Origin of the sequence: Intrasporangium sp. DVR (assembly GCF_040365325.1) — a bacterium.
Lineage (GTDB): Bacteria > Actinomycetota > Actinomycetes > Actinomycetales > Dermatophilaceae > Intrasporangium.
Genome location: NZ_BAABZW010000001.1, coordinates 226,388 through 282,924 on the forward strand (window position 1 = coordinate 226,388; position 56,537 = coordinate 282,924).

The window sequence follows — 56,537 nt, forward strand, 5'->3', positions numbered from 1 at the left end:
GCTCACCGAGCATGGCCGAGACGGTGCCGCCCGGCAGAGCCTTGAACCACATGAACAAGAGGAGGGAGAGAACCACGACCACGCCGACCATCTGGATCAGGCGGCGCACGATGAATCTCAGCATGGCCAGGTGCCATCCTTTCTCACGACCGGGGGCCGTCCCACGTGAATGGGACGGCCCCCGGCTGTTGTGACAGTGTCCGGGCCAGAGGTGGCCTCAGGCAAGGGTCACTTGCCTCCGACAGAGGCGGTGTTGAACTCCTCGGCGGTCATCGGCGAGGCGACGATGCCCTCGACCCCAGGACCGACGACGAGCGCGGGCGGCGAGTGCGTCAGCGCCAGACCCGGGAGGTACTCCTCCATGATCTGCTGGTTCAGCTTCTCGTAGGCCGCGGTGCGTGCCGCCTCGTCGGGGATGGTGTCGGCCGCGACGAGGTCGTCGTTGAGCTTCTGACCCCACGGCTGTGAGTACGTGTGGAAGTCGTTCGTCTTGCCCTTGAAGAAGGTGCCGATGAAGTTGTCGGCGGCGTTGTAGTCACCGGTCCAGCCGATGATCCACGCGTCGAACGCTCCCGCGTCGATGCCGTCGAGGTAGCCACCGTTCCACGGCTTGGCGGTGAACTTGACCTTGACGCCGGCGGCCTCGAGGTCGGTGCGCAGCGCCTCCGCGATCTTCTGCGGGTTCGGCATGTACGGACGCGACACCTCGGTCGGGTAGGCGAAGTTCAGCGTCATGCCCTCGGCGCCGGCCTCCTTGAGGAGCGACTTGGCCTTCTCGACGTCGTACGCGTACGGCTGCAGGCTCTTGTTGTAGCCGGCGACGGTGTCGGGCATGAACTGCGTCGCGACGGTCGCGCCCTCGGGCAGCTGCGTCTGGACGAGCTGCTCACGGTTGAGGGCGTGGTAGAGGGCCTGGCGGACCTTGAGGTCCTTCAGCTTCGGGTTCTTCTCCGGGTTGAGACCCATGTAGAGGATGTTGAACGCCGGGCGCACGAGCACCTGGTTGCCCTCGTCCTCGAGGCCCTTCCAGTCGACCGGGTTGGGCAGGTCGTAGCCCTGGATGCTGCCGGCCTTGAGCTCCTGGCGGCGGGTCGACTCGTCCGGGACGATCTTGAAGACGAGCTTGTCGAGCTTGGCCTTGTCGCCCCAGTAGTCGTCGTTGCGCGCGAGCGTCACGGTGCCGTTGGCCTGGTCGTACTTCTCGAACTTGAACGCGCCCGTGCCGACCGGGTTCTGCGAGTAGGCCGGGTAGACGAAGCCCTCACCCTGGGCCTTGACGTCGTTGGCCTTGCCCTCGGTCAGCGCCTTCGGGCTCTGCATCGAGAAGGACGGCAGGGCGAGCATCGCGGGCCAGGCGGAGCTGACGCGGGTGAGCGAGATGGTGACGGTCTTCTCGTCCTTGGCCTCGCAGCCCTTGTAGAGCGACTCGGACGCCTTGTCCTTGAACGCGCCCATCGTGTAGGACCAGTAGTCGGCCGGGCCCTTCTGGGCGTCGGCGTTCTGGTCGAACATGCGCTCGAAGTTCTTGCAGACGGCGTCGCCGTTGAAGGGCTCGCCGTCGCTGAACTTCACGCCCTCGCGGAGCTTGAAGTCCCAGGTCGTGCCGTCGCTCGACGTGGGCATCTCGGTGGCCAGAGCCGGCTCGAGGTCCGCCGTGCCCGGCTTGAGCTGGAGCAGGCCGTCGAAGATCTGCCGCGTCACGCGGAAGGTCTCACCGTCGGTCGCGTAGAAGGGGTCGAACAGCTTCGGGGCTCCGGCAGCACCAAAGGTGAGGGTGCCACCGCTCGCGGCAGCGCCACCGGTGGCGCCGGGGGTTTCGGTGTCACGTTCGGACTGGGCACAGGCCCCGAGGACCAGCGCCGCAGTCGCCATGATGGCGACCGGGGTGGCCTTCCGGAAGAACTTCATGAGTTACCTCGCTCTAGTGCGAAGGTCGCCCTGGGATGGGCCGACCAAGAGGAGACCTTTCGCGACAGGAGTGATGGCCGCCACGATCGGTTGGGGAGCAACTTAGTGCGGTTCTTCGGGGAAATCCCACATGGCGGACAATGTTTATCCGTCCGATATCCAACCCAGCGGCCCTCCGGCGGGTGCGCGGCGTGTGCGACGATCGGTGGCGCCATGAGCCCAGAGGACCCCTCCGCCCTGCCCGGGCCGGCGAACGACGCGCGCGCCGCCCTGCTCCTCGTCGTCGGCGCCGCGATCGTCGACGACCTCGAGCACCCCACGCGGCTGCTCGCGGCGAGACGGACCGAGCCCCCGGCCCTCGCCGGCGGCTGGGAGCTGCCCGGCGGCAAGGTGGACCCGGGGGAGTCGCCGCTCTCGGCCCTGCACCGCGAGGTCCGTGAAGAGCTCGGAGTGAGGGTGCGCCTCGGCTCGCACCTGCCGGGACCGCTGCCCGGAGCGACGTGGGCGGTCGGCGAGCGCTACGAGATGCTCGTGTGGTTCGCCGAGGTCGTCGAGGGGGTGCCCGCTCCCATCGAGGACCACGACGCCGTGCGCTGGCTCGGCGCCGCGGAGCTCTACGACGTCCCGTGGCTCCCGGCGGACCTGCCCATCGTCGACGCACTCGCCGCCCGCCTCGGCGGCGCGTTCAGAGGCTCCTCAAAATCCTGAGAGACTGTCCCCCATGCCCTTGAAGACCCGCGCGGACATCCGCAACGTCGCCATCGTCGCCCACGTCGACCACGGCAAGACCACCCTCGTCGACAAGATGCTCTGGCAGTCCGGCGCCTTCGGGGAGCACCAGCACGTCGACGAGCGGGCGATGGACTCCGGTGACCTCGAGCGCGAGAAGGGCATCACGATCCTCGCGAAGAACACCGCCGTGCACTACCGCGGCAAGGCGGCCCAGGAGCGCGGCCTCGCCGACGGCGTGACGATCAACATCATCGACACCCCCGGCCACGCCGACTTCGGCGGCGAGGTCGAGCGCGGCCTGTCGATGGTCGACGGCGTCGTCCTCCTCGTGGACGCGTCCGAGGGCCCGCTGCCCCAGACCCGCTTCGTCCTGCGCAAGGCGCTGGCCGCGAAGATGCCGGTCATCCTCTGCATCAACAAGGTGGACCGACCCGACTCCCGCATCGCCGAGGTCGTCGACGAGGCCTACGAGCTCTTCCTCGACCTCGACGCCACCGAGGAACAGATCGACTTCCCGATCGTCTACGCCTCGGCCAAGGTCGGTCGCGCCTCGCTCACCCGCCCCGAGGACGGCGGCCTGCCCGACGGGGAGGACCTCGAGGCCCTCTTCTCCACGATCCTCGAGACGATCCCCGCGCCGACCTACGACGACGAGGCCCCGCTGCAGGCCCACGTCACCAACCTCGACGCATCCAACTTCCTCGGCCGCCTCGCCCTGCTCCGCGTGCACAACGGCACGATCAGCAAGGGCCAGCAGGTCATGTGGTGCCGCCACGACGGCTCCCAGCAGCGGGTCAAGATCACCGAGCTGCTGATGACTGAGGCCCTCGAGCGCAAGCCGGCCGACAGCGCCGGCCCCGGCGACATCATCGCCGTCGCCGGCATCCCGGAGATCACCATCGGCGAGACCCTCGCCGACGCCGAGAACCCGATGCCGCTGCCCCTCATCACCGTCGACGAGCCGGCCATCTCGATGACGATCGGCACCAACACCAGCCCGATGGTCGGCCGGGTGCGCGGCTCCAAGGTCACCGCCCGCATGGTCAAGGACCGCCTCGACCGCGAGCTCGTCGGCAACGTGTCGCTGCGCATCCTGCCCACCGAGCGCCCCGACGCCTGGGAGGTCCAGGGCCGCGGCGAGCTCGCCCTCGCGATCCTCGTCGAGCAGATGCGCCGCGAGGGCTACGAGCTGACCGTCGGCAAGCCGCAGGTCGTCACGCGCGAGGTCGACGGCAAGATCCACGAGCCCGTCGAGCGGCTCACCATCGACACCCCGGAGGAGTTCCTCGGCCCGATCACGCAGATCCTCGCCTCCCGCAAGGGCCGGATGGAGCAGATGACCAACCACGGCACGGGCTGGATCCGCATGGAGTTCCTCGTGCCCTCACGCGGTCTCATCGGGTTCCGCACCGAGTTCCTCACGGAGACCCGCGGCACCGGCATCGCCCACCACGTCTTCGAGGACTACGAGCCGTGGTTCGGCCCGATCACGACGCGCATCAGCGGCTCGCTCGTGTCCGACCGCAGCGGCGTCGTCACCGGCTACGCGATGGTCAACCTCCAGGAGCGCGGCACCCTCTTCGTCGAGCCGACGACCGAGGTCTACGAGGGGATGATCGTCGGCGAGAACTCCCGCGCCGACGACATGGACGTCAACATCACCAAGGAGAAGAAGCTCACCAACGTGCGCGCCTCCTCCTCGGACAACTTCGAGAAGATCGTCCCGCCGCGCAAGCTCAGCCTCGAGCAGAGCCTCGAGTTCTGTCGCGAGGACGAGTGCGTCGAGGTCACCCCGGAGGCCGTGCGCATCCGCAAGGTCGTCCTCGGTGCCACCGAGCGCGCTCGCACGGCCGCCCGCGCCAGGGCGGCGGCCAAGGCGGAGGGCTGACCCTGCCGTGTCCCTCCCGCCACGCCTCCACAGCCTGGCCCGGGTCGGCGCCGTCCTGACGGCCGTCGTCGCCCTGGCCGGCACCGCGGCGTGCACGCCCGAGGACCTGATGGCGGCGCGCCAGGCCGACCCGACGGTCGCGGCCACGGCCGGCGCAGCGCCGCCCCAGTCGGGCGGGACCCTCAACGTCCTCGTCGCGGGCAACATCGCGACGTGGGACCCCCAGGTGATGTACGTCGGTCCGGAGGCTTTCTTCGCCCAGCGGACCTTCGTGCGGACGCTGACGACGTACGGCACCGGTGACCGGGAGCGCGAGCTGGTCGGGGACCTCGCCACCGACACCGGCAAGGCCTCCAACGGCGGCAGGACCTGGGCCTTCACCCTGCGCGAGGGCGTGAAATGGCAGGACGGGACCCCGGTGACGTGCGGCGACATCCGCCGCGGCGTGGCCCGCACCTTCGACCGCACCACCCACGTCGCGGGCACCAACTACGCCAGCTTCCTGCTCGACGTGCCGACGAAGGTCACGGCCGAGGGCCTCGAGAAGCCCGCCTACACCGGGCCCTCAGACCGGAAGAACGAGAAGCCCTTCCTCAAGGCCGTGGCGTGCAAGGGGCGCACCATCACCTTCCACCTGCGCACCCCGGAGCGCGACTTCCCGCGCATCGTCGCCCTCCCCGAGTTCGCCCCACGCCCCGCCGCCGCGGACGCGGGCGCGAAGCAGGCCGGCTCGACCGACGGCTCCACGGGCTCGAAGGGCTCCGAGGGCTCCACGGGCACCGAGTCGACCGAGCTGCAGGCCTCGCTCGACGTGTTCTCGACCGGGCCCTACCGCCTCGACGGGGACTGGCAGGCGGGCCAGGGCGGCACCTTCGTCCGCAACGAGCACTGGGACCCCGACACCGACCCGGTCCGCAAGGCCTACCCCGACCGGATCGTCGTGACGACGGGCCTCACCGAGGAGACCGTCATCGAGCGCCTGCTCAACCAGCAGGAGAGCGACGCCCAGGCCGTCTCCTGGGTCAAGGCCTCGCCCACGCTGCGCCACCAGGCGGGCACGGCCCTGCGGGCGCGACTCACCTTCCCCTACACCGGCAGCGTCGACTACCTCGCGCTCAACATGCGCAGCGCGACGATGTCCAAGGCCGTCGTCCGCGAGGCGTTCGCCCTGGCGACCAACCGCGCCACATACGTCACGGCCACCGGCGGCGAGGGCGCCGGGTCCCCGACGTGGTCCGTGCTCGGCCCGAGCATCGGCGAGGCGGGCCTCAAGGCCCCGAAGGGCGCGAGCGTGGAGGGCGACCCCGAGGCGGCCCGCAAGCTCCTCGAGGGCACCGGGATCACCCTCCCGGTGAAGGTCCGCGTCGTGCACGCCCGGTCGCTGCTCATCGACAAGGCCTATGCCGCCCTGGAGGCAGGCTGGGAGCGGGCCGGCTTCGACGTCGAGCGGACCTCCGTCAAGCCCGAGGACTACTACAAGACGATCGAGAAGCCGTCGTCGGTCAAGGACTACGACGTCTTCCGCGGGTCCTGGCAGCCCGACATCCCGTCGGCGAGCGGCGTCCTCCCCGCCCTGTTCGACGCGCGCATCAACATCGACTCCTCCGGCCCGGGCCAGGACGTCGGCTACTTCGACGACAAGGCCGTCGCCCGGCTGATGGACCGCGCCCAGGCGACCGCGGACCCGAAGGAGCGAGCTGCGGCCTGGGCCGAGGCCGACGCCCTCATCCGCGAGAAGGGCGGCTACGTGGCCCTCGCAGCCACCAAGGTGCTGCACATCCACGGCGCCGGCGTGCTCCACTACGACGACCACGCCATCGGTGGGATCGTCGACCTGGCCACCGTCGCGGTGCGCTGACCCGACCCGAGCCCACGGAGGAGCAGATGGCCCACCGACTCGTCCTCGTCCACGCCCACCCCGACGACGAGACCCTGACGTGCGGCACGACGATGGCCCACCACGCCGCCCGGGGCGACGAGGTGCACGTCGTCACCTGCACCCTCGGCGAGGAGGGCGAGGTCATCCCCGAGCACCTCCACGACCTCGAGGGCCACCCCGACGACCTGCTCGCCGAGCACCGCCGGGGCGAGCTCACGGCAGCCCTCCGGGCGCTCGGGGCCACCGGCCACCTGCTCGGCGACGACCACGGCGGCCTCGGCACCCGCCGCTACCGCGACTCCGGGATGGCCGGGTCCGCCGCTGCCGCGCGCCCCGACGCCTTCGTCAACGCCGACCTCACCGAGGCCGGCGCCGCCCTGGCGGCCCTGCTTCGCGAGCTGCGCCCCGACGTCGTCATCACCTACGACCCCGAGGGCGGCTACGGCCACCCGGACCACATCCAGGCCCACCGCCTCACCCGCGCCGCGCTCGACCAGCTCACCGACGCCGAGCTGCCGGCGCGCACCTACGAGATCCTCACGCCGCGATCCTGGGCCGAGGAGGACCGCGCCTGGACCCGGGGAGCGAGCCCAGCGGCATACGGCCTCGTCGTGCCGGGCGCGGACGACCCCCACCCACCGTCCGTCGTCGACGACGAGCGGGTCACCCATGTCGTCGAGGACCCCGCCACCCGCCCGGCCAAGCTCGCCGCGCTGCGCGCCCACGCGACGCAGGTGATCGTCGCGACGGACGACCTGCACGCCCTGTCCAACCTCATCGCGCGGCGCACGACCGACCGGGAGGCCTTCGGTCGCGTCGACCCGCGGACGTGGGAGCCGCTGCGCAGCACCGCCCCAGCCACCCGCGCAGGCCTCGTCGACTGACTGATTCCGCGCAAAGCGGTTGATCATGCAACCATATGGAGGCCTGGCACACAGGCCGCGCGCGAGGGGGAGACGGGGGGCCGTCGGACCGACCCTGGGTTATCGTGCGCTGACGACCTCGCCTCGCCCGGAGACCACATGCCCCTGAACGACCGCCGCGCCACCATCATCCGGCTGCTCGTCGCCGCTGTCGTTCTGATCGGTGGCTACGTGGGCCTGGCCGTGTGGTCGGCGCAGCACCTGCCCTCGACGGTGTCCGTCGGCGGCATCCCGATCGGTGGCCTCTCCGAGGACGAGGCCGAGGCGGCCATCGCCAAGCAGTCGAAGCCGCTCCTGGCCGCCCCGATCGCGCTCCGCGTGCCGGGCATCGAGGACCCGGTCGAGGTCGTCCCCGCCGACGTCGGCTTCTCCGTCGACGCGGCCCGCTCGCTCGAGGGCCTCACCGGCTTCACGCTCAACCCCGCCACGCTGTGGGACCGCCTCATCGGCTCCGTCCAGGCGCCCCTGCTCACCCACGTCGACGACGACCTCCTCACCGACCGCCTCACCAAGCTCGCCCCCTCCGTCGAGACGAAGCCGGTCGAGGGGTCCATCACCTTCCCCGACGGCAAGGTCGAGGTGACCGCCCCCGTGCCCGGCCGCACCCTCGACATCGCCGGCACCAAGCTCGCCCTCCGCAAGGCCTTCCCGCACTCGACGACAGCCACCGCGACGGTCCGTCCGGTGGAGCCGCAGGTGACCGGTGAGGCCGTCGCCGCCGCCGCGCGGGACTTCGGCGAGAAGGCGATGTCCGGGCCGATCACCGTCGTCGCCGGCAAGAGCAGCGCCAAGATCGACCCGGAGGACTTCGCCCCGGCCGTGACGATGGCGCCCGACGGGGAGGGCGCGCTCGCGCCGACGTTCGACAAGGACAAGCTCACCGCCGTCGTGGCGAGCAAGGTCAAGGTGACGACGAAGAAGGCGAAGGACGCCCGCTGGACCTTCGAGGGCGGCCGACCCAAGATCGTCCCCTCCGTCGAGGGCACCGCCGTCGACGAGTCACAGATCGCCGACGCCTTCATCACGGCGATGACCGCGCCCGCGCGTCGGGTCGAGCTCAAGGTCGTCACGACGAAGCCGAAGTTCACCACCGAGGACGCCAGGAAGGCCGGCGTCAAGCAGCTCGTCGTCGACTTCCAGTCGCCGTTCCCGCCCGAGGACACGACCCGCACGCAGAACCTCATCGTCGCCAGCCGGACGATCAACGGCACCTACATCGCGCCGGGGGAGACCTTCAGCCTCAACGGGATCCTGGGCGAGCGCACCACGGCCAAGGGCTACCGCGACGGCACCGTCATCATCAACGGCCGCCTCACCCGCGGCACCGGCGGCGGCATCTCCCAGGTCTCCACGGTCATCTACAACATGGCCTACTTCGCCGGCGCCCAGACGCTCGAGTTCACGCCGCACGCCTTCTTCATCCCCCGCTACCCCGAGGGCCGCGAGGCGACGGTCTTCTGGCCGAACGTCGACAACAAGTGGAAGAACGACACGCCCCACGGGATGCTGCTGCAGACCTGGGTCGAGGACGGCTTCGTCCACGGGCGGGTGTGGAGCACCAAGGTCTGGGAGATCAAGTCGATCAAGGGACCCCGCCGCAACGTCGTCCCGCCGAAGACGATCCGCGACGACTCGCCCACCTGCTACCCGCAGCAGCCCCAGCCCGGCTTCGACGTGACGGTGACGCGGCAGTGGTTCCGTCCCGGGTCGTCGACGCTCGTCAAGAGCGAGAACGTCACGACCCACTACATCCCCGAGCACGAGATCATCTGCACGGACCCCAACGCGAAGCCCTGAGTCCCGCTGGGGGACAAGCGGATTCCGTATGCCGCTGAGCTCGCTCCCGCTCGGACACGGCCTCCCAGGCCTCCCGCCCTCCGGTCGGTCAGGCGGGCGGCTGGACGAGGTAGGTGTACTCGTGGTGGACGGTGAAGCCGAGGCCCTCGTAGAAGCGGATCGCCGGGTCGTTGTCGCCCGAGACCTGCAGGTAGATAGCCGGCATCCGGCCCTCGCGCGCGATCCGGCCCGCGGCGGCCATGACGGCCCGCGCGAGGCCACGGCGGCGGTGCTCGGGGTGGACCCAGAGGCCGAAGACCCCCGCCCAGCCGGTGTGCAGCGCCAGCCGGGTGACGGCGATGAGCCGGCCGCTCTCCTCGTCGCGCACCGACAGGAAGAGCTGCTGCTCGCTGCCGGTGAGGACCGCCTCGGTGATGCCGGGGACCGGCGTGCGGCCCTCGCTGTAGGCCAGCAGCCACTCCTCGGTGAGCGTGTCGCCGACCTCGACGGGCGGCGCGTCGGGAGCCGGCGCCGGGATGCCGGAGGAGGGCCCGGTCATGACGAACACGCGGTCCCAGTCGTGACGCCCGCCGCCGGCGACGTAGCCGCGCTCGAGCAGCCGTGCACCCACCGGGTCGTCGGGGACAGCGAAGCCGGTCCGGCCGTTGACCTGGAACATCGTCCGCTGGCCGCGGTCGGCGTACCACCGCTCGCAGTGTTCGACGGCCTCGTCGACGGCCTCGTCGAGGGACTGGCCGGGGTCGCCGACGACGAGGACGGAGTTGGCCCGCCCGGTGTAGCCGGGGGCGGACCGCAGCAGCCACGAGCCGAGCGGGGCCTGCTCGACGGCCACCCAGCCCTGCGCCCCCAGGAGCGCCAGGTCGTCGATTGAGATGCGCAGGTGGGCAGGGCCCGGTCGGGTCGGCCGCGGCGGGATCGGCTTGGCGGCGACGACCTCGCCCCGCGGCACCTCGACCCGGCCCGTCGCCGTGTCGATGAGGAGCAGCTCCTCGGTGCGCCCGGCGAGGTGCCCGATGACGTCGGTGACCTCCCTGCCGACGAGCCGGCGGCGCACGACGACGCGGCTACCCTCGGTCAGCCGGGCGGACGGATCTGTTACCTGCGTCCTATCGGTGGGGTGGTTCCTCGCCGAGCCGGTCATGTCCGGCATACTAGGCGCGAGCACGACCCGCTCTCTCATCGCTCCTGTAGGAGGTCCGGATTTCATGACCTACGTCATCGCCCAGCCTTGTGTCGACGTCAAGGACAAGGCGTGCATCGAGGAGTGTCCGGTCGACTGCATCTATGAGGGCATTCGATCGCTCTACATCCACCCCGACGAGTGCGTCGACTGCGGGGCGTGTGAGCCCGTCTGCCCCGTCGAGGCGATCTACTACGAGGACGACGTCCCCGAGCAGTGGGCGGACTACTACAACGCCAACGTCGAGTTCTTCGACGACCTCGGCAGCCCCGGCGGCGCGGCCAAGCTCGGCCAGATCGCCAAGGACCACCCGGTCATCATGGCGCTGCCGCCGCAGGCCCCGGCCGAGTGATCGACCGCTCCCTCCCTGACTTCCCCTGGGACTCGCTCGCGCCCTACAAGGCGCGAGCGAGTGCGCATTCCGACGGGCTCGTCGACCTCTCCGTCGGCACGCCGGTCGACCCGACACCCGAGTTCGTCCGGCGCGCGCTCGCCGAGGCAGCCGACGCCCCCGGCTACCCGCTGACCATCGGCACCCCCGAGGTCCGTGAGGCGATCTGCGACTGGTTCGCCCGACGCCGCGGCGTCCCCGGGCTCGACCCGGCGCAGGTCCTGCCGACGATCGGCAGCAAGGAGCTGGTCGCGTGGCTGCCGACGTTCCTCGGGCTCGGGCCCGGCGACATCGTCGGCATCCCCGCGGTGGCCTACCCGACCTACGACGTCGGCGCCCGCCTCGCCGGCGCCACGGCGGTCGTCGTCCAGTCCCTGACGAGCCTCGGGCCGCTGACCCGGGCCACCACCCCCAAGCTGCTCTGGCTCAACAGCCCCGGCAACCCCAACGGCCAGGTGCTCGGCGTCGAGCACCTCGCCAAGGTCGTCGCCTGGGCCCGCGAGCACGGCGTCGTCGTCGCCAGTGACGAGTGCTACGCGGAGCTCGACTGGCGCCCCGGGCAGCTCGGCCGGGCGACCCCGAGCATCCTGCACCCCGACGTCAGCGGCGGCGACCACACCGGGCTGCTCTCGGTCTACTCCCTCTCCAAGCAGTCCAACCTCGCCGGCTACCGGGCCGCCTTCGTCGCCGGCGACGCCGACCTCATCGCGCAGGTCCGCGAGGTGCGCAAGCACGCCGGCATGATGATGCCGGCCCCGATCCAGCACGCCATGGCCGCCGCCCTGCGCGACGACCCCCACGTCGCCGAGCAACGCGACACCTACGGCCTGCGCCGCGAGATCCTCCTCGAGGCCGTCCAGCGCGCCGGACTGCGCATCGACCACTCCGACGCCGGCCTCTACCTCTGGGCCACCCGCGAGGAGGACTGCTGGACAACGGTGTCCGACTTCGCCGACCGCGGGATCCTCGTGGCCCCCGGCTCCTTCTACGGGCCAGCCGGCGCACAGCACGTCCGGATCGCCCTCACCGCCACCGACGAACGGGTCCGGGCGGCGAGCACCCGGCTGTAGCGCGAGGAGGGCGATCCCGGGAAGCGAGCCCAGCGGCATACCGAATCCTTCATATGGGTGTCAAGCGCCACGGGCCGGACCTGCTTTTCGGCTGACCACCCCCCTGGGGTAACGTCCCTTGCGGACATCCCGGCCCGCCGGTCGGTTCTCGAGGAGGCGAATCAGCAGTGACGAAGGCAGTGGACGCGACGCTCAAGGTCGGCGACAAGGAGCTCACCTTCCCGGGAGTCGAGGCGGTCGAGGGCAGCAACGGCCTGGGGGTCAACTCGCTGCTCAAGGAGACCGGCCTGGTGACCTACGACGTCGGCTTCGTCAACACGGCCTCCTGCAAGAGCGCGGTCACCTTCATCGACGGTGACGAGGGCATCCTGCGCTACCGCGGCTACCCGATCGAGGAGCTCGCCCAGAGGTCCAGCTTCGTCGAGGTCTGCTACCTGCTCATCTACGGCAAGCTGCCGACGAGCGACGAACTGTCGACCTTCGAGGAGCTGATCAGCCGCCACACGATGCTCCACGAGGACCTGCGCGCCTTCTTCAACGGCTTCCCGCGCGACGCGCACCCGATGCCCGTCCTGTCCTCCGCGGTCTCCGCGCTGGGCACGTTCTACCAGGACAGCCTCGACCCGTTCGACGAGGAGCAGGTCGAGATCAGCACGATCCGCCTCCTCGCCAAGCTGCCGACCATCGCGGCCTACGCCTACAAGAAGTCCGTCGGGCAGGCGTTCATCTACCCCGACAACTCCCTCAACTTCGTCGAGAACTTCCTCCGGATGACGTTCGGCGTCCCCGCGGAGCCCTACCTCGTCGACCCGACCGTCGCCAAGGCGCTCGACCTGCTCTTCGTCCTGCACGCCGACCACGAGCAGAACTGCTCCACCTCGACCGTGCGCCTCGTCGGCTCGGCCCACGCCAACCTCTTCAACTCCGTCTCCGCCGGCATCCACGCCCTCTCCGGGCCGCTCCACGGCGGCGCCAACCAGGCGGTCCTCGAGATGCTCGGCGACCTGCAGAGCTCCGGCGAGGACCCCAAGGCGTTCATGGACCGGGTCAAGAACAAGGAAGCCGGCATCCGGCTCATGGGCTTCGGCCACCGCGTCTACAAGAACTACGACCCGCGCGCAGCCCTCGTCAAGCAGGCCGCGGACGAGATCCTCGCCAAGCTCGGCAAGAACGACCCGCTGCTCGACATCGCGAAGCAGCTCGAGGAGATCGCGCTCGCCGACGACTACTTCGTCGAGCGCCGCCTCTACCCCAACGTCGACTTCTACACCGGCCTGATCTACAAGGCGATGGGCTTCCCGTCGAAGATGTTCACGGTCCTGTTCGCCATCGGCCGCCTGCCGGGCTGGATCGCCCAGTGGCGCGAGATGATGGGCGACCCGGAGACGAAGATCGGCCGCCCCCGCCAGATCTACACCGGCGAGCCGGAGCGGCACTACCCCGCCTGACCTGCGCGCCCGCGCCGACCGCGGCAGAGTGGGGGCATGGCCTCCTACTCCGTCAACCCGGCCGCGGTCGAGCACGTCCGGGCCCTCATCGACAAGCGGCGCTACGTGCTCGACTCCGACTGGGGCGAGGTGCAGCCGGACGCCGCCGCCCAGAACGCCTACCTCGAGAAGCACTCGTGGCAGGACTACGCCGCGTGGCACCTCGGCCTGACCGAGGGGGCCAACGACGAGACGAAGGCGCGGTACGCCTTCGTCTGCGGCGACTTCCGACGGGTGCACCGCTCCGGGCTCATCGCCTGCGTCTACCGGGCGGCCGAGTGGCGGCACAAGGCCGTCGAGCTGGCCGCCCACGAGCTGCTCCAGCTGCTCGACGCCAAGGCCGGCATCACGGGCGACTGATCGGGTGAGCGGGTCAGCGGGTCAGCGGGTCAGCGGGTGAGGGGGTGAGCGGGGGGCGCGGCGCGGAACGGCGCTCAGCGCAGGGTGATGGTCACCGTCGTGGACGCGGCCCCCTCGGACCACCCGTCGTCCCCGGCCTCGCGGTCCCACGCCCGCTCGCCGACGGACACGCCGGTCACGCCGAGCTGGGCGGCCCGGGCCACGGACCAGTGGGCGACGGCCCAGGCGGTCCGCTGGTCAGGCGCGGTCACCGTCAGGGCGCGGTCGGCCGCCTCGGCCCGCGTGACGCCCATCTCGGTGCTCAGGGCCTCGGCGACCGCCGTCGGCTCGGCCCCGGCCGTCGCCTCGTCGAGGGTGCAGCTGAGGCCGGCGGGGGAGTGGCCGGTCAACGCCGAGGCGAGGACCCGGCCCTGCCCCTCGTGGTCCCGGTAGGCCTCCGGGAAGCCGCTCCGCTGCACCTTCTGCGCGATCTCGGTGATGTCAGCCTTCTCGTAGTCCTTGACCTTGACGAGGGCGTCGTAGAACTTGTTGGTCGAGTAGACCGGGTCGAGGATCTGCTTCTTCGTGCCCCAGCCCTGGCTCGGCCGCTGCTGGAAGAGCCCGAGCGAGTCACGGTCGCCGTAGGTGATGTTGAGGATCTTCGACTCCTGGTAGGCCGTCGTCAGGGCGATCGTCGCGGCGCGCGGCGGCAGGTCCCGCTTGATCGACAGGGCGGCGATGAGGGCGGCGTTGCCCGTCTGCTCGGGGTCGAAGCTCTCGGTCATCCCCGCGGCCGTGATCGTGCACCGCTGGGTGCGCACGCTGTCGTAGAGGAACCGGGAGGCGAGCCACCCGCCGCCGGCGACGAGCACGAGGACGATGAGCAGCGCGACCCGCCCCCGGCGCCGGCGGCGCGGGGGACGGTGAGTGACGCCGGACTCGTCGAGGACGAGTCCGAGGCGGTCGTGCGGCATGGGGTCCCGTCCGTCGTCGAGTGGGTGGTCAGTCGTTCGCGTGGAGGGCCTCGTTGAGGGTGATCCCGGTGCCCTTGCGGGCCCGGGCCTCGACGGCGCCGGTCTGGCTGTTGCGGATGAAGAGGATGTTGCTGGCCCCCGAGAGCTCGCGGGCCTTGACGACGCTGCCGTCCGGCATCGTCACCTTGGTGCCCGCGGTGACGTAGAGGCCGGCCTCGACGACGCAGTCGTCGCCGAGGGCGATGCCGATGCCACCGTTGGCGCCGACCAGACAACGCTCACCGATGCTGACGCGTTCCGTGCCGCCGCCGGACAGGGTGCCCATGATCGAGGCGCCGGCTCCGATGTCCGAGCCGTCGCCCACGACGACGCCCTGCACGATCCGTCCCTCGACCATCGAGGCGCCGAGCGTGCCGGCGTTGAAGTTGCAGAACCCCTCGTGCATGACCGTGGTGCCGGGCGACAGGTGGGCGCCGAGCCGCACTCGGTCGGCGTCGGCGATCCGCACACCCGGAGGCACGACGTAGTCGGTCATCCGCGGGAACTTGTCCACGCCGAACACCTGGACCGGGCCGCGGGCCCGCAGTCGCAGCCGCGTGGCCTCGAAGTCCTCGACACCGCACGGGCCGTGGTTGGTCCACACGACGTTGGGCAGGGCCCCGAAGATGCCGTCGAGGTTGATCGTGTTGGGGTGGACGAGGCAGTGGGAGAGCAGGTGGAGGCGCAGGTAGGCATCCGGCGCGTCGGCCGGCGGGGCGTCGAGGTCGACCTCGACGAGCCGGACCTCGGTGCGCACGCGGCGCAGCTCGTCGGCCGCGGTCAGGGCCTCGAGGCCGTGGGGCGCGGTTGCGTCAGCAGGGCGGGCACCGAGGGCCGGTGCCGGGAACCACGTGTCGAGGACCTGCCCCCCGTCGGTGATCGTGGTGAGACCGTATCCCCATGCGCTGCGCTCAGACATGGAGCCAAGGGTATTGGGGCCGGCGCCGCCGCGCGCACGTGGCCCGGGACGCGGGCAGCCCTGCGGGCCCGACCGACTAGCCTTCCCGTATGCCGCCGAGCTCAGTCCCCGAGACCAGCGTCCTGCTCGACCTGTCGAGTGACGTCGCCACGCTGACCGCCGCGATCTGCGACATCCCGTCGGTGAGCTGGGAGGAGGCGCCGCTCGCCGACGCGATCGAGGTGGCGCTGCGCGGGCTGCCCCACCTCGAGGTCGTCCGGGACGGCAACGCGGTCATCGCGAGGACGAGCCTCGGACGTGACGAGCGGGTCATCCTCGCCGGGCACATCGACACGGTTCCGATCGCCGCCGAGCCCAACGTGCCGACGCGGCGCGAGGCCGGCGTCCTCTGGGGTCGCGGCACGGTCGACATGAAGGGCGGCGTCGCCGTGATGCTCAAGGTGGCCGCCCAGGTCCTCGAGCCGGCCCGAGACCTCACCTTCGTCTTCTACGACTGCGAGGAGATCGAGGGCCGCTACAACGGGCTGGGGCGCATCGCCGCCAACCACCCGGACCTGCTCGCCGGTGACTTCGCCGTGCTCCTCGAGCCGACGGACGGCGTCGTCGAGGGCGGCTGCAAGGGCACGCTCCGCGTCGACGTCACGACCCGCGGCGTGGCCGCCCACTCGGCCAGGCCGTGGAAGGGACACAACGCGATCCACGACGCCGTGCAGGTCCTCAGCCGGCTCGGCGCCTACGAGCCGGAGCAGGTCGACGTCGACGGGCTCGTCTTCACCGAGGCGCTCCAGGCGGTCGGGATCAGCGGCGGCATCGCGGGCAACGTCATCCCCGACCGGTGCACCGTCACGGTGAACTACCGGTTCGCCCCCGACAAGGACGTCGCCGCGGCCTACGCGCACGTGCTGCAGGTCTTCGACGGGTTCGAGTGCGAGCTCGGCGACGCCGTCGACGGCGCGCGCCCCGGCCTCCACCTGCCGTCGGCCCGCGCCTTCGTCGAGGCCCTCGGGCTGCCGGTCAACCCGAAGGAGGGCTGGACCGACGTCGCCCGGTTCTCCGCGCTCGGCATCCCAGCGGTGAACTTCGGCCCCGGCGACCCCAGCCTCGCCCACATGGACGACGAGCGCTGCCCGGTGGTGCAGTACGAAGAGGCCGAGCGGGCCCTGCTCCGCTGGCTCACCTGACCATCGAAAGAGCAGTTCGCGACACGAGCCAATCGAGAGAGCAGTTCGCGACCGAGCCAATCGAGAGAGCAGTTCGCGACACGTCGCGCGGGGTACCCCGCGCGCCGCGTGTCGCGAACTGCTCTCTCGATCGAGTGGGGGTGTCGCGAACTGCTCTCTCGATCGAGTGGGGGTGTCGCGAACTGCTCTGTCGATTGGGGCTCGGGGTTGAGGCTTAGGGTGGAGCCCGTGAGTGATCACGACACCGACGAGCACCAGCCGAGCGCGACGCGGGACGTCGCCCGTGACCCGGAGGTGCGACCCGACGAGAAGCCCGCGGCCCGCGTCTCCGACGCTATGCGCCGCTCCGGCCCGCTGATGATGCGTCGCGGCAAGGTGCCTCCCACGACGACCGACCAGCGACTCCTCGACCGCGGTCAGCCCACCGACTGGCTGCACGCCGACCCGTGGCGCGTGATGCGCATCCAGTCGGAGTTCGTCGAGGGCTTCGGGGCGCTCGCCGAGCTCGGTCCGGCCGTCAGCGTCTTCGGCTCGGCGCGCACCCGTGCCGGGGACCCGGCCTACACCATGGGCGTCGAGGTCGGACGGCTCCTCGCCGAGGCCGGCTACGCGGTCATCACCGGCGGCGGCCCCGGGGCCATGGAGGCCGCCAACAAGGGGGCCTTCCTCGGGGGCGGCACGTCGGTGGGCCTCGGCATCGAGCTGCCCTTCGAGACGGGCCTCAACGAGTACGTCGACCTCGGCGTCAACTTCCGCTACTTCTTCGCCCGCAAGACGATGTTCCTCAAGTACTCGCACGGCTTCATCGTCCTGCCGGGCGGGTTCGGCACCCTCGACGAGCTGTTCGAGGCGGTGACGCTCGCGCAGACCCGCAAGGTGACCCAGTTCCCCGTCGTGCTCATGGGCACGGCCTACTGGGGAGGCCTGCTGGACTGGCTGCGCGACGCGGCCCTCGCCGGCGGCATGATCGGCGAGGACGACCTCGACCGGCTCGTCGTCACCGACGCGGCCGAGGAGGCCGTCGCCGCCATCCAGTCGCACGAGGACTCGAGCGCCGCGACCGAAGCGGAGCGGCCCGAGTGAAGTGGTTCATCCTGTTCGTCGGCATCGTCGTCCTCTGCTTCGTCGTCGCACTGGTCCTCGGCTGGGTCGGCGGCGCGGGCGGGCTCGGCAGACCGACCTCCTCGCTCAGCCACGAGCCGCTCCCCGACGGTGACCTGCACGACGAGGACCTCGACCAGCTCAGGTTCGACGTGACCTTCCGCGGCTACCGGATGAGCCAGGTCGACGGAGTCCTCGAGCGGCTCCGGCGCGAGCTGCGCGAGAAGGACGAGCACATCGCCTTCCTCCGCGCCACGACGGCCGAGGAGCCCACGCCGGAGCCGGCTGAGCCGCACGACACGCCCCAGGCATGAGGGCCACCGCGCCAGCACGTCCGGCGAGGACGTTCCTGCTCACCGTGCTGGCGCTCTACGCGGCCTGCCGCATCGTCACCACGGCGATCCTGCTCGTCGTCCTGCCCCGGCAGGTCCCGAGCGGGATGAGCGGTGGCGAGCACCTGCCGGTGACCTACTTCCCGTTCACGGCCCTCTGGGACGGGCAGTGGTACCACGTCATCGCGACCGAGGGCTACCCCGACCAGCTGCCCCGGTCCGACGACGGCCGGGTCGAGCAGAACCCGTGGGCGTTCTACCCGCTCTTCCCGTACGCCGCGCGGGCCCTGATGGCGCTGACCGGCGTCGGCTTCCCGGCGGCAGGCTCGACGATCGCCCTCGTCTGCGGCTTCGGGGCCGCCGTCCTCATGGCGCTGCTCCTGCGCGAACGCATCGGCGAGCGCGCCACCCTCGTCGTCGTCGTGCTGTGGGCCTCCTTCCCCGCGTCGGTCGTGCTGCAGCTCGCCTACACGGAGTCGCTCGCGATGCTGCTCCTCGTCGGCTACCTCTACGCCCTGTCGCGCGAGCGCTGGCTCGTCGCGGCGGGGGTGGCCGTGCTCGTCGGCCTCAGCCGGCCGATCGCCGTGCCGCTCGCGGTGGTCACCCTCGTCGCGCTGTGGCTGCGCTGGCGCGCCCGGGCCGCCCGACCGATCCCGACGAGGGAGTATGCCGTTGGGCTGGCTTCCCTCGTCGGGTGCGGTGTCGCTGGGCTGCTCTGGCCGGCCGTGGCCTGGTGGGCGACCGGTGAGTCGAGCGCATACACCGACACGATGGGGGCCTGGCGGAGCTCAGGGGCCGTGGAGCCCTTCGTCCCGTGGGTCGAGATGTCCACCTACGTCTTCGGCGACACCTGGGGGCCGGTGTGGCTCGTCGTGGTCCCGGTCGTCATCCTCGCCATGGTGGCCGGGCCATGGGCGAAGGCGCTCGGGGCCGAGCTGCGGACCTGGACGGTTGCCTACCCCGCCTACCTGGCCGCCGTGCTCGACCCGTTCACGAGCATCTTCCGCTACCTCATCCCGCTCTTCCCCCTGCTCGCCGTCCTCGTCGGGGCAGGCTGGACCGGCCACCGGGCCGAGCGCGCGGACAGCTGGCCGCGTCTGCTCCTCAGAGCCGTGCCCCTGCTCGTCGCGTTCGTCATCGGGCAGTACTTCTGGACCGACATCCTCTGGCGCTACGTCCCCTCGCCCTCGGGCGACTACCCACCCTGACGCCGGGTCCCGCCCCCCGTCGAGTGTGCACTTCGTGCCGTCGGGGAGGGCGGGAGGGCTGGGTCGGCCCGGGCCTCGGGAGCGAGCTCAGCGGCATACGGCATGCTCACCTGCCCCCCGGTGGGTGTGCGCTCACCGGCCCTCGAAGCTCGGCTTCTCCTTGGCGAGGAACGCGTCGACGGCGGTCTGGTGGTCCGCACTGCGGCCGGTCAGGCCCATCAGCTCCGCCTCGTGGGCGAGCGCCGTCGCGAGGTCGGTGCCGGCGCTCGTCGCCACGGCTCGCCGGATCGAGCCGTAGGCGAGCGTGGGACCGGCGGCAAGCGATGTCGCGACCTCACTGACCACGCGCTCGAACTCCGCCGCTGAGACCACCTGCGAGACGAGCCCGAGCGACAGCGCCTCGTCCGCCGGGATGGTCCGGGGGAACATGAGCAGGTCCTTGGCGCGGGCCGGCCCGACGAGGCGGGGCAGCGACCACGACGCCCCCGAGTCGCAGGAGAGGGCGATCCCCGCGAACGCGGTGTTGAGCCCGGCGTTGTCGACGATGATCCGCACGTCGCAGGCCAGGGCGAAGCTGAGGCCGGCCCCGGCGGCGACCCCGTTGATCGCCGCGACGACCGGCTTGTTCATGGTCGCGAGGAGCATGACGATCGGGTTGTAGTGCTCGGTCACCGTCGTCGCCAGCGTGGTCTCACCCGAGCGCAGGTCGGCCACGTGCTCCTTGAGGTCCTGGCCGACGCAGAAGGCCCGCCCGTTCCCGGTGAGCACGACACAGCGGACCGCCGGGTCGTCGGCCGCGGCGCGCAGCGCCTCGAGGAGCGCCACCTTGAGGTTGCGGTCGAGCGCGTTCATCGCGTCCGGACGGTCGAGACGGACCCAGGCGACGCCGTTCGTCACGGTCACGTCGAGGGGGCCGGTGGCCGTGGTTTCTGTCATGGCCTCAGCGGGGCTCGGCGCGGGCTGCGGTGTGGGGGTCGGCTCAGTCATGGCGCCCACTCTGTCCCAAACCCCTTGTGTGGGAAAGTGCTGGGTCGGCGAGGTGCTCGTGGTCACATCCCGGATTAGGTCCGGCTGAGCCGACACGGAATAATGGCTACAGACCACCCGATTTCCTGTGGAAGGGGCACCATGGCAGCAATGAAGCCGAGGACCGGCGACGGACCGCTCGAGGTCGTCAAGGAGGGCCGCGGCATCGTGCTGCGCATGCCCCTTGAGGGCGGCGGCCGTCTCGTCGTCGAGATGACCCCGGACGAGGCTGCGGCCCTTCGCGACGCCATCCAGGGGTGTGACGGGGTCAACTGAGCACGTTTGTCAGCGCACGGCTCCCGACGGTCCGGTCGGGGGCCGTTGTCGTTCCCGGGTTCAGCGCTTGACGGCGAGCAGGAGGCCGTCGCCGACGGGCAGGAGCGACACGATGAACCGCCCGTCGTCACGCAGGGCGCGGCCCACCTCGCGCAGGGTCCGGGTCTGGGGGTCGCGGGCGGCCGGGTCCGACTCCTGGTCGGTCCACGTCAGGGCCAGGGTGCCACCGTGCCGGAGCAGCCGGGTGGCCTGCTCGACGTAGTGGGGGTACTCCTCCTTGTCCGCGTCCACGACGACGAGGTCGTAGGCCCCGTCCGTCATCCGGGGAAGCACGTCAAGAGCGCGACCAGCGATGACGCGGGTGCGCTGGTGGGCCACGCCGGCCGCGCCGAAGACTTCCCGCGCGGCGTGCTGGTGCTCGGACTCGAGGTCGATCGTCGTGAGGATCCCGTCGGCCGGCATCCCCGCCAGGAGCCACAGACCGGACACGCCGGCCCCGGTGCCCACCTCCATGACGGCCTTGGCGCCCGTCGCCGCCGCGAGGGCGCTCAGCAGGGCCCCCACACCGTTGCTGACGGCGGCGACCCCGAGCTCCTCGGCTCGGCGTTGGGCCTCCTCGACGTGGTCGCTCGGCGTGACGAACTCCTCGGCATGCGACCAGGCAGCCACTTTGTGCGTGCTCATGCTCGTCACCCTAGTGCCAGGCAGGAGCGAGGGTCCTCCGCTCGCACAGGTGATCCACAGGGTGATGACAGCGAAAGACGGGTCCGGTCGGGAAGGGTGAAGGGGAACGAAACCGGCCGACGCGGCGTTGTGTTGGTCAAGAATCCCCGAAAGGTGTCTGATCGCGTGAGTGCGACCGTCCTGTCCGAGGCCACCGGCGGTGCCGGCGAGCCGCAGCTCGCTGCTGCCCGCGGCAGCGCGGAGGCAGTGCCGGACGCCGGCTGGACCCCCCCGACCTGGGAAGAGGTCGTCGAGCAGCACTCGGCGCGGGTCTATCGCCTGGCCTACCGCCTCACCGGCAACCCGCACGACGCCGAGGACCTGACACACGACGTCTTCCTGCGGGTCTTCCGCTCCCTGAGCTCCTACCAGCCCGGCACCTTCGAGGGCTGGCTCCACCGCATCACGACCAACGTCTTCCTCGACAAGATGCGGCGCAAGCAGCGGATCCGCTTCGACGCCCTCCCCGAGGACGCGGCCGGCCGGCTCCCGAGCGCCGAGAAAGGCCCGGAGCAGACCTACCACGACGCCCGCTTCGACGACGACGTGCAACGCGCCCTCGACGCGCTCGCCCCGGAGTTCCGTGCGGCTGTCGTGCTCTGCGACATCGAGGGGCTGTCCTACGAGGAGATCAGCGCGACCCTCGGGGTCAAGCTCGGCACCGTCCGCTCCCGGATCCACCGGGGCCGCGCCCAGCTCCGCGAGGCGCTCGCCCACCGGGCTCCCGAGGCGGCCCGGAAGCCGGAGACGCGCACCGCGCGTCCGGGACTGCGACTGCCGGGACGGCGTGTGGCGGCAGGGGCCAGGTGATGACGGCGTGAGTCGCGAGGGTCGTCAGGCAACGGTGCCGCCGGTCGTTCCCGCGCCACGCGTGACCTCCCGGACCGAGCCGATGGGGGTGGGTGCCCAGTGACACCCCATCTGGGCGGCCACGTCCGGGCCTACGTCGACCGGGCCCTCCCTCCGGCCATCCTCCATCTCTACGACCGCCACCTCGTCGCCTGCATGGTGTGCCGCGCCGCAGCCGACCAGGAACGCCGCATCGTCGCAGCCCTGCGCAGCGATGCCGGCGCGCTGCCCGGCTCGCTCCGCAGCTCGCTGATGAGCCTCGCCTCCACCCCCGATCCTGAGCCGGCCCCGAGCCCCGGCCCGCGGATCCCGCTCGGTCCCCTGGCAGCGCGCGGGTCGAACGGGTCGTCCGGGTCGCTGGGGTCCCTCGTGTCGTTCGGTTCGTTCGGTTCGTTCGGGTCGTTCGGGTCGTTCGGGTCCGCCACGGCGGGTCCCGCTGGCCCGCCCGAGCGCCTGTCCACGGTGCCGCCGATGGCGCCGCCCCTGCACCGCTCGCCGATGCGCGCGGCCGTGGTGGCCTCGCTCGCCGCCGGCGCCTCCGTCGCGGCCGCGTGGGGACTGGCGGTCTCGCCCCTTCCCGGGGCGGTGCGCCCCCCTGCCGTCAGGGTGCCCGCGGGAGTTGCGAGCCTCGGGGTCGCCAACTACGGGGTCATGCTGCCGTCGCTGCCCTCGGCCACGCCGTCCTCGACAGCGCAGCCCGGACCGGTGAGCTCCACGACGCGCCGTCCCGCCCCCTTCTCCCTCCTCTCGACGAGTCGCGGAGCCGGGCCGATCATGCCCGTGACCGCCCCGGTTCGTATCTCTCTCGTCTCTTCGGCACAATCGGGGCCATGAGCGACGACCCCACCGAGCGGCGGCCTGGCGACGCACGACCTGACCGCCCCGGGGAGGTCGAGCAGACCCGCGCCCTCGACCAGTCGTCGACCCAGCCGATCCAGCCGATGACGAGCCCTGAGTCGGGGTCGCAGGACCACGGCTGGTTCAGCCGGTTCGGCGCCGAGCACCCCACCGAGGGACCCGGCGTGCCCGCTCGATCCGACGCCACGTGGGGGTCCGACCGGGCCGATGCGCTCGCCGAGGAGGCCCACCGGGCGCGCCACTCCGCGCCGGTCGTGCCGTCCGGTCCGGCTGCGGCGCCTGAAGCATCGCCCGACTACCCGGTCGGGGTGCCCTACGCCTATCCCGGTGGCTCGATGCCGCCACCGACCGGTCCTCCCGTGGACAACGGGATGCCCCCGGACCCGTCACCGGGCGCCTACCCGGGACCGTGGCAGAGTCAGCCGCCCGGGGCTCCCGCGGGCCCCCTTCCCTCGCCCGTCCGCGCTCCTCGCCGACGGCGCGGCCTCGTGGCCGCCGGGATCGTCGCCCTCTGCCTCGCCTCCGGGGTCGTCGGGGGAGTGGCCGGTCAGGTGCTCGAGGACCAGGTGATCACGAGGGGCAGGGCGCTGCCGGAGCCCGGTCCGGGAGTGACCGAGCGCCCCGCCGGCTCGGTGGCCAACATCGCGGCGCAGGTCCTGCCGAGCGTGGTGACGATCAAGGTCGACGCGGGCGCGGAGGGGGCCGGGACGGGCTCCGGCTTCGTCATCGACGACCGGGGCCACATCCTCACCAACAACCACGTCGTCGCCGCTGGAGCGGCCAACGGCGTCATCGAGGTCGTCCTCAGCAACGGTGAGACCGAGAGGGCGCGCATCGTCGGTCGGGACGTCAGCTACGACCTGGCCGTCCTGCGGATCGAGCGCACCGACCTGACGCCGCTGCGCCTCGGCTCCTCGGACAAGGTCGTCGTCGGTGACTCCGTCATCGCGGTCGGGGCCCCGCTCGGCCTGGACCAGACGGTGACCTCCGGCATCGTCAGCGCCCTCAACCGCCCGGTGGCGCCGGGCGCCGGTGACGAGCTGTCGTTCATCAACGCGATCCAGACCGATGCCGCGATCAACCCCGGCAACTCCGGTGGTCCACTGCTCGACCTCGCCGGGCAGGTCATCGGCGTCAACTCCGCGATCGCCCGCGTCCCCGGCGCAGGTGCGTCCTCCTCCGGCAACATCGGCCTCGGCTTCGCGATCCCGAGCGACCAGGCGCGGCGCACCGCCGACCAGCTGATCGCGACGGGCAAGGCGACCCACCCGATCATCGGGGTCCTGCTCGACCGGACCTTCACCGGCGAGGGAGCCCTCGTCCAGGACGACGCGAAGGCCATCACCCCGGGCGGTCCAGCGGCCAAGGCCGGAGTCCAGCCGGGCGACGTCATCGTCAGCTTCGAGGGAGATCAGATCCGCACCCCGGACCAGCTCATCGTCTCGATCCGGTCCCGGGCCGTCGGTGAGACCGTGACGCTGACGATCGAGCGCGATGGCCAGCCGATGGACCTGCAGATGACCCTCGAGGCGGATCCCGAGAGCTGATCTCGGCAAGCATCCGTATGATGGCGCCGGCGGCACGCCGGTGCCGAGGCCGCGGAGGAATGAGCAACTGTGTTCGACATCAACGGGTGGGAGCTCCTGCTGCTCGGTGTCCTTGCCATCCTCGTGCTCGGTCCGGAGCGGCTGCCCGACTACGCGGCCAAGCTGGGACGCTTCGTGCGCCAGGCCAGAGGCATGGCCGACCGGGCGAAGCAGCAGCTCAAGGAGGAGATGGGGCCGGAGTTCTCCGACGTCGACTGGCGGGCCTACGACCCCCGGCAGTACGACCCGCGGCGCATCGTCCGCGAGGCGCTCAGCGCGTCGCCGTCGGAGGACGTCGAGCCTCCGGCCAAGCCGGTGAGCACGCCGAAGACCCACGACCCCTCGTTGCCGACGCCGTGGGACAGCGAAGCCACCTGACCTCCGAGCAGCCTCCGCGCGGATGCAGGCCCAGCCGGCCCTGAAGGCGCGTCAAGCGGCGGACCGAGCCCAGCGGCATACGGCCTGGTGTTTGACCCGCTCCGGCAACACACCGAGTAACTGTCAACCCACCGTGATCCGATCCCGGTGGGTTGACAGCTACTCGGTGTGTTGCGCCTGAGGTGGGGAGCAGACCCCCCGCGTCAGCGACCCGCGGGAGTGAGGCCCAGCGACCGCCCGGCGAGGCCGCGGGCGCGGCTGGCCAGTCCGCGCGCGATGCCGCGCAGCGCCACCCCGGCGGCCGAGTCGGGCGCACCGAGGACCACGGGGGTGCCGGAGTCGCCGCCCTCGCGCAGGGTCGTGTCGAGCGGGATCTGGCCCAGCAGCGGCACGGGGGCTCCGATGCTGCGGCTCAGCGAGTCGGCGACGGCCTGACCGCCTCCGGAGCCGAAGATCTCCTGCCGCGTGCCGTCGGGAAGCTCGAGCCAGGACATGTTCTCGATGACGCCGGTGATGCGCTGGTGGGTCTGCAGGGCGATGGACCCGGCGCGTTCGGCCACCTCGGCCGCGGCCTGCTGCGGCGTGGTGACGACGAGGATCTCGGCGGTTGGGATCAGCTGCGCGACGGAGATCGCGATGTCGCCGGTGCCGGGCGGGAGGTCGAGCAGGAGGACGTCGAGGTCACCCCAGAAGACGTCACCGAGGAACTGCTGCAGGGCCCGGTGCAGCATCGGGCCGCGCCAGACGACGGGCTGGTTGCCCGGGACGAACATGCCGATCGAGATGACCTTCACGTCGTGCGAGACCGGCGGCAGGATCATGTCGTCGACCTGCGTCGGCCGCTGCTCGACGCCGAGCATGCGCGGCACGGAGAAGCCGTAGACGTCGGCGTCGACGACACCGACGCGCAGGCCCTGCTCGGCCATCGCGGCGGCGAGGTTGACCGTCACCGAGGACTTGCCGACGCCGCCCTTGCCGGACGCGACGGCGTAGACGCGGGTCAGCGAGTTGGGCTGGGCGAACGGGATCTCCTTCTCGGGTGTCCCGCCGCGCAGCTGCTGGCGCAGCTCGGCCCGCTGCTCGTCGCTCATGACGTCGAGCGTGACGTTGACGGACGTGACCCCGGGCAGGGCCTGGACCGCTGCGGTCGAGTCGCGGGTCAGGGTCTCCTTCATGGGGCAGCCGGAGACCGTCAGGAAGATGGCGAGCTCTACGTGCCCGGCATCATCGACCTCGACCGACTTGACCATGCCGAGCTCGGTGATGGGCTTGCGGATCTCGGGGTCGTTGACCTTCGACAGTGCCGTGAGCAGGGCGTCGCGGCTGGGCAGGGCGGGGGCAGACATGCAAACCATCGTATGCCGCTGGGCTGGCTCACCCGACCACGGTGGCCCGCCGCGGGGGTGGCCTCCCTCACCCCGGCCGGCCCCACCTCCCGCGGCAACACACCCGCTCCCGGCGTGGTCACCCCCGCTGCAGCCGGCACCAGCAGACGCCAACCGGGTGTGTTGCGGGGGGAGGGGGGTCAGTCGGTGGGTGGGTGCTTCGGCGCGGGGGCGTTGGCGTTGGCGTCGAAGGGCCGGATCAGCGCCCGCTCCTCGAGCTCGCCCAGCAGGTCGCGCAGCTCGGACCGGACGAAGTCCCTGGTGGCCTGCTCGCGCAGCGCGAGCCGGAGCGAGGCCACCTCGCGGGTGAGGAACTCGGTGTCGGCGAGGTTGCGCTCGTCGCGTGAGCGGTCCTGCTCGAGGCCGACGCGGTCGCGGTCGGCCTGCCGGTTCTGGGCGAGGAGGATCAGGGGCGCGGCATACGACGCCTGGAGGGAGAGGATCAGCGTGAGGAGCGTGTAGTTGGTCTCCCTGGGGTCGAACTGCTGCTCCCTCGGCATGAAGGTGTTCCAGGCCAGCCAGACGGCGACGAAGATCGTCATCCCGATGATGAAGCCGGGCGTCCCCATGAACCGGGCGAACTTCTCGGACAGGACGCCGAACGCCTCCTGCGACAACGACATCCGCGGGAGGAAGGACGCGCGCAGCTCCCGGGGCTGGTCGAGGCGGTCGCCCGGCGTGGTGGCGCGGTTCAGGCGGCGGTTCGTCTGCTCCGTCACGGCTTGACCTCCAGCTCGTGCCGCTCCTCACGCCAGTCCTCGGGGAGGATGTGGTCGAGGACGTCGTCGACGGTGACGGCCCCGATGAGCCGGCCGTCCTCGTCCACGACGGGCAGGGAGACGAGGTTGTAGGTCGCGAGCGTCCGGGTGACGCGCTCGAGGGAGGCATAGGCCGGCAGCGGCTCCATCTCCTTGTCGATGATCGACCCGACCGAGGCGTGCGGCGGCTCGCGCAGCAGCCGCTGGATGTGCACGAGGCCGAGGTAACGGCCGGTGGGCGCCTCCAAGGGGGGCCGGCAGACATAGACCATCGTCGCCAGCGCCGGGGCGAGCTCCTCGCGCCGGACCATGGCGAGTGCCTCGGCGATCGTCGCCTCGGGGCCGAGGATCACCGGCTCGGTGGTCATCATGCCGCCGGCGGTCTTCTCGTCGTAGGAGAGCAGCCGCCGCAGCGGTGCCGCCTCGTCCGGCTCCATCAGCTGCAGCAGGCGCTCGGCCTGCTCGGGCGGGAGGTCGGCGAGGAGGTCGGCTGCGTCGTCGGGCTCCATGGCCTCGAGCACGTCCGCGGCCCGCTCGTTGTCGAGGCCGGCGATGATCTCGACCTGGTCGTCCTCGGGCAGCTCCTCGAGGATGTCGGCGAGCCGGTCGTCGTCGAGGGCCGCTGCCACCTCGGCCCGGCGCTTCGGGTTGAGGTCGTGGATGACCTCGGCGAGGTCGGCGACCTTGAGGTCCTCATAGGTCTCGAGGAGCCGCTCGGCGCTCTGGGCGGGGGCGTCGTCGTGAAGCCCGACCACCTCGCGGATCTCGACGAGCATGGTCTTGCCGGACCGTCGGCGGGTGAGGCGCGACATGGCCCGCGAGGCCGACGAGACGCCGTTGGCCTGGCGCACGAACACCTTGACCGCGTACCAGTCGCGGCGGGCGGACTGCTCGATCGCGACGTCCTCGACGATCGCCTGCTCGAAACCGGACGCCTCGGCCTCACGGCTGCGCACGGTGACGGTGCGGTCGAAGAGCTCCGCGGCGACGAGGGTCTCGTTGGTCCGCTGCTCGAACCGGCGCATGTTGACCAGGCCCGTCGTGATGACGGCACCGGCGTCGATCGACGTGACGCGGGTCATCGGCACGAAGACGCGGCGGCGCCCGGGCACCTCCACGACGAGGCCGATGACGCGGGGCTCAGGACGGGCGTGGGTGAACACCACGACGACGTCGCGCACGCGGCCGACCTGGTCGCCGAGCGGATCGAAGACGCTCAGGCCGGTCAGTCGTGCGACGAAGACACGGGTGCTGGCGCTCATGGCCCAAGGCTATGCGTTCCGGGTCTGAGCTGGCCGGTGCCACGACGGGCGGGCGCCCATCGGGTGTGCCTCAGCGCTTGCGTGAGCCGCCCGGGACGTCGTTGGCGCGCCGGTGCCCCCGGCCCTTCCAGTGCCAGGGCCGCCACGCGGTGGTCGTCACCGTCGTGCGCGCGGGCTCGGCTCGCAGGTCGAGGGCGGTGTAGGCCCCGGGGGACTCGAGGGGAGAGCCGAAGGGGGACAGGGCCGTGACGGTGCACTCACGGGCCCAGCGGGTCAGGGAGTCGTCGATGGAGTTGAGCCGTGAGGCGCGGAGCAGCTCGGCGGCGTGGTCCCACTCGGGAGAGCCCGGCTCGAGGACGACCGCGTGCGCGCGGGTGGTGAGCAGGCGCCCGCCGCTGTCCTTGCTGCGGAGGATGAGGTTGACCTCCTTCGGCAGCCAGGGGAGCGGCTGCTCGCCGGGACCGCTGACGACGAAGGCCGTCGTGCCGTCCCAGACGTGCCACGCGGGCCAGGTGCGGTCGTCGGCGACGTCGACCCACAGCAGGCTGGACTTGGTCATCGCCTCGTTGAGCAGGGCGCTGAGGTTGAGGGCTGGCTGCAGGGATGGCTCCTCCGTCACAGCGTCCACCCTAGTGACCCACCCCGCGCCGTGGTGTCAGCCACGAGTGATAGCGGTCATAACGCCGATGTCGGCCCGCGCGCTACGTTGGCGCGCATGCGCAGCGCCAAGGACTTCTTCAAGCCCCTCGCCGTGGGGGCACCGGCACCGATCACCGAGGTGCCGGCCCGCCCGAGCCGGATGATCCACTTCTTCGACCCGAGCAACGAGAAGATGGCGGCCAAGGTCCCGGGGCTCGTCGGCACGGTCGACGTCCTGCTCGGCAACCTCGAGGACGCCGTCAAGGCGGACCGCAAGGAGGCCGCGCGGCTCGGCCTCGTCTCGATCGCCAGGGCGACCGACTTCGGGGAGCACACGCAGCTCTGGACCCGGGTCAACAGCCTCGACAGCCCGTGGGTCCTCGACGACCTGACGACGCTCGTGACGGAGATCGGCGACAAGCTCGACGTCGTCATGGTCCCCAAGGTCCAGGGGGCCGAGGACATCCACTACGTCGACCGGCTCCTCGCCCAGCTAGAAGCCCGCGCCGGTCTCACCCGGCCGATCCTCGTGCACGCCATCCTCGAGACGGCCCGGGGGATGGCCAACGTCGAGGAGATCGCCGCGGCGAGCCCCCGGATGCAGGGCATCTCGCTCGGCCCGGCCGATCTCGCTGCCGACCGGCGGATGAAGACGACCCGAGTCGGCGGCGGCCACCCGGGCTACCTGGTCCGCCAGGACCCGCCGGCGGGCGTCGAGGACGGCGTCCACGCCGACCGCGCGGTCTACCAGCAGGACCTGTGGCACTACACGATCGCGCGGATGGTCGACGCGTGCGCGATGCACGGGATCTTCCCCTACTACGGCCCCTTCGGTGACATCAAGGACGTCGTCGCGTGCGAGGACCAGTTCCGCAACGCCTTCCTCCTCGGCTGCGTCGGCGCGTGGTCGCTCCACCCGGTCCAGATCGACATCGCCAAGCGGGTGTTCAGCCCCTCGGCCGAGGATGTGGCACACGCTCGCCGGGTCAAGGAGGCGATGGGCGACGGGACCGGTGCGGTCATGCTCGACGGCAAGATGGAGGACGACGCCTCGCTCAAGCAGTGCCTCGTCATCCTCGAGCTCGCCGACCGCCTCAGCTCGACCGACCCCGAGCTCGCCGAGCTCTACGGCACGACGCCGGAAACCCCCTGAGCCGTATGCCGCTCAGCCCGTTCTCGACGAAAGGCGCACCCGCGTGACCGTTCAGTCCCAAGCCAGCCCAGCGGCATACGGCTCCTTCCGACCGCGTCGGTCGGTGCTCTACCTGCCCAGCTCCAACGAGCGGGCGCTCGAGAAGGCGAAGACCCTCCCGGTCGACGCGCTCATCCTCGACCTCGAGGACGCCGTGGCCCCGGACGCCAAGGCGACGGCCCGGGAGAACGCCTGCGCCGCGGTGCAGTCCGGCGAGTACGGCCGCAGTGAGCTGACGATCCGTGTCAACGGGCTCGGCTCGGAATGGCACGACGCCGACATCGCCGCCGCGGCCGCGGCCGGGCCCGACGCCATCGTCGTGCCGAAGGTGGGCTCAGCGGAGGAGGTCCGCCAGCTCGTCGCCGCGATGGAGGCCGCGGGCGCCCCGGAGAGGACGAAGCTCTGGGCCATGATCGAGACGCCCGTCGCCGTCCTTCACGCGGCCGAGATCGCCTCTGCCTCAGACCGGCTCACCGTCTTCGTGCTGGGGACCAACGACCTCAACAAGGAGCTCGGAGCGGAGCTGGTGCCGGGTCGGCACCCGCTCCTCACGTCCCTGTCGCTGACCCTGCTCGGCGCCCGGGCTGCCGGTGTCGCGGTCATCGACGGCGTCTGGATGGACGTCAAGGACCTCGACGGCCTGCGCGCGGAGTGCGTCCAGGGCCGACAGATGGGCTTCGACGGCAAGACCCTGATCCACCCGGGACAGGTCGAGACGGCCAACGAGGTCTTCGCGCCGAGCGCCGAGCAGGTCGAGGAGGCGCGCGGGATCATCGCGGCGTTCGAGGCGGCCGTCGCGGAGGGCAAGGGCGTCGCGACCTACCAGGGCAAGCTCGTCGAGAGCCTCCACGTCGACACGGCCAAGAAGGTCCTCGCCACGGACGAGGCGATCCGCGCGCTGTAGCTCGTCGACGCGCCCCGGACGGGGCAGCCAAAGCACCAACGCCGTGGCAGAGCTCAGCCGAGGCGCTCGAGAGCTGACCGCAGCAGCTCCGTCGCGTCCACTGCGTCAGTAGCCCTTGCCGTCGCCCCGCAGCGCCACCTCCTGGACCAGCCCGCTCGAGCAAGAACTGGGAAGGGTCGATACTGGTCTTCGCGGTCATCGCGATGCTCCATTCGAGAGTGCTGTGAGAGGTTCACTCGAAGGCTCACGCGGTGACCGCGCCCATGCCTGCAGGGACACGCCCACCGGTGTCGTCGCACACCAACGTTATGGACTCAACTTTGCCCGTCGACCAGAAGTTCGTCCCCGGCCCCGACGGAAGGCCACCCCCGACTCCTCGGGCGGCCGGGTGGGGCGCTGATCGAGGAGAGGCCGGGCGGGGGACCGGCCCGTGATAGACAGGTGGCAACCAAGGGAGAACCCATGCAGCACCTCAGCGTCGGACTCTTGTCGCGGTCGCGCAAGGAGAACGAGCGGCGGCTGCCGATCCATCCGCGCCACCTCGAGCGCATCGATCCCGGCCTGCGGTCGCTCGTCCACCTCGAGACCGGCTACGGGGAGCACTTCGGCCTGCCCGATGAGGCCCTGGCCCCACTGGTCGGCGGGATCCACTCGCGCGAGCAGCTCCTCGCCGAGAGTGACGTCATCCTCCTGCCGAAGCCGATGACCGAGGACCTCGCCGAGATGCGGGAGGGGCAGGTCCTGTGGGGCTGGCCGCACTGTGTCCAGGATGCCGAGCTGACGCAGGTCGCCATCGACAGACGGCTGACCCTCATCGCGTTCGAGGCGATGAACCACTGGAACCGGGACGGCTCCTTCGGCCTGCACGTCCTCCACAAGAACAACGAGCTGGCCGGCTATGCCTCGGTGCTCCACGCCCTGTCGATCACCGGCTCCACCGGAGCCTACGGACGTCGCCTCAGCGCCGCCGTGATCGGATTCGGGGCCACCGCCCGCGGTGCGGTGACCGCGCTGCAGGCGCTCGGGGTCAACCAGGTGGACATCCTCACGCACCGGGAGGTGGCCGCCGTCGCGTCGCCCATCCACGCGGCCCGCATCATCAACTTCGACTACGGCGTGCCCGGTGGCCGGGCCAGCGACGTGTTCACCGAGGACGGGGCCGAGCCGCTGGCCGGCTTCCTCGCCGGGCACGACATCATCGTCAACTGCGTCCTGCAGGACCCCAACCGGCCGATGATGTTCCTCGACGAGAGCGACCTGCCCCTGCTCGCCCCAGGCACGCTCGTCATCGACGTCTCCTGCGACGAGGCGATGGGCTTCAGCTGGGCGCGACCGACGTCCTTCGAGGAGCCGATGTTCACGGTGGGGGACACGATCCGCTACTACGCGGTGGACCACAGCCCGTCCTACCTCTGGGACTCCGCCACCTGGGAGATCAGCGAGGCCCTGCTGCCGTTCGTCGGGACGGTGATGGCGGGGCCCGACGCGTGGGCGGCCGACGAGACGATCCAACGGGCCATCGAGATCCAGGACGGCCGGATCCTCAACCCGAGCATCCTGACCTTCCAGTCGCGGTCGGCGGAGTTCCCCCACGTGCCGGAGCCCTGAGCGAGCCGGGGCGGCTTGCCTCGACGGTGCGAGGTGGCCGCCGCCCCGGGGACGCTGATGCCGTATGCCGCTGGGCCGGCTCAGGACGTCGGCTGCCCTCGCTCAGCCGGAGACCTTGGCGATCGTCACGGGCCTTTGGTCCCGAGGGTGGGTGTGCTGCTCGGTCCTCGGGATACCGTCGTCCCGTGTACCCGCTCGAGCGTCCTTCTCCCTCCCCCCGAGGCGGGGGAGTGCGGGAGGCGAAGTCGCCCCCGGAGCCGCCGCTGCGGCTGACCCGGCGCGGCTTCCTCGTGCTCGGTGGTCTGGGGCTCGGGACGGTTGCCGCCGGCGGCTACGCCATCACGAACGGACTGCCGAGCCTGCCCGGCCTGCCACAGATCCCCGGGCTGGTCGAGCCGAGCCCCCGCGAGCTGTTCGCCGACCCCGTGCCGGTGGAACGAGCGGCACTGGAGGCGCGCACGCAACTCGGCCCAGCGGCATACGTCTACGAGGTGACGGCGCGGCCGGCGACCTACTACGTGACCCCGGCGTTCGGCGCTCGCCTCGACGGGTGGCTCGCCCTGCATCAGCAGCACACCGGCCAGCGCCCCGACACGGTCCGCTCCTACGGCGCCTGGGTGCGGGGCCGGGCCGGCTCGTGGCACGGCTCCGGCGAGGCGTTCGACCTCGCCCGGCTGAGGCGCGACGGCGAGGATCTCGTCTCCCTGCGTTACGACCAGTGGCGGGACGCCCCGGCGAGCGAGCTCCGCCGCCGCCTCGCGGCCTACTGGCGCGTGGCGGCCGGCCTGCACCACGAGTTCGCCGACGTCCTGACCTACCTCTACGACAGTGACCACGCCAACCACATCCACGTCGACACGGGGCGCTTCGGCCCGGAGCGGCCACGGCTCATCAGACGGTCCCGGGTGCAGGCCCAGGCCGTGCAGGCGATGTGTCGCCACGTGTGGGGCCGAGCGGACGTGGAGATCACCGGCGAGTGGGACGACGCGACCCGGGCCGCGACGACCGAGATCCTCGAGCAGGTCGATGGCCCCGGGCCGCTGGACGAGAGCCGTGAGGCCTGGCAGGCCTTCATGGTGGCCACGCTGGAGCGCGACTGACCCCGGTGCGGGTCGTGCCATCGTGCCGCTCGGCGCACTCATCTCGGGAGGGGCTGCGGTGCAGCGCTATTGGCTCGAGACGCTTCGACAGGCGGGATGTCGTGGGCTGAGCTAGCCTGCTTCCCGGCCGCCTCGCGGGGACGCGGCCTCTCGTGACAAGGGGGCACCGGTGCGCAGCGCACGGGACGTCGTGCAGTTCTCGTCAGGCCGGGACGTCCGGGCCATCGCGGCCGGTTGGGCCAACCAGCACGGCTACCGCCTGATGCGGATGTCAACGGCCGCCGTCGTCTTCGGCAAACGCCCGGTCCCGGTTGGCCTCCCGGTCATGGTCGAGCTCGCCAGCCGCGACAGCGGCCACACCCTCTCGTGCTGGGGACGGCTCAACCGCCTCGTCGTCACCCGGGACATCAGCCTGACCGACCCGGCTCGGGCCGGGCGCCGACACCGGCACCGGGCCCAAGGGGAGGTCAACGAGCTGCTCTGGGCGCTGGGCGCGCCCCCGCTGGGCGGGTCCGACCACGGCTGAGCGGCGGGGGAGCCTCGCGCGTCACCAGCGGGACGTGGCAGCCGCCATGAGGTCACCGAAGAAGTGCCCGGCATCGATCTCCAGACCGCGGCGGGTGAACCAGGCCGCCATGGTGCGGGCGTCCCGCTCGAGGAACTCGGGACCATGCGGGTTGCCCACGACGTCGACGACCTGCGGCCAGTCGATGAGGACGAGGCGCGGGTCCGACCCCGTTGTCGCCGGCCGCTCGTCGAGCAGCACGTTGTAGGGGGAGAGGTCCCCGTGCGCCCAGCCGAGCTCCGCGAGCTGCATCATGGCGTCACGCAGCTGCTCGAAGAGCACAGGCAGGACGTCCGGAGCCGGGCGCGTCTGGGCCAGGCGAGGGGCTGCGTGTCCGTCGGGGGTCCCGATGAACTCCATGAGCATCTCCTCGTGGTCCATCTGGACCGGGTAGGGGACCGGGAGCCCCTCGCGCCACAGCCGGACGAGGGTCTCGAACTCGGCGTAGGCCCAGAGGCCGCTGATCAGCTCCTTGCCGAACGAGGTCCGCGTCGCGATGGCGCGGGTCTCGCGCGACTTCCTGACCCGCCGACCCTCGAGGTAGCCGGCGTCGCGGTGGAAGAGGCGGTGCTTGCTCGACCGGTAGCGCTTGCTCGCCATGATCACGTCACGGTCGGCGACCCCGGGGACCCACCGGCGGACGAGGTGGACGTCGGCCTCCTTGCCGGTCTTGAGGACGCCGAGGTCGGCGTCGACGGCAGCGAGCTCGGTGACGACCCAGCTCGGGCGCGGCTTGGGACCGTGGGTCGCGGTGTCCCAGCTGGACCAGCGGTCCCCCTCCGGGGGGCCATCGGGGTTGGTGTCTACGGAATAGGGTGATTCGTCAGGTCGAAAACGGTTGAAGGACAAGAGAGCTCCAAGGACGTGGTGGACGTGGGCGGGTGCGCCCGGACCGTGATGGACATGTCACCCCTCCTTGAGCTCGGGCAGCCGGCTGAGGCGCCGCTGCGGTTGGCACGAGCGTGCCCCGTGTCGAGCGGGGCACGCAAACGGTTTTCGGGTCAGGGCCGCCCGGCCTGAGTGTCGCGGGTCACCGGGAAGCCGTCGACGCCGGCGCGCGCCGCATAGACGGCGCCGCTCACCGCGTGCCCGACGAAGAGAACCGCCGCGACGACCGCGACGACCTTGCGCCAGCCCTCGTGCCGCGTGCCGGCCAGCTCGGCGGCCGTCACCATGAACACCATGAACGCCGCGGTGTAGGCACCCCAGAACCAGTTGCCGCTACCCATCACCTCGCCGGCGTTCGTCTCCGCGAGCAGCGCCATCTGCCCCACCGCAACCGCGAAGACCGACCAGGCGAGCCAGCGCGAGTCGGCCCAGGGCGAGCGGGTGCGCAACGCGACCGTGGCCACGGCGGGACCGGCGATCGAGAGGATGAGGGACCAGGCGATGTTCGGTGAGTAGAGCGACCACACCGCGAAGGGCGCGATGGCCAGGCCGTCGCGAGCCACGCCGGTCGAGGTGCTCGAGAAGACGACGACGTACTGGCCCAGGAGCGTGAGGCCCGGCAGCACGAAGGCGAGGAGGGTGAGGACGACGGACTCGGAGAGACGGATGTTGCGACGCCACAGCGTCACGACCAGGACGGTGCCCATGACCGGCAGCAGGGCCAGGGCGAAGTTGGGCTTGGCCAGCAGCATCACCGTCGTGACCACGCTGAACAGGACGGCGCGTGACCGGGTCGGGTGCCGCAGCAGCTCGAGCGCGGTGGTGAATGCCAGGATGGCCAACGGCAGGACGAAGATGTTGGTCGAGTTGTGCCAGACGGTCGGCGACACCTGCCCGAGGTAGATGCTGCGCGGGCGCCACGGGTCGATCAGCGGCATCACGAGGAGCAGGAGCGCCGCCACCACGAATGACCGCGGGGCGCTGCGAGTGACGAGCCAGGCGAAGCGGTAGCTGAGGAGCGAGGTCGCCAGGACGGCAAGGCTGAGGAGGACCACGGAGGCGACCCGCAGGCTGTGCGTGTCGGCCGCAGACGCTCCGGCGGAGACGTAGACGAGCGGGTACCAGAGGCTGTAGGTGAACCACTGACCCGCCTCCATCAGCTTGACCGCGATCTTGGCGTGGACCGCGATGTCGGTCCCGGCGCTCAGCCTGATGAGGACGGGGATCGAGATGGCGAGCGTGAGGACACTGAGCGCCGTGAGCCAGGGGGCGTGGGGGCGCAGGGGTGTCCGGACCGTCATGGACATGTCACCCTCATCGGAGTTGCTGGCGATTCGGTATCTGCTGAGGGCCTGTCCCCTCTAACGTGAGAACGAGGGTACAACGAGCAGGATCGCGGCCCGCTGACCCGCCCGTCGTTGACAAGGGGGAGTCGTATGCCGCCCACCTCCTTCACGAGTGAAGGCGTCAGAGCCGTCGTGCCTGAGTCCTACGACGTGCGGGAGTCACCACGCAGTCGCGCGCTCCCGGGGGAGCCGGGCTTCGAGCAGCAGGTGGCACAGGACGCGATCGTCGACTCCCTTGCCGACAGCGGCTTCGAGCCGGTGCACCGTCTCGACCTGGTCCCCCGACCCACGCGCACTCTCGGCGAGGCCCCCCAGGAGGGGAGGGCCACCGTGCAGGTGGACGTCGCCGCGGACGAGGACGCGGTCGTCCTGCTCGAGCGCGACGGCGTCTACTCCTGGCAGCTGCCCACTGACGCGGGGCGGCGCACCCGCTCGATCGACGTCGGCCCGCGAACGGTCCAGTTCGAGTTCGAGCTCGCGCCGACGGACGGACGGCCGCGTGGTGGTGCCGGTCGGCGGGAGCCCGGGCGCCGGGCCGAGCGCAGCAGGGGGCTGCTCGGTGACGTGGTCAGGGGCGCCGTGCAGGCCTTCGTCTTCCGGTTCGCCGCCCCGCTCGTCGTCGGCAAGGCGATCGAGAAGCTGGAGGAACCAGTCCGCACCGGCCTGGTCCACATCACCGGCACCGACCTCGACTCGTGGCGTCGGATCGAACGACTCGACGAGCTGGACCTGCCCACCGACCGGCCGGTCAGGCTGCTCCTGCTCCTGCACGGGACCTTCTCGTCCACCGCGGGAGGGTTCGGGGCCTTCACCTACGACGAGAACGCCAAGGGCCTGCTGGCAACCGCGCTCGGTGCCTACGACGCCGTCATCGGCTACGACCATCGCACCCTGAGCCAGGACCCGCGGGCCAACGCCAAGGATCTGCTGGCGCGGCTCAGCGCGCACCAGCCCGCCGACGAGCTCGTCATCGACATCATCACGCACAGCCGCGGAGGGCTGACGACACGCAGCCTCGTCGAGCACGAGCTGCCCCAGTCCTCCTGGCCCGGACGGGTCGACCGCATCGTCTTCGTGGCCGCGACCAACGGGGGCACGCACCTGGCCGACCCGGAACGCTGGCACGACCTGATCGACCTCTACACCAACCTCGTCAGCGCCGGCGCCGGGGCGCTCGCCGCGCTGCCGGGCGCCGCCCCGGTCGCGGCCATCGTCGCGGGCGTGGTCAAGGGCATCGGCGCGCTCGTCAAGTACCTCGTGTCCTACGCCGCCGACGACGCCGGTGTCCCCGGGCTGGCCGCCATGATGCCGAACGGACCCTTCGTCACCGAGATCAACAAGGTCCAGCCCGACCAGCCGGCACCCGGGACGAACTGGTTCGTCATCGCCTCCAACTTCCACGTCGAGCTGCTCGACGACTCCCACCGGCCGCCGGAGTTCCCCCGAGAGCTCGTCGTGAAGCTGGCGGAGGGGTTCGTCGACGACGTCTTCAAGGGCGACAACGACCTCGTCGTCGACACGGCCTCGATGAGCGCCATCGGCCTGCCGGTCGGCGGGTTCGTCGCCGACGCGCGCCTCTTCCAGTCGAACGACCGCATCTACCACACCAACTACTTCAGCCAGCTCGACGTGATCGAGTCCATCGCCGGGTGGCTGCCGCTCGGGATGGGCGCCGGGGGCGGGCCCGAGGCCGCCCCGGCACCCGACACCGCCCCGGCACCCGACACGGCCCCAGCACCGGAGCCCCCGAGGGAGCGGGACCTGCCGATGGCTCCACCTCCACCGCCACCTCCACCGCCACCGCCACCTCCACCTCCACCGCCACGCATGGAGCCGCCGATGGCTCCCCCGCCCCCCGTGCGGTCCGCGCCTCCTTCGCCGGACGCCCCCTCGGACACTCCCTGGGGCACCCCCTCGGACGGCGTACCGACCCGGGCCACCATCGCGGCCGAGATGCCTGCGACAGTCGTGGTCCAGGAGCCCTTCGACGTGCGTGTCACGCTGTCGCGCAAGGACATCGAACCCGCTGGAGGGATGGTGCACGCGTCCGCCGCCGTCGCCGTGCAGGAGGACCGGCCGGTGTCCGTCCAGGTCGTCGGCAAGGCCAACGCTGAGGTCCTCGGCACGGACACCGATGTGCTCGGCCTGCCCCTGGGCGGCGGTGAGTCAGCGCTGTCCTTCAGCGTCCGGTCGCTGGGCGCCGGCCCCGTCCTCGTCCACGCCATCGTCCGCCAAGGCTGGGTCCCGCTGGCCACGCTCTCCCTCGAGGCGCGGGCCGTCACCCGGGCTGCCCTCGGCGCACCGACCCCGCCTGCCCGTGCCGAGGTCCACACCGGTATCGATGCCCCCGAGCTCGACGGGCTGCCGTGCCTCGACATCATCGAGAGCACCCGCCCGGACGGGTCGGTCGTCTACAAGTACGCCGTACGCGTCGAGCAGGACGGCACCGCAGTCAACTTCGAGTCCCTGCCCATCATCGACCGCGCACGGACCATGGCGGCCTTCCTCGACGAGGTCCAGGAGCTCGTCGGCGCGGGCCACAGCGAGGCCCAGCTGCTGCGACGACTTCAGGACCTGGGCACCCGTCTCTACGACCTGCTGCTGCCGGAGGACATGCAGGCGTACCTGTGGAAGCACCGCGACGAGATCGGCGACCTGATCGTCTACGCGGACGAGCCCTACATCCCCTGGGAGCTGGTCCACCTCAAGCCGCCCACGGGGCCGCGCCAGCACGAGCCGCGGTTCCTCGCCCAGGGCGGCCTCGTGCGATGGCGCCTCGGCAGCTTCCCGCCGAAGGAGATCCGGGTGCGGGAGGGCCGGGCCCGCTCGCTCATCCCCGACTACCGCGACCCGCAGTTCGTGCTGTCCGAGCCGGTCCACGAGGCCGCCTACCTCACTGAGCGCTTCGGCGCCAAGCCGGTGCGGGCCACGCCGACCGGCGTCGTCCAGCTCCTGCGCGGCGGCCACTTCGACCTGCTCCACTTCTCCGGCCACGGGGCCGCAGACGTCGAGGACATCCTCGGGGCCCGCATCCTCCTGCAGGGCCGCAAGCGGGGTCGCACCGTCGAGCCGCAGTTCCTCACCGCGACCGACGTGAGCGAGAACGCCCGTTGGGCCCCTGCGGGACAGGCCGGGCCGGTGGTCGTGTTCAACGCCTGCCAGACCGGTCGTGAGGGGATCCTCCTGACGACGGCCGGGGGCTTCGCCGACGCCTTCCTCGACGCGGGGGCGTCCGCCTTCGTGTCCTGCCTGTGGTCGGTCCACCAGCAGCCGTCGCGCACCTTCGTCGAGAAGCTCTACGACGAGCTCCTCGACGGCACCCCGATGGCACGGGCCACGGCCCGTGCCCGCCAGGCGGCGCGCGAGCAGGGCGACGCCACCTGGCTCGCCTTCGTCGTCTACGCACGCCCCGATGCCGTCCTCACCCGCACGTGAGCCGGCGCAACCCGTCAGTCGAAAGGAACCGGTCATGGCACGAAGCGCCGTCTGTGTCGGCATCAACGAGTTCGAGCACCTGCCGATGAGCAGCTGGCTCGCCGGGTGCGTCAACGACGCCGAGGACATCTCGGCCGCCCTGAAGAAGTTCGGCTTCACCGCACGCACGACCACCGTGCTGCGTGACTCGGAGGCGACGAAGCAGGCCGTGATGCAGGCTCTGAACGCCATGGTCGACAAGGCCAGACCGGGTGACCACCTCGTCTTCTCGTTCTCCAGCCACGGCACCCAGGTGCCGAACCAGCCCGGTGACCGGGACGAGCCGGACGGACTCGACGAGGTCTTCGCGTGCTACGACATCAAGCGCGCCGGCGACCAGTGGGACCGCGACACCGTCATCTCCGACGACGAGTTGCGCGAGCTGTTCCAGCGGGTTCCCGAGGGAGCGCTCCTCGAGGTCCTCCTCGACACCTGCCACAGCGGCACCGGCCTCAAGGACCTCGAGGAGATCCAGCTGGCCATGACTCTGGGGCGCAAGCCGCGCTTCCTCCCGCCCCCCACCCCTCGGGGTCTCGACCGGGCCCGGTCCATCCGGGAGCTCCGGCCGACCCGGACCGTCGACCACAAGGCCCTGGTCGAGCTGACCAGGCGCGGCAAGGGGGCTCGGCCGGTGCTCTTCGCCGCCTGCAAGCCCCACCAGACGGCGTCTGACGCGACCTTCGACGGTCGTCCCAACGGAGCCTTCACCCACCTGCTCCTCCGGTCGCTCACGGACCGACCCGACGCAACGCGAGCCGAGCATCTGCGGGCCGTCCATGCCGGGCTCAAGGCCGAGCAGTTCGAGCAGCGCTCCACGCTGGAGGGTGCCCTCAAGGCCAAGAAGGTGGGGTTCGGGACCCTCTGGTGAGTCTCGCGGACCCCGGCCCCGGCACGACACCGGACGCCGGGGCCCCGGAGCGGATCAGGAGCTCTCCCGCGGGGGCGCCTGCCCCTGCTGGAGGATCCGGATGTGGTTCCCGAACGGGTCCCGCACGCCCATGTCCACCCCGTAGAAGTGCTCGGTGGGCTCCTGGGTGAAGTCGGAGACCCCGCGCTCGCGGAGCGTGTCATGGAGGGCGCGGGCATCGTCGGTGACGAAGACGAGCCCGCCCAACGCCCCCGCCGCCATGAGCTCACGGAGCCGCTCCGCCGTCGCCTCGTCGTGCAGCGGGGGACCCGGCTTCTCGAGCGAGACCTCGGTCGCCTGGTCGCCGGGGACGCGCACGGTCAGCCATCGGTAGTCGCCCTGCTGCACGTCGTTGGCCTTCTCCAGGCCGAGCTTGTTGACGTAGAAGTCGAGCGCCTCCTCCTTGTCGAGGACGTAGATGGACGTGACACTCAGCCTGGTGATCATCCGTGCTCCTGCGTGCCGTTGGTGGGTGGGACGACCTCAATCGTACGAAGCCGCCACCGCCGCGACTTCTCCAGAACTGCTCGATCCGGCGGCGAACCGCGACGGCGCCCCTGCCGACCGGCCGGCGGGGTCTCACGCGAAGGCACGGGAGGTGACGGGCCTTACAGGTGGGGGGACTCACACGAGGATCGCGGACCCGGGAAGCGAGCTCGGCGGCATACTCAGTCGCAGTTACGACCCAGCCACGACGTTAGGCGGCGATCACCCGTGTCCAGACTCCAGCAGACCGAAGGCCTCACCGAGGAGCAGACCGAGCTGCTCAAGCTCGTGCGCGAGTTCGTCGACGAGCAAATCCTCCCCGTCGCGACGGAGCTCGAGCACCGGGACGAGTACCCGCAGGCGATCGTCGACCAGATGAAGGAGATGGGGATCTTCGGGCTGATGATCCCCGAGGAGTACGGCGGCCTGGGTGAGTCGCTGCTGACCTACGCACTCTGCGTCGAGGAGATCTCGCGGGGGTGGATGTCGGTCAGCGGCATCGTCAACACCCACTTCATCGTCGCCTACATGATCCTGCAGCACGGCACCGAGGAGCAGAAGCGCCACTACCTGCCGAAGATGGCCACGGGCGAGATCCGCGGAGCCTTCTCGATGTCGGAGCCGGGGTGCGGATCCGACGTGTCGGCGATCAAGACGAAGGCCGTCCGAGACGGCGACGACTGGGTCATCAACGGCCAGAAGATGTGGCTGACCAACGGCGGCACCGCCAACCTCGTCGCCGTCCTCGTCAAGACCGACACCGGTGCCGACTCCGTCTACAAGAACATGACGACCTTCCTCATCGACAAGGAGTCCGGCTTCGGCGAGACCGCGCAGGGCATCACGGTGCCCGGCAAGATCGACAAGATGGGCTACAAGGGCGTCGACACGACCGAGCTCATCCTCGACGGCCACCGGACGACCAGCGCGCAGATCCTCGGCGGTGAGCCGGGCAAGGGCTTCTACCAGATGATGGACGGCGTCGAGGTCGGGCGGGTCAACGTCGCCGCTCGCGGCTGCGGCGTGGCGCGGCGGGCGTTCGAGCTCGGCGTGTCCTACGCGCAGCAGCGCGAGGCCTTCGGCAAGAAGATCGTCGAGCACCAGGCCGTCCTGTTCCGCCTCGCCGACATGGCCGTGAAGGTCGAGGCCGCGCACGAGATGATGGTCAAGGCCGCCCGCAAGAAGGACTCCGGCGAGCGCAACGACCTCGAGGCCGGCATGGCCAAGTACCTCGCCTCCGAGAACTGTGCGCAGGTCGTGGAGGACAGCTTCCGGATCCACGGCGGCTACGGATACTCCAAGGAGTACGAGATCGAGCGCCTCTACCGGGAGGCGCCCATGCTGCTCATCGGCGAGGGCACTGCGGACATCCAGCGGATGATCATCGGTCGCCGGCTGCTCGAGGACTACAAGCTCAGGTCCTGAGGTCCCGTGCCTTGCCCGCGGAAGGTGCAAGGATGAAGCCATGAGCCTGCAACCGAAGGGTCCGGGAGGTCGCCCGGGCTTCGCGACACTCTCCCTCGACTACCCGATGTCCCTGGGGACGTTCGAGAAGTACGACCAGGCGCAGAAGGCCGTGGACGTGCTGTCGGACAACGGGTTCCCGGTGGAGAACTGCCTCATCGTCGGCACCGAGCTCAAGCAGCTCGAACGTGTAACGGCCCGCCTCACGTGGGGGCGGGTCGCGCTCGGCGGCGCGTTGTCGGGCCTGTGGCTGGGCCTGTTCGTCGGCCTGATCTTCTCGTTGTTCAGCACGACGACGAGTGCCTTCGCGCTCCTGCTGGCGACCGCTCTGTGGGGCGTGTTGTTCGGGCTCATCTGGTCGCTCGTCGGCTATGCCTTCACGCGAGGCGCCCGCGACTTCTCGTCGGTGAGCCAGGTCGTGGCCACGAAGTACGAGGTCTTCGTCGAGCACAAGTTCGCCCAGCAGGCGCGGGACATCCTCGCCAAGGCGAACGTCTACCCCGCCGGGACGAGCAGCTTCGGGGCGCCGCCGGCCGCGGCTCCAGGCCCGGGCGCCCCGCCGCCGGCAGACCGCACCGACGGCTGAGCTCCGCTCGAGCCCACCACACCCGGCTTCCGCACGCCGGCTTCACCCGCAACACACCCGCTAACCGCGTGCAGGTGCCGGTTGCAAGCGGCACGAGCACGCGGTAAGCGGGTGTGTTGCGTCGTCTCTTCCGGAGGCCAGGGACGCGAGGGCCTCGACCGGCCTCGGTCAGCCGCGCTCTGACCAGATGCGGGCGATCCAGGCCTCGACGTCGTCAGCCGAGCGAGGCATCGCGGCCGAGAGGTTCTCGCACCCGTCCTCGGTGATGAGGATGTCGTCCTCGATCCGCACACCGTTGCCGCGGAACTCCGGCGGGGCGAGCAGGTCGTCGGCCTTGAAGTAGAGCCCCGGCTCGACCGTCACGATCATCCCCGGCTTGAGCTCTCCGTCCATGTACTGCTCGCGCGTCGCGAGGGCGCAGTCGTGGACGTCGATGCCCAGGTGGTGGCTCGTGCCGTGGACCATCCACCGGCGGTGGTACTGGCCGTGCTCCTTGTCGAGCGTCGCCTCGACGTCCACGCCCTCCGGCAGCAGACCCCACTGCTCGAGATGCTCGGCGATGACGCGGATCGCGGCCGCGTGGATGTCGCTGAACCTGTTGCCGGGCTTGCAGGCCGCGATGCCCGCCTCCTGGGCGGCGTGGACGGCGTCGTAGATCCCGCGCTGCGCCTCCGTGAAGGTGCCGCTGACAGGCAGGGTGCGGGTGATGTCTGCGGTGAAGAGCGAGTCGACCTCGACTCCAGCGTCGAGCAGCAGGAGGTCGCCCTCCCGGATGTCACCGGTGTTCTTGATCCAGTGCAGGGTGTTGGCGTGGTCGCCGCTCGCGCAGATCGAGTCGTAGCCGACGCCGTTGCCGTGGTGCCGGGCGTGGAGCCCGAAGACTCCCTCGACCCACCGCTCCCCGCGCCCGCGGCGGACGGCCTCCGGCAGGTCGGCGATGACCGCGTCGAAGCCTCGGTGCGTGCCCTCGACGGCCGAGCGCATCTCGTCGATCTCCCACTCGTCCTTGACCATCCGCAGGTGGGACAGGAAGGCGGACAGCTCGTCGTCGGCCTGGTGCATGGCCTCGACCCGAGGCTCGACCTCGCTGTGGTCGGTCGACTCGCCCTGCCCGGCACGCGCCTTGTCCACGAGGGCGGCCGCGGCGGCGTCGGCCTCACGGACCACCCGCACCGTCACCGCGCCAGCGTCCTTGCCGACGGCATCGGCGAACTCGTCGATGTGCCGGCCGGAGATGCCGAGCTCCGCCTCGAGGTCGTCGATGGTCGGGCGCGCACCGACCCAGAACTCTCCGTAGCGGGAGTCGTTGAAGAACTCGTCCGTGTCCCGGCCGGCGAGCGGGCGGAAGTAGAGGATCGCCTCGTGGCCCGGCACGTCACCATCACCGCCGGCATCCCCGGTGGGCTCGAGCACCAGCACGGCGTCGGGCTCGCGGTCGGAGCCGAGCCCGGTCAGGTGGGCGAACGCGCTGTGCGGCCGGAACACGTAGTCGGTGTCGTTGCTGCGGACCTTGAGACCCCCGGCGGGGATGACGAGGCGCTCACCGGGGAAGGCCGCGCTGACAGCGGCACGGCGCTCAGCGGCATACGGCGCCGCTGTCGTCCGCTCGGGGAGCCCGGTCGGGCGTGGGGCCCAGCCAGAGGCGACAAAGGCCCGGAACTCGTCCGTCGTCGGCCGGGAGCGGTTGGCGCTCTTCTTCTGCTCTTCGCTGCTCACCCAGCCATGCTTCCACGAGAGGTCCCGCGCGGCTAAACCAGTATCCGGAAGGCGCCGGCTTCCGCCGAGGGGTCGCTGGCGGGCCCGGCGCGCCGCGGCATACCGTCGTCCTGTGCCCCGCCCCGACGGAACCCGCCGACCGAGCACCACCCACCACGCCGGACCGATGCCGTCCCTGCCCTCGCTCCCGTCGCTGCGAGCGAGCACCCGGCGAGCGATGCGGCCGAGCGGCCCGCCGACGGACGAGATCCCGTTGTGGAGCTCGCCGGACGAGGTGGACCGGCACACGGCTCAGGCCGTCATCGACCTCGCCATGCGGGCAGGCGTCGCCATGCTCGCCAGCGGAGCCGCCGCCGCGGACGTCACCGCGACGGTGCTCATGCTGACGCGTGCCTACGGCCTGGCTAGTGTCCACGTCGACGTCACCTACACGTCGGTCGTCGTCTCCTACCACCGAGGCCCCGACGCCGACCCGATCACGGTGATGCGGATCGTCCGCTTCCGCGTGCAGGACTACACGCGGCTCGAACGGCTGCGTTCGCTCATCGTCGCCCTCACTCAGGAGCCCCTGGACGTCGCGGAGGCCCGGGTCCGCTTCGACGCGGTCATCACCGCACCGCACCCGTACCGCCGGTGGGTCGTCACCATCGCCGGGGCCACCCTTGCGGCGGGGGCGGCGGGCCTGCTCGGTGGCGGGTGGTTCATCATCTCCCTCAGCTTCGTCACCGCCGCTCTCGTCACGCGCGTCAACGACTGGCTCGGCAAGGTCGGCATCGCGTCCTTCTTCGCCCAGGCCGTCGGCGCGGCGATCCCGACGGTGGTCGCGACACTCGTCGTGGTCGGGCAGTCCGCGGGCCTGACCGTCATCGGCGACGTGTCGCCCTCGCTCGTCGTCGCGTCCGGGATCGTGCTGCTCCTCGCCGGGCTGTCCATCGTCGGGGCGGGCGAGGACGCCCTCGAGGGCTACTACGTGACGGCAGGGGCTCGCGCCTTCGAGGTGGTCGTCCTGTCCCTCGGCATCGCCGTCGGAATCTCCGTCGTTCTCGCGGCGGGCCAGCGGCTCGGCTACCCCATCGCAATCAGCTCACGGACCCTCCTCGACGAGAACGTCCTCGTCCAAGTCGTCTGCGCGACAGTGATCTCCGCGGCCTTCGCCGTCATGTCGTACGCCACCGGGCGGGCCGTCGCCATGGCGGGGGCGGCCGGCGCGTTGGGCTGGGGGATCCTCGCGTTCGGTGAGCGGGCCGAGCTCGGCACCGTGACCTCGTCAGCGCTCGCTGCGCTCGTCATCGGCCTCACCGCGCGGCTCGTCGCCCGGCGCGCCCGGATCTCGGCGCTCGCCGTGACCACCGCGGCCATCGTGCCCCTGCTGCCCGGTCGCAAGGCCTACGAGGGGATCTCGCTCATCGTCACCCAGCCGGACGGGCTCGGCTTCTCCGCCGGCCTGCCGATCCTCGCCGAGGCCTTCGGGCTGGGCCTCGGGCTCGCCGCCGGCGTCTCGCTCGGTGCGTACTTCGCCGGGCTCTTCCTCGCCCGCCGGCGCGGTCTGCGGCTCGGTCAGGCGGCCGGCTCTCGCCTCCCCTCCGACCCGTCGGCATCCGCGGCGGTCGTCGTGCCGCTCCTGTCCGACACCGGCGAGTTCCCGCCAGTGGACGTGGACACGGCGGACACGGCGGACACGGCGCCCACCCCGCCCACCCCGCCCACCCCGTGAGGCACCTGACAGCGTGAGGAAGCACACGGCATACGGACATGGGCGGATGCCGCTGGGCTTGGCAGGCTTGGGACCGTTCGTTTCGCACGTGGTGGGTCTCAGGAGGACGGCATGCAGTTCGGGCGCAGCTATGAGGAGTTCGAGGTCGGCGCGGTGTACAAGCACTGGCCCGGCAAGACCGTGACCGAGTACGACGACCACCTGTTCTGCCTCCTGACGATGAACCACCACCCGCTGCACCTGGACTCGAACTACGCGGAGGAGACGACGCAGTTCGGAAAGAACGTCGTCGTCGGCAACTACGTCTACTCGCTCCTGCTCGGGATGTCGGTGCCGGACGTGTCGGGGAAGGCCATCGCCAACCTCGAGATCGAGTCGCTGCGTCACGTGGCGCCGACCTTCCACGGCGACACGATCTACGGCGAGACGACCGTGCTGGACAAGTGGGAGTCGACCTCGAAGGACGACCGGGGCGTCGTCCACGTCGAGACGGTGGGCTACAACCAGGACGGCAAGGTCGTGTGCATCTTCCGGCGCAAGGTCATGGTGCCGAAGGAGAACTACCTCGAGGCGCGTGGGGGCGAGCAGCCGGGCCGTCCCGTGCCGCAGCCGGACAAGAACTGGCCGGGCTCGACGCCGGGCGCGGAGGCCTGACCGGCCGCCTGACTCCGCAACACACCCGCTTCCCGCGTGCTGGTACCGACTGCAGGTCGGGCCGGCGGGCGGTAAGCGGGTGTGTTGCGTCTGTCCACACCCGGCTGGGTCGGATGCACGTGGTCCACAGGGGAGCGGGTGGGTCTTCCCGACGCGGCCGTATGCCGCTGGGCTGGCTCCCATGGACCCACGACTCCAGGCGCTGGTGGACTCACAGAACAGCGCCTTCTCCGCCGCCCAGGCCAAGGCGCTCGGTGTCGGCGACCACGAGCTGAGGCGTGCGGTCGCTGGTGGGGAGCTGGTCCGGGTCCGACGCGAGGCCTACGTGGCGGGGGCGGTCTGGGCGGAGGCGCGAGCTGAGGAGAGATTTCTGCTGACGGCCACTGCGGTGGCGCGGACCCGTCCGGGAGACGGCCTCAGCCATCACGCCGCGCTGGCGCTCCACGGCCTCCCGCTGTGGGACTGCGCGATGGACCGCATCGACCTCGTGGGTGCGGTCCACCAGGTGACGCACCGACGCGGCCTCGCGCTGCATCCCGCGAGCGGTCTCGTCACCCAGGAGGTCCGGGGCGTGCCAGTCGTGAGCGTGGCTCGAGCGATCGTGCGCAGCGCGGTGTCGATGGGCCGGGACTGTGCCGTGGTCGCCGGTGACGCCGCCCTGCACCGGGGACTCGTCACCGTGGAGGAGCTCCTGGTCGAGGTCGCCCGCCTGACGCCGCACGAGGGCCGCGGCCGGGCGCACGCGGCCGTGCTGCGGATGGACGGGAGGGCCGAGTCGGTCGGTGAGTCGCGCACGCGGCTGGTGTGCGAGGACCTCGGGCTCGCGCACGAGAGCCAGGTCGTCATCCGGGACGAGTCGGGCCGGTTCGTGGCCAGGGTCGACCTGCTCGTCGAGGGCGTCGTCGTCGAGTTCGACGGGAAGGTGAAGTACGGCCGGAGCCGCGATGCCCAGGACGGAGCCGTCAACGCTGCACAAGTCCTCTGGAACGAGAAGCGTCGCGAGGACGCGATCCGTCGTCAGGGCCACCCGGTCGAGCGGAAGGACCCCCGCGTCCCGTCCGGGTTGACCCACGTCACCTCGGCCACGACACCGCCCTGTTGGCCGTCGCCCGGAGTGTCCAGCTCCGCGGCGAAGGCCGTCGCTTCGATCGCCTCCAACTGCTGGTGGTACACCTCTCCGACGACCGTCGAGCCGTCGGTCAGCCGCAGCTGGACGTCGGTCGCGCCGGCCGGTAGGAGCCCGTAGGTGACCCACCACGTGGAGCCGGCGGCTCCGGTGGCGTCCTCCCGTCCCACATACATGAGCATCGGCTCCCCGCCGAAGGGCTCGGGTGCCGTCGTCGTCGTGCCCGGCATCCGGGCCCCCCACGCCTTGGAGTCGGCGTCTGCCCACACCTGGATCGCGTCGTCGGTGCTCGGGACCGTGAAGACCGCGGTCCGGAAGTCACTTGGTGCGGTCGTGTGGGCGCGTCCGGTCCCGTCCTCCCAGTCGATGGAGCGAAGGTCCTCGATCGTGCCGGACCCGTGGATGACGATCGCGAAGGCCCGGTACTTGGTGCCCGGCAGCTCGGCCTGCACCATCTCGGCCTGGTCCTTTCCCGGAGCGAGGAACGCGCTGACGGACCTCGTGTCGGCAGGCACGACGCCGAGGACGACGTTGCCGTCCCCGGCTCCGCCGAACGTCATGCCTTCGCCATCGCTGGATACCGAGCTCCCCGCGGCGCCGTCCACACCGGCCTGCCCGTACTCGAGGCGGTCCTCCGCTCCGCCCGTCACCGTGTAGCGGACGATGTAGGTCGCGTCGCCGAGTGTGAGCGTCGCCTCGGCGGAGGTCGGCGGCCGGCTGACAACGGGGCTCGAGCCATCACTGGACGGCGGGAGCGCCCGCGGCTCGCCTCCGAACTGCGCTGCACCTGCGACGACGGCGAGAACGACGGCGAGCCCTGCCCCGGCGCCCAGGACCCGGCGGCGCAGGACGGCGCGCTGCCCGCGTCGCAGCACCTCGTCCGGGTCGAAGCCGAGCCCGGGCTCCTGGCTGGCGATCTCGAGGACGGGCTTGATGCCGCTCTCCGGTGTGGCGTTCATCGCTGGCTCCCTTCGCTGGCTGGGTCGGAGGTCGTGGCCTCGGCGAGCTGGCCGGAGGGGTCGATCTCGGGGACCTGCGCCCGGAGCGCGGCCAGGCCCCGTGAGGCCGCACTCTTCACGGCGCCGACCGAGATGCCGAGCACCTCGGCGACGGTCTGCTCGGACAGGTCGGTGTAGTAGCGCAGCACGACCACCTTGCGCTGTTGCTCGGGGAGCTGACGCAGCAGGCGCACGACGAGGTCACGGGTGTCGCTGGTGGCCATGGCGTCGGGGAGTGGTTCCCCGCAGGGGACCGCGTCCGTGACGACCTCGCGACGGGTCGAGCGCCAGCTGTCGGTGCGCTGGTTGGCCAGGACGCGACGGGCATACGCGAGCGCCTCGCCCTCACGAACTCGGGGCCACGCCACGTAGGTCTTGACGAGCGCGGCCTGCGTCAGCTCCTGCGCGCGATGGTGGTCACCGGTGAGGAGCCACGCGGTCCGGAGGAGCGCCGGACCCGCCTGTTCCATGAAGGTGCTGAACGCGGCATCGCGCTGCCGTCCTCGTGGTGTCATCGACCGTCTTCCTCGTCGCCCATACCCGTACTACGGAGCAGCCTGCCCGAAGGTTGCCTCGCCGGCGGCCGCACCCCGCAACACACCCGCTTGCGCCGCGCTGGCCCGCCTGCAGACGGCACCTCCGGGCGGTGAGCGGGTGTGTTGCGGAGGAGGTCGGGGGGACGGGGAGGTCGGCCCCCTACGCTTGCCCGGTGAGCCCCGCCGTCCCGGTCATCGACCTGCACACGCACTCGACCGCCAGCGACGGCACCGACACGCCCACCGAGCTCGTCCTCGCGGCGCGAGCGGCGGGCGTCGACGTGCTCGCCCTGACCGACCACGACACCGTCGCCGGCTGGGCGGAGGCCGAGCAGGCGGCGCAGCGGCACGGTCTCGTCCTCGTGCGGGGCATCGAGGTGTCGACGACCTACCGCGACGCGTCGATCCACGTCCTCGGCTACCTCACCGATCCGTCCGACGAGGCCCTCATGGGCGAGCTGGCCAGGGCGCGCGACTCGAGGGCCACGCGTCTCGCGCGGATGGTCGAGCTCATGGCGGCCGACGGGATCCCGATCAGCTACGGCGAGGTCCTCCGGCAGGTCGCCCCCGGGGCCACCCCGGGCCGCCCGCACATCGCCGACGCGCTCATCGCCAACGGCACGATCCGGCACCGGGACGAGGCCTTCCGGGACTGGCTCACCAACGACTCGCCGTACTACGTCAGCCACTACTCGCCCGACCCGGTCCGGGCCTGCGAGCTCGTGTGCAACGCCGGTGGGGTGCCCGTGCTGGCCCACCCCTTCACCCGGACGCGGGGGGCGACGGTGACGGACGCGCTCATCGAGGAGATGTATGCCGCTGGGCTCGCTGGGCTCGAAGCCTTCCACCGCGACCACGGACCTTCGGAGGTCGAGCACGCGCTGGCTCTCGCGCGGCGGCTCGGCCTGCTCGTGACCGGGGCGAGCGACTACCACGGAGTGGGCAAGCACAACCTGCTGGGTGAGCACCGAACCGAACCCGAGGTGCTGGCGGCGATCGAGGCACGGGCGAGCGGTGTCACTCCGGTGGTGCGGCCATGAGCTGGTTCGACACGACGGTGTTCCTCAGCACCTTCATCACACTCATCGTCATCCTCGACCCGCCCGGGGCGATCCCGATCTTCCTCGCGCTGACCGGCTCGCTGACCCGGGTGCAACGCAGTGCCGCGGCGCTGCGGGCCACCTTCGTCGCCGTGCTCGTCATCGCCCTCTTCGCCGTGTTCGGGCAGAGCATTCTCGACTACCTGCACATCTCGATCGCCGCGCTGCAGGGAGCGGGCGGGCTGTTGCTGCTGCTCATCTCCCTGGAGCTGCTCACCGGCAAGGAGTCGGACTCCCTCAGCAACGCCGGGGTGAACGTCGCCCTCGTGCCCCTGGGCACCCCGTTGCTCGCCGGCCCTGGTGCGATCGTCGCGACGATGCTGGCCGTCAAGGGCGCTGACGACGCCGGTGCCTACGTCGCGGTCGCTGCCGCGCTCGTCGCCGCCCTCCTCGTCGTGTACCTCTTCCTCCGGTTCGCCAGCCAGATCCGCGCCGTCCTGCGCGAGAGCGGCACGATGCTGCTCACCAGGATCGCCGGCCTGCTCCTGGCCGCCATCGCGGTGCAGATGGTCGCCGACTCGGTCCGCGCGTTTGTCAGCGGTCCCGCCTAGGGTGCTGGCGTGACGTCGATGAGCACCGTGCACCAAGGCGCCTTCGGAGGGATGCCGACGCCGCTCTACCCGGCGTCGCCGTCCCGGTTGCTCGCGTGGCTCGACTGTCCCCGGCGCTACCGCATGCAGTACCTCGACCGGCCGCGGCCCCCGGCCCGACCGCAGCGCGCGCACACGTCCGTCGGGATCACGACGCACAACGTGCTGCGCGACTTCTGGGACCTGCCTCCGGTTCGCCGCACGCCCGAGGGGGTGGCCGAGCTCGTCCGCTCGTCGTGGATCGACGTCGGGTTCCGCGACCCGGAGCAGTCCGCGGCGTGGCGGCAACGGGTCCGGGAGTCCGTCGTCGACTACCTGCGCGGCAGCGACCGTGACCGCCAGCCCGTGGGTCTGGAGCGGTCGGTCGCCCTGCGCACCGAGTCGATCGCCGTGACCGGCCGCGTCGACCGGCTCGACGACCGCGACGGCGAGCTCGTCGTGGTGGACTACAAGACCGGGCGGCAGGTCCCGACCGAGGAGGACGCCCGCACGTCCCTCCCGCTGGCGCTCTACGCAGCCGGGGCCGCCCGCACCTTCCGGCGACCCTGCGTCCGGGTCGAGCTGCACCACGTCCCCTCCCGCACCGTGGTGGCTCACGAGCACACGCAGGAGTCGCTGGCGCGCAAGGTGACGGAGGCCGAGTCGATCGCCACCGACCTGCGACGCGCCGACGCCGAGTTCGCGGAGCAAGGCGTCGAGGCGCCGTCGTTCGCGCCACGGCCCTCGCCCCTCTGCACGTGGTGCGACTTCCGCGCGCACTGCCCCGAGGGCCAGCACATGGGCCCGGAGAAGTCCGACTGGGCCGGCTTGGACGGCGACGGGTCGACGAGACCGGTCCGCAGCGATGAGGGAGTGCGACATGACTGACCTGAGGGACGCATTCGTCACGGCGGCCGACCACGTCGTGCGGCTGCTCGAGCGGGACGAGGTGGCGACGGCCTGGGACCGGCCCAGCGCGCTCGCCGAGTGGTCGGTCGGCGGCCTGGCCGCTCACCTCGCCAACCAGGTCCCCACGGCGGTCCGGCTGCTGACCTCCCCGCCCGGTCCGCCCCCCATCCTGCTCGAGGAGCACTACGCACGGGCGGCTTGGGTCACGGCCTCGCTCGACGACGAGGTCAACGCAGACATCCGGTCAACCGGCGACGAGCAGGCAGCCGCTGGGCCCTCGGCCGTGCTCGCGCAGGTGCGCGAGGCGCGGAGCATCCTGCGCCGCGCGCTCGCTGACACGCCGCAGGACCGAGCCGTGCTCATCCCGTGGCAGGGCTGGTCCCTGCAGAGAGACGACTTCCTCACCACCCGGATGATGGAGATCGTCGTCCACGGTGAGGACCTTGCCGCCAGCACGGGCACGGAGACGCCACCCCTGCCTCCCGAGGTGCTCGACCCGGTCCTTCGCCTCCTCACGCGGCTGGCCGTCCGACGGCACGGCCAAGGCGCGGTTGTGGCCGCTCTCACGCGCTCCGAGCGGGCGCCGCGCAGCATCGCCGCCTTCTGACGACCGGCGACCTGACACACTGGCGCCATGGTCCGCCGCGTGCCGAAAGACCGTCGTCCTGCGATCCTCGCCCTGGCCAACCAGAAGGGTGGGGTCGCCAAGACGACCTCGGTGGCGAGTCTCGGGGCTGCCTTCGCCGAGCAGGGCAGGCGGGTGCTGCTCATCGACCTCGACCCCCAGGCCTGCCTCACCTTCTCCCTCGGCATCGACCCCGACACGGTTGAGACCTCGATCCACGAGGTCCTCACCGAAGGGGCCTCCATCGCCGAGGCGGTCCTGCACTGCGACGAGGGCCTCGACCTCGTGCCGTCGACGATCGACCTCGCCGGCGCCGAGGCGATGCTGATGCCGCGCCCCGGGCGCGAGTACGTCCTGCGCACCGCGCTGGAAGGGCAGCCGGACGACGAAGCGAGCCCAGCGGCATACGACATCGTCCTCATCGACTGCGGACCGAGCCTCGGGGTGCTGACCCTCAACGCGCTCACGGCCGCCGACGGCGTCATCGTGCCGATGCCCGCAGAGATGCTGAGCCACCGAGGAGTCGGGCAACTGCTCGACACCGTGGCCGACGTCCAGAAGATCCTCAACCGCGACCTGAGGGTGCTCGGGATCCTGCCGACCCTCTACGACGGTCGCAGCCGTCACGCACGCGAGGTGCTCGCCGACGTGGGGGAGCGCTACGACGTGCCGGTGCTCGACCCGCCGATCCCCAAGACGATCCGGTTTGCCGAGGCACCGGCGGTCGGGCGGTCGATCCTGTCGACGGCCCGCACCTCCAAGGGCGCCCTCGCCTATCGCGAGGTCGCCGCGAAGATCCTCGCCCAGCTGTAAGGGACCAGCGCCTTCCGGTTGTGCGCCCTCCTGGCCGGCCATAGGCTGCCTGCGCGCGGAGTGGCCGCGCAGTGTCAGGGGGTTGCACGGTGGCGTCTGCGTTCCGATCGTTTCGCATCCGGCTCACCGCTCTCGCCATCGTTGGCGCCGCGGTCCTCGCGACCCTCACCAGCACGCCGGCCGCCGAAGCGACCGCGGCGGTTCCGGCGGCCGTGGGGGTGTCGGCTGGCACGGCCTCGAACGCAACGCCCACGACGTCCTCGGTCGCCGCCACGGAAAACTGGTCGTCGCCGAAGACCATTGCGCCCCTGCGGGGTTCAGCGACCAGCGTCTCCTGTCCTCGCTCCAGTTGGTGCCTGGCCGTCGATGCCTCTGGCCAGGCGGTGCGCTTCGACGGGACCTCCTGGGGCACTCCCACCCGAGTCATCCCCCAGGTCGACGGGGAGATCCACGCCTTCACCGACGTCTCCTGCTCCTCGCCGCTCTTCTGCCTGGCCACGACGACGGACGCCCGCCTGGCGGTCTACCGCTCCGGGGCCTGGAAGCTGGTGGACAGCACCTCCTACTGGGGTGCGGTCGACTGCTACTCCTCGACCCGGTGTGCTCTCGTCACCGGCTTGGGCGCATCAGGCGAAGCGCGCATGGGCTTCTGGGACGGCACCAGCGTCTTCGTCACCCGCCGGGTATCGACCGTCGCCAGCCTGACCTCGGTGTCATGCCCGTCCGCGACCGTCTGTGTCGCCGCTGGCGTGGGTGGATCGAAGGCCTACGTCGCTCGCGCCAAGGGCACGAGCCTCACGGTGACCGGCCTCGGCGAGGGAAGCGGCTGGTGGCGGGCCGAGGTGTCCTGTACCTCGTGGTCGTTCTGCCTGATGACCACCGGTGGCACCGAGGCGTGGCGCTGGAACGGCAGCGGCTGGAGGAGGGCGGCCGACGTGCAGGACGGGATCATCGCGTTCATCGACTCGCTCTCCTGCACCTCCACGACCAGCTGCATCGGCGTCGGCGGCGGTCGGGCCGCCCGGTGGAACGGCTCGTCCTGGAGGATCAAGGAGCTGACGTCGCTGCCGACGCCCAGCCTCTTCGACCGCGAGCGCGTCATCGACTGCGCGAGCTCCTCGATGTGCATCGCCGTGGACGGCAAGGGCCGACAGACGCGCTGGAACGGCTCGGCCTGGTCCACGCTGCGCACCTTCGTCACCACGCGGGGGCTCCTCGACACCCTCTCGTGCCCCTCCGCGTCACGGTGCATGAGCGGGGACTTCTTCGGCAACATCCTGGTCTGGAACGGGACCTCCTGGAGCACCCATGCGGCGGTGCTGCCTTCTGGGGCCATGGTGTCCTGCCCCACCTCGACGTGGTGTCTCGCCGTCAGCCGCCAGTCCGGCCTCTACCGCACGTGGACCGGCTCCTGGGGGCCGAAGGTGCGGTTCGACCTCGTCAACCATTACGGGTCGTTGGGCTGCGCGTCGACGACGAACTGCTTCCTCTTCCAGGGCGGTGACTATCGCCGCTTCAACGGCTCGAGCTGGTCCGCGCTGAAACGGTTGTTCTCCGCGCAGGCCAACCCACAGCTCACGTGCCCCAGCTCGAAGATGTGTCTGGCGTGGGACGACGTCTCCGGCACGGTCTCCCGGTGGGGAGGCACCTCCTGGGGCGCCCCTCGGACGATCGGTCTGAAGCGGATCTTTGCGGTCTCCTGCTCCTCGGCCAGCTCGTGCCTCGCGATCGGCTCGACGTCCACGGGCATGGCGTCCTCGAGATTCAACGGATGGACGTGGTCCGTGAAGGCACTGCCGGGTGAGCTCAACCCCAATGTCGTGGAGTGCCAGTCATCGACGAGCTGCCTGGCTGCCGGTCACGGCGGAGTGCTCTGGCGCTGGAACGGGTCAACGTGGTCGAAGCTCTCGTCAACCCTGGGGCTCGAGGCGCTCCGCTTGGAGTGCGCCGGCCAGTGGTGCATGGCCACCAGCTCGACGCGAGCGGTCTGGGGGACCTGAAGCGGGCTTGCGGTCGCGGGGGAAGTTCTCGCCCAGCTGTGGGGCGTCACGGGAGCGCAGGCAGGCCGTCGATGGAGGTGGCGTTCTTCTCCGCGCGATAACGGACGATCCCGTCCGGACCCCGGTTCGCCGCCCAGGAGTCGAGCAGGTCGCGGTCTCCCTCGTACGA

The 56,537-nt window shown here is 71.2% G+C and carries 53 protein-coding genes (2 of these 53 running past the window's edge); 36 read left to right on the forward strand and 17 right to left on the reverse strand.

Annotated features, from left to right (window positions below; translation table 11 throughout):
* Together ABWV20_RS01095 and ABWV20_RS01100 are read right to left on the reverse strand one after the other, a co-directional pair.
* Positions 1-124, reverse strand: partial view of an ABC transporter permease gene (locus ABWV20_RS01095; protein WP_353352900.1) — the beginning only. It extends 887 nt beyond the left edge of the window; 124 of the gene's 1,011 nt are visible here — the first part of the coding sequence; the start codon lies at positions 122-124; its stop codon lies beyond the left edge, outside the window.
* A gap of 104 nt (positions 125-228) precedes the next feature.
* Positions 229-1,908: an ABC transporter substrate-binding protein gene (locus tag ABWV20_RS01100; protein ID WP_353352902.1), complete on the reverse strand. Its 1,680-nt coding sequence runs from the start codon at positions 1,906-1,908 to the stop codon at positions 229-231.
* 213 nt (positions 1,909-2,121) lie between these two features.
* Between ABWV20_RS01100 and ABWV20_RS01105 the strand changes: the two genes are divergently transcribed.
* The 5 genes from ABWV20_RS01105 to ABWV20_RS01125 all read left to right on the forward strand — a co-directional run bounded on the left by ABWV20_RS01105 (position 2,122) and on the right by ABWV20_RS01125 (position 9,127).
* Complete coding sequence (locus ABWV20_RS01105) at positions 2,122-2,616, forward strand: (deoxy)nucleoside triphosphate pyrophosphohydrolase (protein ID WP_353352903.1); 495 nt, start codon at positions 2,122-2,124, stop codon at positions 2,614-2,616.
* Positions 2,617-2,629: 13 nt separating this feature from the next.
* A complete protein-coding gene (typA, locus tag ABWV20_RS01110) occupies positions 2,630-4,528 on the forward strand; it encodes a translational GTPase TypA (RefSeq protein WP_353352904.1) in 1,899 nt (632 codons plus the stop codon).
* Between the two features lie 7 nt (positions 4,529-4,535).
* Positions 4,536-6,386: an ABC transporter substrate-binding protein gene (locus ABWV20_RS01115; protein WP_353352905.1), complete on the forward strand. Its 1,851-nt coding sequence runs from the start codon at positions 4,536-4,538 to the stop codon at positions 6,384-6,386.
* Positions 6,387-6,412: 26 nt separating this feature from the next.
* Positions 6,413-7,291, forward strand: a complete 879-nt coding sequence (gene mshB / locus ABWV20_RS01120) for an N-acetyl-1-D-myo-inositol-2-amino-2-deoxy-alpha-D-glucopyranoside deacetylase (protein WP_353352906.1) — start codon at positions 6,413-6,415, stop codon at positions 7,289-7,291.
* A gap of 138 nt (positions 7,292-7,429) precedes the next feature.
* The gene (locus ABWV20_RS01125) at positions 7,430-9,127 is read left to right on the forward strand and encodes a VanW family protein (RefSeq protein ID WP_353352907.1); all 1,698 of its coding nucleotides are present in this window, start codon (positions 7,430-7,432) and stop codon (positions 9,125-9,127) included.
* A gap of 88 nt (positions 9,128-9,215) precedes the next feature.
* Here the strand turns inward: ABWV20_RS01125 and ABWV20_RS01130 are convergent, their stop codons facing one another.
* Positions 9,216-10,268 (reverse strand): GNAT family N-acetyltransferase, encoded by a 1,053-nt coding sequence (locus ABWV20_RS01130; RefSeq protein ID WP_353352908.1) that lies wholly within the window; start codon positions 10,266-10,268, stop codon positions 9,216-9,218.
* 64 nt (positions 10,269-10,332) lie between these two features.
* Here ABWV20_RS01130 and fdxA point away from each other — a divergent pair, with 64 nt between their 5' ends.
* From fdxA to ABWV20_RS01150, 4 genes are all read left to right on the forward strand, one after another.
* Positions 10,333-10,659 (forward strand): ferredoxin, encoded by a 327-nt coding sequence (gene fdxA, locus ABWV20_RS01135; RefSeq protein ID WP_353352909.1) that lies wholly within the window; start codon positions 10,333-10,335, stop codon positions 10,657-10,659.
* Complete coding sequence (gene dapC, locus ABWV20_RS01140; RefSeq protein WP_353352910.1) at positions 10,656-11,768, forward strand: succinyldiaminopimelate transaminase; 1,113 nt, start codon at positions 10,656-10,658, stop codon at positions 11,766-11,768. The genes fdxA and dapC overlap by 4 nt, the downstream gene beginning before the upstream one ends.
* A gap of 167 nt (positions 11,769-11,935) precedes the next feature.
* Positions 11,936-13,216 (forward strand): citrate synthase, encoded by a 1,281-nt coding sequence (locus ABWV20_RS01145; protein ID WP_353352911.1) that lies wholly within the window; start codon positions 11,936-11,938, stop codon positions 13,214-13,216.
* 36 nt (positions 13,217-13,252) lie between these two features.
* Positions 13,253-13,615, forward strand: coding sequence for a hypothetical protein (locus ABWV20_RS01150; RefSeq protein ID WP_353352912.1), 363 nt, complete (start codon positions 13,253-13,255; stop codon positions 13,613-13,615).
* Positions 13,616-13,689: 74 nt separating this feature from the next.
* On the opposite strand, the gene ABWV20_RS01155 is transcribed toward ABWV20_RS01150, so the two are convergent.
* Both ABWV20_RS01155 and dapD read right to left on the reverse strand, forming a co-directional pair.
* On the reverse strand, positions 13,690-14,568 hold the full coding sequence (locus tag ABWV20_RS01155; RefSeq protein WP_353352913.1) for a hypothetical protein: 879 nt from the start codon (positions 14,566-14,568) through the stop codon (positions 13,690-13,692).
* Between the two features lie 28 nt (positions 14,569-14,596).
* Positions 14,597-15,526, reverse strand: a complete 930-nt coding sequence (gene dapD, locus ABWV20_RS01160; RefSeq protein WP_353352914.1) for a 2,3,4,5-tetrahydropyridine-2,6-dicarboxylate N-succinyltransferase — start codon at positions 15,524-15,526, stop codon at positions 14,597-14,599.
* A gap of 89 nt (positions 15,527-15,615) precedes the next feature.
* Between dapD and dapE the strand changes: the two genes are divergently transcribed.
* From dapE to ABWV20_RS01180, 4 genes are all read left to right on the forward strand, one after another.
* Complete coding sequence (gene dapE, locus ABWV20_RS01165) at positions 15,616-16,707, forward strand: succinyl-diaminopimelate desuccinylase (protein WP_353352915.1); 1,092 nt, start codon at positions 15,616-15,618, stop codon at positions 16,705-16,707.
* A gap of 336 nt (positions 16,708-17,043) precedes the next feature.
* The gene (locus ABWV20_RS01170; protein WP_353353193.1) at positions 17,044-17,790 is read left to right on the forward strand and encodes an LOG family protein; all 747 of its coding nucleotides are present in this window, start codon (positions 17,044-17,046) and stop codon (positions 17,788-17,790) included.
* Positions 17,787-18,122 (forward strand): DivIVA domain-containing protein, encoded by a 336-nt coding sequence (locus ABWV20_RS01175; protein ID WP_353352916.1) that lies wholly within the window; start codon positions 17,787-17,789, stop codon positions 18,120-18,122. Before ABWV20_RS01170 ends, ABWV20_RS01175 begins: the two co-directional genes overlap by 4 nt.
* Entirely contained in the window at positions 18,119-19,348 is a 1,230-nt protein-coding gene (locus ABWV20_RS01180) for a putative hexosyltransferase (RefSeq protein WP_353352917.1), read from the forward strand. The genes ABWV20_RS01175 and ABWV20_RS01180 overlap by 4 nt, the downstream gene beginning before the upstream one ends.
* 132 nt (positions 19,349-19,480) lie before the next feature.
* On the opposite strand, the gene ABWV20_RS01185 is transcribed toward ABWV20_RS01180, so the two are convergent.
* On the reverse strand, positions 19,481-20,335 hold the full coding sequence (locus ABWV20_RS01185) for an enoyl-CoA hydratase/isomerase family protein (RefSeq protein WP_502901736.1): 855 nt from the start codon (positions 20,333-20,335) through the stop codon (positions 19,481-19,483).
* A gap of 141 nt (positions 20,336-20,476) precedes the next feature.
* Here ABWV20_RS01185 and ABWV20_RS01190 point away from each other — a divergent pair, with 141 nt between their 5' ends.
* Positions 20,477-20,650 carry a DUF3117 domain-containing protein gene (locus tag ABWV20_RS01190; protein ID WP_013493416.1) on the forward strand — a complete coding sequence of 58 codons (174 nt, stop codon included), beginning with the start codon at positions 20,477-20,479 and terminating at the stop codon, positions 20,648-20,650.
* 60 nt (positions 20,651-20,710) lie between these two features.
* Here the strand turns inward: ABWV20_RS01190 and ABWV20_RS01195 are convergent, their stop codons facing one another.
* Positions 20,711-21,334, reverse strand: coding sequence for an O-methyltransferase (locus ABWV20_RS01195; protein ID WP_353352918.1), 624 nt, complete (start codon positions 21,332-21,334; stop codon positions 20,711-20,713).
* A gap of 246 nt (positions 21,335-21,580) precedes the next feature.
* Between ABWV20_RS01195 and sigE the strand changes: the two genes are divergently transcribed.
* From sigE to tatB, 4 genes are all read left to right on the forward strand, one after another.
* The gene (gene sigE / locus ABWV20_RS01200) at positions 21,581-22,183 is read left to right on the forward strand and encodes an RNA polymerase sigma factor SigE (RefSeq protein ID WP_502901743.1); all 603 of its coding nucleotides are present in this window, start codon (positions 21,581-21,583) and stop codon (positions 22,181-22,183) included.
* Positions 22,184-22,282: 99 nt separating this feature from the next.
* On the forward strand, positions 22,283-23,056 hold the full coding sequence (locus ABWV20_RS01205; RefSeq protein ID WP_353352919.1) for an anti-sigma factor: 774 nt from the start codon (positions 22,283-22,285) through the stop codon (positions 23,054-23,056).
* Positions 23,053-24,627, forward strand: coding sequence for a S1C family serine protease (locus ABWV20_RS01210; protein ID WP_353352920.1), 1,575 nt, complete (start codon positions 23,053-23,055; stop codon positions 24,625-24,627). The genes ABWV20_RS01205 and ABWV20_RS01210 overlap by 4 nt, the downstream gene beginning before the upstream one ends.
* A gap of 69 nt (positions 24,628-24,696) precedes the next feature.
* Positions 24,697-25,044 (forward strand): Sec-independent protein translocase protein TatB, encoded by a 348-nt coding sequence (gene tatB, locus ABWV20_RS01215; RefSeq protein WP_353352921.1) that lies wholly within the window; start codon positions 24,697-24,699, stop codon positions 25,042-25,044.
* Between the two features lie 203 nt (positions 25,045-25,247).
* Here tatB and ABWV20_RS01220 read toward each other — a convergent pair whose 3' ends face one another.
* The 4 genes from ABWV20_RS01220 to ABWV20_RS01235 form a co-directional block, all read right to left on the reverse strand.
* Positions 25,248-26,390, reverse strand: a complete 1,143-nt coding sequence (locus ABWV20_RS01220; RefSeq protein WP_353352922.1) for an Mrp/NBP35 family ATP-binding protein — start codon at positions 26,388-26,390, stop codon at positions 25,248-25,250.
* 179 nt (positions 26,391-26,569) lie between these two features.
* On the reverse strand, positions 26,570-27,148 hold the full coding sequence (locus ABWV20_RS01225) for a DUF1003 domain-containing protein (RefSeq protein WP_502901737.1): 579 nt from the start codon (positions 27,146-27,148) through the stop codon (positions 26,570-26,572).
* Positions 27,145-28,449, reverse strand: coding sequence for a magnesium transporter MgtE N-terminal domain-containing protein (locus ABWV20_RS01230; RefSeq protein WP_353352923.1), 1,305 nt, complete (start codon positions 28,447-28,449; stop codon positions 27,145-27,147). The genes ABWV20_RS01225 and ABWV20_RS01230 overlap by 4 nt, the downstream gene beginning before the upstream one ends.
* Positions 28,450-28,519: 70 nt before the next feature.
* On the reverse strand, positions 28,520-29,068 hold the full coding sequence (locus ABWV20_RS01235; RefSeq protein ID WP_353352924.1) for a hypothetical protein: 549 nt from the start codon (positions 29,066-29,068) through the stop codon (positions 28,520-28,522).
* A gap of 96 nt (positions 29,069-29,164) precedes the next feature.
* On the opposite strand from ABWV20_RS01235, the gene ABWV20_RS01240 reads away from it, so the two are divergent.
* From ABWV20_RS01240 to ABWV20_RS01260, 5 genes are all read left to right on the forward strand, one after another.
* Positions 29,165-30,241: an HpcH/HpaI aldolase/citrate lyase family protein gene (locus ABWV20_RS01240; protein WP_353352925.1), complete on the forward strand. Its 1,077-nt coding sequence runs from the start codon at positions 29,165-29,167 to the stop codon at positions 30,239-30,241.
* Between the two features lie 43 nt (positions 30,242-30,284).
* Complete coding sequence (locus ABWV20_RS01245; RefSeq protein ID WP_353352926.1) at positions 30,285-31,184, forward strand: HpcH/HpaI aldolase/citrate lyase family protein; 900 nt, start codon at positions 30,285-30,287, stop codon at positions 31,182-31,184.
* A gap of 462 nt (positions 31,185-31,646) precedes the next feature.
* Positions 31,647-32,792: a N(5)-(carboxyethyl)ornithine synthase gene (locus ABWV20_RS01250; protein ID WP_353352927.1), complete on the forward strand. Its 1,146-nt coding sequence runs from the start codon at positions 31,647-31,649 to the stop codon at positions 32,790-32,792.
* Between the two features lie 185 nt (positions 32,793-32,977).
* Positions 32,978-33,892, forward strand: a complete 915-nt coding sequence (locus ABWV20_RS01255) for a hypothetical protein (RefSeq protein ID WP_353352928.1) — start codon at positions 32,978-32,980, stop codon at positions 33,890-33,892.
* A 169-nt stretch (positions 33,893-34,061) separates the two neighbouring features.
* Positions 34,062-34,418, forward strand: coding sequence for a hypothetical protein (locus ABWV20_RS01260; protein WP_353352929.1), 357 nt, complete (start codon positions 34,062-34,064; stop codon positions 34,416-34,418).
* A 21-nt stretch (positions 34,419-34,439) separates the two neighbouring features.
* Here the strand turns inward: ABWV20_RS01260 and ABWV20_RS01265 are convergent, their stop codons facing one another.
* Entirely contained in the window at positions 34,440-35,306 is an 867-nt protein-coding gene (locus ABWV20_RS01265) for a serine protein kinase RIO (protein ID WP_353352930.1), read from the reverse strand.
* Positions 35,307-35,458: 152 nt separating this feature from the next.
* Positions 35,459-36,646 (reverse strand): hypothetical protein, encoded by a 1,188-nt coding sequence (locus ABWV20_RS01270; protein WP_353352932.1) that lies wholly within the window; start codon positions 36,644-36,646, stop codon positions 35,459-35,461.
* A gap of 135 nt (positions 36,647-36,781) precedes the next feature.
* Between ABWV20_RS01270 and ABWV20_RS01275 the strand changes: the two genes are divergently transcribed.
* Both ABWV20_RS01275 and ABWV20_RS01280 read left to right on the forward strand, forming a co-directional pair.
* A complete protein-coding gene (locus ABWV20_RS01275) occupies positions 36,782-40,126 on the forward strand; it encodes a DUF7379 domain-containing protein (RefSeq protein ID WP_353352933.1) in 3,345 nt (1,114 codons plus the stop codon).
* A gap of 34 nt (positions 40,127-40,160) precedes the next feature.
* The gene (locus ABWV20_RS01280) at positions 40,161-41,033 is read left to right on the forward strand and encodes a caspase family protein (protein ID WP_353352934.1); all 873 of its coding nucleotides are present in this window, start codon (positions 40,161-40,163) and stop codon (positions 41,031-41,033) included.
* A 54-nt stretch (positions 41,034-41,087) separates the two neighbouring features.
* On the opposite strand, the gene ABWV20_RS01285 is transcribed toward ABWV20_RS01280, so the two are convergent.
* The gene (locus ABWV20_RS01285; protein ID WP_353352935.1) at positions 41,088-41,519 is read right to left on the reverse strand and encodes a VOC family protein; all 432 of its coding nucleotides are present in this window, start codon (positions 41,517-41,519) and stop codon (positions 41,088-41,090) included.
* Positions 41,520-41,786: 267 nt separating this feature from the next.
* Here ABWV20_RS01285 and ABWV20_RS01290 point away from each other — a divergent pair, with 267 nt between their 5' ends.
* Positions 41,787-42,983 carry an acyl-CoA dehydrogenase family protein gene (locus tag ABWV20_RS01290; RefSeq protein ID WP_353352937.1) on the forward strand — a complete coding sequence of 399 codons (1,197 nt, stop codon included), beginning with the start codon at positions 41,787-41,789 and terminating at the stop codon, positions 42,981-42,983.
* Positions 42,984-43,023: 40 nt separating this feature from the next.
* Positions 43,024-43,608: a YflT domain-containing protein gene (locus ABWV20_RS01295; protein WP_353352938.1), complete on the forward strand. Its 585-nt coding sequence runs from the start codon at positions 43,024-43,026 to the stop codon at positions 43,606-43,608.
* Positions 43,609-43,776: 168 nt separating this feature from the next.
* Here ABWV20_RS01295 and ABWV20_RS01300 read toward each other — a convergent pair whose 3' ends face one another.
* Positions 43,777-45,324, reverse strand: a complete 1,548-nt coding sequence (locus ABWV20_RS01300; protein ID WP_353352939.1) for an aminopeptidase P family protein — start codon at positions 45,322-45,324, stop codon at positions 43,777-43,779.
* Positions 45,325-45,436: 112 nt separating this feature from the next.
* On the opposite strand from ABWV20_RS01300, the gene ABWV20_RS01305 reads away from it, so the two are divergent.
* The 3 genes from ABWV20_RS01305 to ABWV20_RS01315 all read left to right on the forward strand — a co-directional run bounded on the left by ABWV20_RS01305 (position 45,437) and on the right by ABWV20_RS01315 (position 48,938).
* The gene (locus ABWV20_RS01305; protein ID WP_353352940.1) at positions 45,437-47,038 is read left to right on the forward strand and encodes a threonine/serine exporter family protein; all 1,602 of its coding nucleotides are present in this window, start codon (positions 45,437-45,439) and stop codon (positions 47,036-47,038) included.
* Between the two features lie 111 nt (positions 47,039-47,149).
* Positions 47,150-47,692 carry a MaoC family dehydratase gene (locus ABWV20_RS01310; RefSeq protein ID WP_353352941.1) on the forward strand — a complete coding sequence of 181 codons (543 nt, stop codon included), beginning with the start codon at positions 47,150-47,152 and terminating at the stop codon, positions 47,690-47,692.
* A gap of 181 nt (positions 47,693-47,873) precedes the next feature.
* Positions 47,874-48,938: a type IV toxin-antitoxin system AbiEi family antitoxin domain-containing protein gene (locus tag ABWV20_RS01315; protein ID WP_353352942.1), complete on the forward strand. Its 1,065-nt coding sequence runs from the start codon at positions 47,874-47,876 to the stop codon at positions 48,936-48,938.
* A gap of 835 nt (positions 48,939-49,773) precedes the next feature.
* Here the strand turns inward: ABWV20_RS01315 and ABWV20_RS01320 are convergent.
* On the reverse strand, positions 49,774-50,331 hold the full coding sequence (locus ABWV20_RS01320) for a SigE family RNA polymerase sigma factor (RefSeq protein WP_353352943.1): 558 nt from the start codon (positions 50,329-50,331) through the stop codon (positions 49,774-49,776).
* 194 nt (positions 50,332-50,525) lie between these two features.
* On the opposite strand from ABWV20_RS01320, the gene ABWV20_RS01325 reads away from it, so the two are divergent.
* The 6 genes from ABWV20_RS01325 (at position 50,526) to ABWV20_RS01350 (ending at position 56,368) form a co-directional block, all read left to right on the forward strand.
* Positions 50,526-51,392, forward strand: coding sequence for a PHP domain-containing protein (locus ABWV20_RS01325; protein ID WP_353352944.1), 867 nt, complete (start codon positions 50,526-50,528; stop codon positions 51,390-51,392).
* Positions 51,389-52,003, forward strand: a complete 615-nt coding sequence (locus tag ABWV20_RS01330; protein WP_353352945.1) for a MarC family protein — start codon at positions 51,389-51,391, stop codon at positions 52,001-52,003. The genes ABWV20_RS01325 and ABWV20_RS01330 overlap by 4 nt, the downstream gene beginning before the upstream one ends.
* An 18-nt stretch (positions 52,004-52,021) precedes the next feature.
* The gene (locus tag ABWV20_RS01335; protein ID WP_353353197.1) at positions 52,022-52,909 is read left to right on the forward strand and encodes a RecB family exonuclease; all 888 of its coding nucleotides are present in this window, start codon (positions 52,022-52,024) and stop codon (positions 52,907-52,909) included.
* Positions 52,902-53,537: a maleylpyruvate isomerase N-terminal domain-containing protein gene (locus ABWV20_RS01340; RefSeq protein ID WP_353352946.1), complete on the forward strand. Its 636-nt coding sequence runs from the start codon at positions 52,902-52,904 to the stop codon at positions 53,535-53,537. The genes ABWV20_RS01335 and ABWV20_RS01340 overlap by 8 nt, the downstream gene beginning before the upstream one ends.
* Before the next feature lie 27 nt (positions 53,538-53,564).
* On the forward strand, positions 53,565-54,368 hold the full coding sequence (locus tag ABWV20_RS01345) for a ParA family protein (RefSeq protein WP_353352947.1): 804 nt from the start codon (positions 53,565-53,567) through the stop codon (positions 54,366-54,368).
* A 383-nt stretch (positions 54,369-54,751) separates the two neighbouring features.
* Positions 54,752-56,368, forward strand: a complete 1,617-nt coding sequence (locus ABWV20_RS01350) for a hypothetical protein (RefSeq protein WP_353352948.1) — start codon at positions 54,752-54,754, stop codon at positions 56,366-56,368.
* Positions 56,369-56,414: 46 nt separating this feature from the next.
* Here the strand turns inward: ABWV20_RS01350 and ABWV20_RS01355 are convergent, their stop codons facing one another.
* Positions 56,415-56,537, reverse strand: partial view of a hypothetical protein gene (locus ABWV20_RS01355; protein WP_353353209.1) — the 3' end only. It continues 183 nt past the right edge of the window; the window shows 123 of its 306 coding nt (coding positions 184-306); its start codon lies off the right edge, out of view — the gene reads right to left on this strand; it ends in the stop codon at positions 56,415-56,417.

Coding starts and splice junctions, on each gene's coding strand:
- ABWV20_RS01185 (WP_502901736.1), bottom strand. CDS start 20,335: ATGACTGAGCCGACCCCCACACCGCAGCCCGCGCCGAGCCCCGCTGAG.
- ABWV20_RS01275 (WP_353352933.1), top strand. CDS start 36,782: ATGCCGCCCACCTCCTTCACGAGTGAAGGCGTCAGAGCCGTCGTGCCT.
- ABWV20_RS01105 (WP_353352903.1), top strand. CDS start 2,122: ATGAGCCCAGAGGACCCCTCCGCCCTGCCCGGGCCGGCGAACGACGCG.
- ABWV20_RS01190 (WP_013493416.1), top strand. CDS start 20,477: ATGGCAGCAATGAAGCCGAGGACCGGCGACGGACCGCTCGAGGTCGTC.
- ABWV20_RS01330 (WP_353352945.1), top strand. CDS start 51,389: ATGAGCTGGTTCGACACGACGGTGTTCCTCAGCACCTTCATCACACTC.
- ABWV20_RS01270 (WP_353352932.1), bottom strand. CDS start 36,646: ATGACGGTCCGGACACCCCTGCGCCCCCACGCCCCCTGGCTCACGGCG.
- ABWV20_RS01100 (WP_353352902.1), bottom strand. CDS start 1,908: ATGAAGTTCTTCCGGAAGGCCACCCCGGTCGCCATCATGGCGACTGCG.
- ABWV20_RS01315 (WP_353352942.1), top strand. CDS start 47,874: ATGGACCCACGACTCCAGGCGCTGGTGGACTCACAGAACAGCGCCTTC.
- ABWV20_RS01295 (WP_353352938.1), top strand. CDS start 43,024: ATGAGCCTGCAACCGAAGGGTCCGGGAGGTCGCCCGGGCTTCGCGACA.
- ABWV20_RS01125 (WP_353352907.1), top strand. CDS start 7,430: ATGCCCCTGAACGACCGCCGCGCCACCATCATCCGGCTGCTCGTCGCC.
- typA (WP_353352904.1), top strand. CDS start 2,630: ATGCCCTTGAAGACCCGCGCGGACATCCGCAACGTCGCCATCGTCGCC.
- fdxA (WP_353352909.1), top strand. CDS start 10,333: ATGACCTACGTCATCGCCCAGCCTTGTGTCGACGTCAAGGACAAGGCG.
- ABWV20_RS01320 (WP_353352943.1), bottom strand. CDS start 50,331: ATGACACCACGAGGACGGCAGCGCGATGCCGCGTTCAGCACCTTCATG.
- ABWV20_RS01335 (WP_353353197.1), top strand. CDS start 52,022: ATGAGCACCGTGCACCAAGGCGCCTTCGGAGGGATGCCGACGCCGCTC.
- ABWV20_RS01130 (WP_353352908.1), bottom strand. CDS start 10,268: ATGACCGGCTCGGCGAGGAACCACCCCACCGATAGGACGCAGGTAACA.
- ABWV20_RS01155 (WP_353352913.1), bottom strand. CDS start 14,568: ATGCCGCACGACCGCCTCGGACTCGTCCTCGACGAGTCCGGCGTCACT.
- ABWV20_RS01310 (WP_353352941.1), top strand. CDS start 47,150: ATGCAGTTCGGGCGCAGCTATGAGGAGTTCGAGGTCGGCGCGGTGTAC.
- ABWV20_RS01180 (WP_353352917.1), top strand. CDS start 18,119: ATGAGGGCCACCGCGCCAGCACGTCCGGCGAGGACGTTCCTGCTCACC.
- dapD (WP_353352914.1), bottom strand. CDS start 15,526: ATGTCTGAGCGCAGCGCATGGGGATACGGTCTCACCACGATCACCGAC.
- ABWV20_RS01285 (WP_353352935.1), bottom strand. CDS start 41,519: ATGATCACCAGGCTGAGTGTCACGTCCATCTACGTCCTCGACAAGGAG.
- ABWV20_RS01195 (WP_353352918.1), bottom strand. CDS start 21,334: ATGAGCACGCACAAAGTGGCTGCCTGGTCGCATGCCGAGGAGTTCGTC.
- dapE (WP_353352915.1), top strand. CDS start 15,616: ATGCCGCCGAGCTCAGTCCCCGAGACCAGCGTCCTGCTCGACCTGTCG.
- ABWV20_RS01240 (WP_353352925.1), top strand. CDS start 29,165: ATGCGCAGCGCCAAGGACTTCTTCAAGCCCCTCGCCGTGGGGGCACCG.
- ABWV20_RS01150 (WP_353352912.1), top strand. CDS start 13,253: ATGGCCTCCTACTCCGTCAACCCGGCCGCGGTCGAGCACGTCCGGGCC.
- ABWV20_RS01340 (WP_353352946.1), top strand. CDS start 52,902: ATGACTGACCTGAGGGACGCATTCGTCACGGCGGCCGACCACGTCGTG.
- mshB (WP_353352906.1), top strand. CDS start 6,413: ATGGCCCACCGACTCGTCCTCGTCCACGCCCACCCCGACGACGAGACC.
- ABWV20_RS01345 (WP_353352947.1), top strand. CDS start 53,565: ATGGTCCGCCGCGTGCCGAAAGACCGTCGTCCTGCGATCCTCGCCCTG.
- ABWV20_RS01230 (WP_353352923.1), bottom strand. CDS start 28,449: ATGAGCGCCAGCACCCGTGTCTTCGTCGCACGACTGACCGGCCTGAGC.
- ABWV20_RS01250 (WP_353352927.1), top strand. CDS start 31,647: ATGCAGCACCTCAGCGTCGGACTCTTGTCGCGGTCGCGCAAGGAGAAC.
- ABWV20_RS01220 (WP_353352922.1), bottom strand. CDS start 26,390: ATGTCTGCCCCCGCCCTGCCCAGCCGCGACGCCCTGCTCACGGCACTG.
- ABWV20_RS01210 (WP_353352920.1), top strand. CDS start 23,053: ATGAGCGACGACCCCACCGAGCGGCGGCCTGGCGACGCACGACCTGAC.
- ABWV20_RS01170 (WP_353353193.1), top strand. CDS start 17,044: ATGCGCCGCTCCGGCCCGCTGATGATGCGTCGCGGCAAGGTGCCTCCC.
- ABWV20_RS01280 (WP_353352934.1), top strand. CDS start 40,161: ATGGCACGAAGCGCCGTCTGTGTCGGCATCAACGAGTTCGAGCACCTG.